This window comes from Streptosporangium amethystogenes subsp. fukuiense (assembly GCF_042665875.1).
Classification (GTDB): domain Bacteria; phylum Actinomycetota; class Actinomycetes; order Streptosporangiales; family Streptosporangiaceae; genus Streptosporangium; species Streptosporangium fukuiense.
In genome coordinates this window covers 227,808-283,345 of record NZ_JBHTEE010000001.1, presented here as the reverse complement: position 1 = coordinate 283,345, position 55,538 = coordinate 227,808, and the positions used below count along the sequence as shown (strand labels likewise).

The following is a 55,538-nucleotide window of genomic DNA, read 5'->3' as shown; positions in this document are numbered from 1 at the left end:
ACAGGTGCGCACGTGGGGGATAAGCGAGGTCGTGACCGGCGCGCTGCGGGCGGTGCCGCGACATGTCTTCCTGCCGGACCTGCCGGCGGAGACCGTCTACCAGGACGACGCGATCGTCACGAAACGCGACGCGGACGGCCAGCCGATCAGCTCCTCCTCACAGCCAGCGATCATGGCTCTGATGCTCGACCAGCTCGGGGTGGAGCCGGGGCAGCGCGTGCTGGAGATCGGCACCGGAACGGGCTACAACGCCGCGCTCCTCGCCCACCTGGTGGGGCCGGAGGGCCAGGTCGTGAGCGTCGACATCGACCCCGAGCTGGTCACGCTCGCCGGGGAGCACCTGGCGGTCGCGGGACACCCCGAGGTGAGGCTGGTGTGCGCCGACGGATCCGGGGGATTCCCGCCGGGGGCGCCCTACGACCGGGTGATCGCCACCGTCGGCGTGTGGGACCTGGCCCCGGCCTGGCTCGAGCAGCTCGGGCCCGGCGGACGCCTGGTGGCCCCGCTGGACCTGCGGGGGGTGCAGCGCTCGGTGGCGATGGAGCGAGCGGACGGGCACTGGACGAGCCGCTCGGTGCTGCCCTGCGGGTTCATGCGGATGCGCGGCCCCTTCGCGGGCCCGGAGACGACGCTGGCACTGGACCGGGAGTCCGACCTGACGATCTCGCTGCCCGAGACGAGTGAGATCGGTGACGTGCTGGCGGCGCTCGACGGACCCGTGGTCGAGCTCTCCACCGAGATCAGTGTCGGCTTGTCCCAGCTCCTCGACGGGCTGAGCCTCTGGCTGGCGGTGCACGAGCCCCGGTGGTGCACCATGTCGGAGGCGCGACCCGGGTGGCTGGCCTCGCCTCCGCTCGACCTGACCGGGTTCCGGATGGCCGTCGGGATCGTCGAGCGCGACAACCTCTGCATGCTGGAGCCGTCGCCGGACGGCACCCTGATCGTTCGCGGCCACGGGCCGGACAGGCTGCGGCTCGCGGGCGAGCTGGTCACCCACGTCCAGGCGTGGGACATGGCGGATCGCCCCATGACGGCCGGACTCCGTATCGACGCCTACCTGGGTGATCCTCCACACGGCGGGCTGCTCCTCCGCAAGCGCCACACCACCCTGGCCCTGTCGTGGCGGGACTCCTGACCTTCACGCCCCGCGGACGCGGGCGCCGCTCCGCGACCGCTTCTGGAACGCGCCAATGAACCACATGATTGAAACGTACATTAAATAGTTAAGTAGAACAAATGTCGGTAAAGGTCGATTTATTTAGTTTAGCTGCGGCTTTCGTACTTAACTCACCCCTTACAGATCAGCTCTGAGCGCCGATTCCAGACATCGCATCCGTGGCGACCTACCATGACGCATAGTCATTGACAACGGGCTACACAAGGACACGGGCCGCCGTGTCAGCGAGCCGTACGGTGCGAGGGCGGAGCGTGGCCCGGCGATGCCGTGTGGAGACAACGGATACGCGGCGCCATGAAAATCAGAGGTGATTCCATGCAGATCAACCGATTCGACGGGCCGGTGCTCTCGCTCTTCCGCATCGTGACAAGTCTTCTCTTCCTGTGCCACGGCCTGGCGTCGATGTTCGGCGTCTTCGGCGGCAACCGCGGCACCGGCCAGGCCCTCGCGTTCGGCGCCTGGCCCGGCTGGTGGGCCGCGCTCATCCAGGTGGTCTGCGGCGGGCTCGTCCTCGCCGGGTTCCTCACTCGCGTCAACGCGACGCTCGCGTCGGGCTCGATGGCCTACGCGTACTTCGTGGTGCACCTGCCGCAGGACTTCATGCCGTTGCGCAACGGCGGCGAGCTCGCGGCGCTGTTCTGCTGGTCGTTCCTGATCATCGCCGTGCTCGGCCCCGGCCCCTGGGCGATCGACGCCCTGCTCCGGCGCCGTCGCGACGCCCTGACCGTCCCTCGCCCGATCCACGCCCCCGCGCACGCCGAGGGAACCTGAGCAGCGCATCTCCCTCAGCAGGGTACGGGAGCCCTGGGCGCCGATCCGGCGCCTGGGGCTCTTTCGCGTTCCGGCGGCTCAGGTGGGCGTCGCCGGGGCCCGGGTTCCCGAGCGGGACGGAAATTCCACACTGTTTTTCCGTGCTCCGGCGGGATTGGGAAAAGCCCAGGTCAGCACGGAGGGCCCGGTTCGGACAGGCGGCGGAAAGGACCCTTCGCCGATCCGAGGGAGAACGAGTTTCCGCAGGTCAGCCCAAATGTGAATGCACGTTTCACGTTTGCCTGATCCGGATCGCGTGGGTAAGGATGGATCATCTCCAGCCGACCCCCCGACCAGGGGTTTCTTCGGCATGCCGGCAACCGACCACCCCGAGGAGGGGACGATGATCCATGCCCGAGGACTGACCCGGCGATTCAAGGTCGGAAAAGGGGTCGTCGACGCCGTGCGCGGTCTCGACATCGATGTGGCGGAGGGCCAGTTGGTGGCCTTCCTCGGCCCGAACGGCGCGGGGAAGTCCACCAGCCTGCGCATGCTGACCTCCCTGCTCCCGCCGACCTCGGGAACCGCGACCGTGGCGGGCCGCGACGTCGTGTCGGATCCGGCCGGGGTCCGCGCCCGCATCGGCTACGTCGGCCAGAAGAGCAGCGCGGGCGAGAACTTCCGCGTCCGCGACGAACTGGTCACCCAGGCGCGCTGCTACGGGCTGCGGCGGGCCGAGGCACGGCGGCGGGCCGACGAGGTCCTCGCCCTGCTGGACCTGGAGGCGCTGGCCACCCGGAAGCCCGGCACCCTCTCCGGCGGCCAGCGCCGCCGCCTCGACATCGCCCTGGGCCTCATCCACCGGCCCGGCCTGCTCTTCCTGGACGAGCCCTCGACCGGCCTCGACCCGCAGAGCCGCGCCAACATCTGGGAGCACATCCTGCGGCTGCGCGCGGAACACGGCACGACCCTCTTTTTGACCACTCACTACCTGGAGGAGGCCGACACCATGGCCGAACGGGTGGTGATCATCGACCACGGCCGGATCATCGCCGACGGAACCGCCGAGCAGTTGAAGGGCGAGCTGGCCGGCGACCGCGTCACGGTCACCGTCCACGACGAGCCGGAGGCGGCGAGGGCCGCCGAGGTCGCCGCACGGATCGCGGGATCGGACGCGGTCACCGTCGAGCGGAGGACGGTACGGCTGCGGGTGCCCCACGCGGGCAGGACACTTCCGGAGTACCTGCGGTCCCTGGATGCCTCGGGGGTGAAGGTCGCCACCGCGGAGACCGCCCGGCCCACGCTGGACGACGTGTTCCTCGCGCTGACCGGCCGCAGCCTGCGCGAGAGCGACGAGAGCCACGGGACCGCGCCGCACGGCGCCTGACCGCCGGCGCCGCGCCCCTCACACCGAGCGGCCCCGCATTGAGCAACCCCGCATTGAGCAACCCCGCGTCGACCGGCCACGACCCGCGCGACACCCGGCCGTCGGCGCCGCGTCCCTCCCGCCGAACGGCGTGCCGCATCCCCCCACCGGCAAGAAAGGTCACCCCGTGAGCGTACGACTCTTCCTCCGTGACACCTCGACCGTGTTCTCCCGCGAGTTCGTCCCCGTGTTGCGCGAACCCCTCGGCCTCCTCTTCACCATGGGGCAGCCGCTGCTCTTCCTCTTCCTGTTCGGTCCGCTGCTCGCCGGCACGCAGAGCTTCGAGGGCCAGGGGTCGCCATGGCAGTGGTTCGTGCCCGGCATTCTGATCATGATGTGCCTGTCCGGGCCGATGATGGCCGGATACTCCCTGCTGGTGGAGTTGATCGGCGGCTCGATGGAGCGCATGCTGGTCACCCCGCTGAACCGCACGGCGATGCTGGTCGGCCGGACGATGAAGGAGTTCGTGATCCTGCTGGCCCAGGCCGCGCTGATCATCGTGCTCGCGGTGCCGCTGGGCTTCCGGCCGCACCTGCCGGGGGTGCTGACCGGGCTGGCGATACTGGTCGTCTTCGGGATCGGCCTGGGCTCGCTCTCCTTCGTCCTCGCGATCGCGTCCAGCCCGAGCGGCAACCTGTTCTACGGGGTCACCCAGCTGGTGCTGTTCCCGCTGATGCTGCTCTCCGGCGTGCTGCTGCCGATGGACTTCGGCCCGGCGTGGCTCCAGGCGGCCGCCGCGCTGAATCCGGTCACCCACATCGTCGAGGCGGAGCGGGCACTGTTCTCCGGCCGGTTCGCGGACCTGTCGGTGCTGTACGGAATGCTCTGGGCCTGCGTCGTAGCCGCGGTGGGCCTGGCCATGGGCACCAGGGCGATGCGCCGCGGCATCTGACACCGCGCCCTCGAAGCGGGCAGGTGTCCGGTCGGCCCCTCTCCATCCGCGCGCGGAAGAGGAAGAGCCTCGCCCCTTGAACGGAGGGCGAGGCTCTTCGCGGTACGGACCTACCTGGGGGAAGGGGTCGACGTGTGCGAGGAAGGCGCGGTGGCGGGGCTCTCCTTCCACGCCGCCATGTCGGATCATGTGATGAAAAAGAGACCGGTTCCGCCGATGGCCGGCCTGGCCCAGGTACGGGTCCCCGCACGGTGAGGAGTGACCGGGCATGACGCGCGGCCCCATTGGAGAGCGGCCGCCCAGCCGGCGGCGGAGGTACGGGCGGTGCTCGTCAGCGTCGGTACCGGTAGTGGTGGACGATCAGTGCGGCGGCGCACGCCAGAGTGAGCAGCCCGAACCCGATGCCGACGAAGACGTTGACGTCGATGGACGAGGTCACCATGTTGAGAGCCGCGCTGACCACCAGCAGGAGCCAGAGCACGGGACGCAGCATCCCGGCGGGCCGCGCCGTCTTGGAGGTGTCCAGGATGCGGTGGGGATCGGTCACGGTGTGCTCCTCACTCGATGGGATCGACAGCTCTCCTGCCATGTGTCGACGCTACGAACGATCACCGCTGCCGACGATCCCGCCAACGGGACAGGCAAGGTGCAGCAGGCTGTACTCTCTCGGCCGGCCGTCCATCCTCTGGCTGAGGAGATACGGATACCGACCCATGGGACGCGCTCTAAGGTCGATCGTCCGGGGGTAAGCCGGACAGGGCGGAGATGAGACGGGAACCCGAGGGAAGGCGACTGATGTCTGATCAGGAGATTCTGACCGGCGGCGGCGTCAACGAGGTCGTGCGGATCGGCGGGACCGTGCGGCGGCCGACCGGACCGTGGTCCCCCCGGGTCCACGACCTACTGCGGCACCTGCGCGCGCGGGGCTTCACGGCGTCACCGGCGGTGCACGAGGTGACCGGGGACGGCTTCGAGATCCTGGACTTCCTTCCGGGCGAGGTCGGCAACGACCCGCTCACCCCCGCGGTCATGTCCACGGAAGCGCTGGAGAGCGCCGCCGAGCTGCTGCGTTCCTACCATGACAGCACCGTGGGATACGCCCAGGACGCGACCGACGGCTGGATGTCGGCCGCCCGGACACCCGCCGAGGTGATCTGCCACGGCGACTACGCCCCGTACAACTGCGTCCTCGACGGCAACAGGGTGGTGGGGATCATCGACTTCGACACCGCCCACCCCGGCCCCCGGCTCTGGGACATCGCCTACGCCGCCTACCGCTGGGCGCCCATCACCGCGCCCGCCAACCCCGGCGGCTTCGGCACGGCCGAGGAGCAGGCCCACCGTGCCCGCCTCTTCTGCGACCGCTACGGGCTCGACACCGCCGGCCGCGCCGGCCTGGTCGACACCGTCATCGCCCGCCTGCACGCCCTGGTGGACTTCATGCACGCCGAAGCCGCCGCGGGCAACCCGGCCTTCGCGGGCCACCTGGCCGATGGACACCACCTGTTGTACCTCGCGGATGCCACCTACCTGGACAGGCAGCGGGCCGTCTTCAACCGCCGGCTCGGCCCCTGAGGCCGCACAGCACCCCTGGCTCGGACGCGCGGCGGCCGGGACACACCGGTGCGGATGCGACCGACCCATGTTCCGGCCTCCGAGCGCGGACGGTTCACCGGACGACGCGTAGCCAGATGCTCGTCGCTTGCGGCGTGTGGGTCAGGCTGAGGCGTTCGAGCCTGACATTGGTGCCACCCGGATGGTCGAACAACCGGACGCCGTCACCGAGCAGGACAGGCACCACGAACACCAGGATCTCGTCGAGCACCCCCGTCTCGACGCACTGCCGGGCGACGTCGGCGCCCAGGATGTTGACGTACTTCTCCCCGGCGGCCGCCTTGGCCGCCGCGACGCCGCTGCCGAGGTCGCCGACGAAGGTCACCCCCGGCACCGGTGCGGAGGGAGCGTGATGGGTGAGCACGAACTGCGGCCCGGTCCATCCCCCGCCGAACGCCTTGCCCTCCCCGTCGGTACCCACGTGCGGATCGTCGCCGCGGAAGGTGCGGTTGCCGACGAGGAGAGCACCGATCTCGCCGATGAGCTCGTCCACCGTCGGGTCGGGCCCGAGGTGCTCGGTCAACCAGGACATGTCACCACCCGGGCCGGCGATGAAGCCGTCCAGCGACATGGTGACCGAGTAGAGCATCTTGGCCATGACCTGTCCTCCGCGAAGATCGGTTCTCGATTGACCCCCGTTGAGACGGCGGATCACCGGAAAACTCATCGGTCCGTCGGGGGCAGCGTCATGGGCAGTGCGAACGCCGCGAACAGGCCGGGGTCGTGGAAGGCGGTCAGCTCCACGATGAGGCCGTCCTCGATCCGCAGCACCCCGATCGCGGCGGCACGGTGCACATGCTCATCAGGCCCCTGTACATAGGCCGCCGCGGCCGGCCACCCGTTGGCCCGGGTCTCCACCATCCGGAACCGGCCCACGTATTCCGGCAGGCCGGGGTCCCAACTCGCCGCCAGCGTGGCCATGACCGCGTCGCGCCCCCGGAACCACATCGGGTACGGCGGCATCGTCGCCCGTACCTCCGCCGCCAGCAGATCGGCCACCGCGGCGAGATCGGCACGTTCGAGCGCGTCCATGTAGCGCCGCAGCACCGCCCGCTCCCGCTCGGTGGGCTCCGTCGCCGCCCAGTCCAGGCGCCGTTCGGGCAGATGCTCCCTCAGCGTCGCCCGAGCCCGCTGCAGGGCGCTGTTGACCGAGGCGACGCTGCCCTCCAGCAGCGCCGCGGTCTGCCCGGCCGGCCAGCCGAGCACGTCGCGCAGGATCAGCACCGCCCGCTGCCTGGGCGGCAGATGCTGGATCGCGGCCAGGAACGCCAGCTCGATCGTCTCCCGCGAGACCGTCACGGCGTCCGGCTCGGCCTCGCCCGGCGCGGCCGGCTCCCGGAGCCGATCCGGGAACGGCTGCAACCAGGCGATGTCGGTACGGGGCGGCAGGTCGGTGCTCGGGTCCGACGGCGCCGCCAGATGATGCGGGAGCACCCGGCGGGCCCGGCCGTCGAGGGCGTCGAGACACGCGTTCGTCGCGATCCGGTACAGCCAGGTGCGCAACGTCGAGCGCCCCTCGAAACCCCCGAAGCCCTTCCAGGCGCGCAGGAACGTCTCCTGCACCAGATCCTCCGACTCGTCGAACGAGCCCAGCATCCGGTAACAGTGCACCCGCAACTCTCCCCGGTGACGCTCGACGAGCGCCGCGAACGCGGACTCGTCGCCCGCCCGCGCGGCGGCCACGACCAAGCCGTCGTCCCCCATGCCCACCGACCGCCCTCCGTCCTCGCCTCGGCCACCGGTCGGCCCCGCGGGCGAGAACGCCACGATAGATCGCGGCACCGACAGTTCCCGGCGTTCCGGCCGCCCAAGCCCGCCGGAGCCGGGCCGGTCGCCCATGGCACCGAGGTGAACTCGGCGGCGACGAGGCCGCGGAACACCATGTCACCGGTGGCTAGACTCCCGGCATGCGGATTCCGACGGACGGAGAGATTCGCGCGCTGCACGCGAAGTACGCCCCCACCCGGGAGGCGTTCGATCTCGTCCACACCCACTGTGAAATCGTGTGTGGAATCGCGGAACAGCTCCTCGCGCGCACCTCTTCCGATCTCGATGCGGACCTGGTGCGGGCCGGCAGCCTGCTCCACGACATCGGGGTGTACCGGCTGTACGACGAGGCCGGAAGGCTCGATCACGCACGCTATGTGCGTCACGGGACACTCGGCTACGAACTCCTCCGTGACGAGGGGTTCCCGGAGCGGATCTGCCGCTTCTGTTCCTGTCACACCGGGATGGGGATAAGCCGTCACGACGTACGGAGGCAGAACCTCCCGCTGCCGGCCGCCGACTACCTGGCGGAATCAGCCGAAGAAGAACTTGTAATGTACGCGGACAAGTTTCACAGCAAAACCGATCCCCCGACATTTGTCTCCGCCGCCTCCTACGCCACTCGGGTCCGGCGCTTCGGTGAGGACAAGGCCGTGATCTTCAAGTCGATGTGCGAGGGCTTCGGAGTTCCCGATCTCGCGCCGTTCGTCGCCGCGTACGGCTACGCCGTGGTGTGAGGCGCCGTCGACCGGTGCGGGTCAGGCCGGTGTCGGGCTTTCCGGCGCCGTCGTCCGAGTGGCGAACACCGAGCCGGCGATCGGGAGCCGCCCGCGGGATTTTGTCGGACCCTCGGCGCACAATCGGCGGATGGAGAAACCGAGGATCGTTTCGGCCGGGGAATGGCAGCAGGCCCGCGACGAGTTGCTCAAGGCCGAGAAGGAGGCCACCCGCGCCCAGGACGCGCTCGCGGCGCGGCGCCGCCGCCTCCCGATGGTCGAGTTCGCCGGCGGGTACGCGTTCGACACGCCCACCGGTACGAAGACCCTGCTCGACCTGTTCGAGGGCCGGGACCAGTTGGTCGTCTACCAGTTCATGGACAACGGGCCGGACCACTACTGCCCGGGCTGCACCGGGTTCACGAACAACGTCCCGGTGGCCGCTCTGGCCTGGCCGGCCGAGCTCGGGGTCACCTGGGTGACCGTGTCGAACATGCCGCTCGCCCAGATCGAGGCGTACAAGGCGCGGATGGGCTGGACCCTGCCGTTCGTGTCCTCACACGGCACCTCGTTCGCGGACGACTGCGGCGCCGGTCGCGGCTTCATGCTGAGCGTGTTCCTGCGCGACGGTGAGGACGTCTACCGGACCTACAACACCACCTCCCGCGGCGTGGACCGGCTCCTCTTCGCCAACAACATCCTCGACCTCACCCCGTACGGCCGGCAGCAGGACTGGGAGGACTCCCCGCCCGGCTGGCCGCAGCACCCCACGTACGGGTAGGCGGGCCGCACGAGGAGTGCCCCGGACGGGGCACTCTCGGATACGCGCCGGGATCTCGAACCGCCCGGCGCGGTCCCGGTATTCGTGCCTCGCAGGCGGACCTCCTCCGCCCGTGCTCTCTCAGCCGGTGTGCAGGATCCGGAAGCGATCGGGTTCCGCCGGATCTCGATCGACGACCTGGATCGGCGCCCAAGCCCATTGCCAAACGCTGATGCCCGGTGTGCGGGAGAACCGGATCCGCCCGCGGGTGCCTTCGACCGCGACGCGCGGCCAGGATTCGGCGGTGCGCGCCCGGTCCGTGCCGTGAGAACGCAGCACATCGGCGAGGACGGCGATCGTGTCGTAGCCCTCGAAGGCGACGAAGGAGGGCGCTTCGGCCAGCCGCTCGCGGAGGGCCGTCTCGACTCGTGCGCCGAGTGGGCTGAGGCGCTCGGGCAGGTAGCGCAGGAACGGGATCGCGGCGCTGTCGCCGCCCAGCGACGTCGCCCATCCGGCGAACTCCGGCTGTCCGGCCGGAGCACCGATCATGACCTCGGCGAGGCGCTGGTCGCGGCGGACGGACTTGACGATCGACACCGCCGGCTCCGGGTGACCGACCAGAAGAAGGAGGGCTGTCGCGCGATTGTCGACGAGTTCGTCGCATACGGCCGTGGGGGCGAGCGCGCGCATGTCGAGTTCGATGACGGTGCCGCCGCGTGGAGCGAGGTGGTCCCGCAGAACGCGGGCCCCGGACGCCCAGTAGACACTCGGCTCGGCTGCTACGGCGATTCGACTGTGGCCCGCGCCGAGGAGGAAGTCCGCGTAGATCTGCCAGCCGTGGGACTGCGCCGGAGCGAGGCGCGCGACCCATTCCGTCGGCTGTTCGGTGAGCTCGTCGAGAACCGCCGACGAGCAGAGGAACGGCAGGCCGAGGGCGTCGGCCCTGGCGGCGACGGCGCGGGCGACGACGCTGTGGTACTCCCCCGCCAAGGCGGCCACGCCCAGGTGAGCCAATTCGTCCACGGCCGCCGCGGCCCGCTGTGGATCGGCCGCGGTGTCTCGGGCCACCAGTTCGAGTGGTCTTCCGGCGATCCCGCCGGCGGCGTTGACTTCGCGAACGGCCAGCTCGAGTCCGGCGAGCAGGTGTCGGCCTGCCTCGGCCCAGCCAGGCCGAGTCAGCGGAACGAGAGCACCGATCCGGACGGATGATCCGTCAGCCCGCTCCGCTCTTGGCGATGGTGGCGTATTCATGCGTTGGCGTCTCCCCTGCGACGATTCGGTGACGGTCTGCCCGGATCCGGCCACGGTACCGGTGGACTCGCCTGTTCGACTGTCGCGAGGCGTCGTTCCTGTAGGGCCTGGTGATGACGTTCCCGGGATCCGCCGCCTTCCCGAAGGATACGAGCGGTGGTCCCGACGTGGTCGGCCTGGGTGTTCACTCGCGTCTTCGCATCGGATGCGATCGGCGGCGGTTGCCGAGCGGGGCCGGTCACGCTGTTTCGGCGCTGAGGGTCTGCGCCACGGGTCGGCGGGCCGCCAGGCGTGCGGGCAGGGCGGTGAGTGCCGCCGTCGCCAGGAGAGTCGCGAGTGCGGCGCCGAACAGCCAGGAGAAGGGGGGGTCCACCGCGTTCCTGGCGGCGAAGAGCGAGAGCAGGCCGGCCCCCAGAGGAACGCCGATGACGGCACCGGGCAGGCTGGGCAGGACCTGGGCGACGGACAGCCCCGCGGAGATCTGCCCTGGGGTGGCGCCGAGCGTACGTGCGACGGCCATGTTCGCCCGGGCCTCCATGGCAGTGGTCCAGGTGAACGTGAGGGTGTTCACGACGGCGAGGGCGATCAGCAGGACGGTGACGGCGAGCATCAGCTGGCGGTCGTGCTCCCCGCGCAGGTTGGGCAGGACCGAGGAGCCGTCCAGGCCGTAGCCCCTCTCCGGCTGGGCGTGGAGGGTCAGCAGGGCGACGATCGCGATCACCGTGGTGGCGGTGGAGCACGCCTGCAGCACGGCGCGGCCCGGCCGGCGGGCGGTCAGCCGTAGCCCGAGCAGCAGCGGCGTGGGCAGCAGCGCGGACAGCGCGGTGAGCCAGGGGCGGTGACGGGGCCGGTGCGCGGTGGCGGTCAGCGCCGTGACGGTCGCCGTGCGCAGGGCGCGCAGCGTGGGGCGCAGGGTGGACAGCACCGCCACCGCGATGGCGAGGACGGTCGCCGCCGCGACAGTGGCGGCGGTCGGCCCGGCCGCGTCGCCGATCCGGCTGGCGGTGGGGCTGGCGAGGGCGGGCACGGTCAGGCGGGCGATCAGCAGCCCCAGCGCGTCGCCGGCCAGCGCCAGCGCCAGGTACTCGGCGAGCAGGACGGTGGCGATCAGACCCGGGGCGGCGCCGACGGCCTTGAGCAGCCCGGCCCGGCGCGTCTGCTCGACGGCGCGCCCCACGGCCAGCGCCGCCACTCCGGTGATGGCCAGGAAGCTGAGCAGCCAGCTGCCGACGACCAGGATCGGCCGGCTGTTCCTGAGGATGACCGTGTCCTGCTCGGCTGTGAACCGCCAGGAATGGAAGTTGATCCTGACGGTGGAGTCGCGGTGGGCCTCGCGGAAGGCCTCGGTGGCGGCGGGGTCGCGCAGCTTGAGGTCCAGGGCCAAGGTCACCGGGAGATCTTGTGACGACGCCAGGGCCCGGGCATCCGATCGGGTCATCCAGGCCAGGCCGCTACTGTCGCCGGGACCACCGTACGGGCCGATCTGCGCCGCCCAGGGGTAGACGGAGGTGGCCGCGGTCACGGCGATCCCGACGACGGGGTACGACCGGCCGGCGATGGTGACATGGTCGCCGACGCCGACGCCCAGCGCGGTGGCGAAGCCGCGTTCGAGGACCGTGCCGCCGGAGCGTACCCAACGCCCCGAGGTGATCAGCGGCCGGTTGACCGCGCCGGGCGTCTCGGCGAAGCCGTGCACCACCACGTTGGAGGGGAGGCCGCGTGCGATGAGGTCGGCGTAGACGACACGATAGGGGCCATGGTGGGCGACCACTTCGGGAGCGTCCGCCAGCGAGGCCAGGGCCGAGGTCACGGCGGGGCCCGTGACGCCGGAGAGCGCCACCACGTCCGGCCCGGCGGTGGCCGCGCGGGTCTGCTCGTACAGCGCGTCGCTCACGCCGCGCAGTGACAGGCCCAGGGCCATCGTGGCGGTGGCCACGGTCACCGCGAGCATGAGCATCACGGCCTGGACCTTGTGCCGCCGCAGGTCGGCCAGCACCAGACGCACGACGAGCACGATGGAGCCCATGACGTTCAGCCCTCCAGCCCGATCAGCCCGCCGAGCCCGCGCGGGTGGGAACCGGCCAGCCGGGTGTCGTCGACGAACATCCCGTCACGCATCGAGATCAGCCGGTCCGCGGTGGCCGCGACCCGTTCGTCGTGCGTGACGACCACGAGGGTCTGCCCCGCGGCACGCAGATCTTCGAAGATCCTCAGCACGTCGAGGGTCGCCGAGCTGTCGAGGTTGCCGGTCGGCTCGTCGGCCAGCACGACCAGCGGCTCGTTGGCCAGCGCGCGGGCGATGGCGACCCGCTGACGCTGGCCGCCGGACAGTTGCGACGGCAGATGCCGGGCACGGCCGGCGAGCCCGACCCGTTCCAGCAGCAGGCTCGCCCGCCGCCTGGCCTGGCGGCGCGAGCGCCCGGCCAGCAGTGCGGGCAGCTCCACGTTCTCGGCCGCCGACAACTCCTCCACCAGATGGAAGGCCTGGAAGACGAACCCCACCGATCGGCGCCGCATGCGCGCCAGAGCTCGCTCGCTCAGCGTGTCGGTGCGCTGCCCGGCCACCCACACCTCTCCGCCGGTAGGCCGCTCCAGGCCGCCCAGCAGGTGCAGCAGGGTCGATTTCCCGCAGCCGCTGGGCCCCATCACCGCCAGCGTCTGTCCCTGAGGCACCTCCAGGTCGACCTCGTCCACCGCGCGGACCCGGCTCTGCCCCCGACCATGCGTCTTCATCAGGCCGCGGGCGCGGACAGCGGCACTCGACACGTTCATCCACCCTCGACTTCGTCATCGGCCTTGGACCAGGCCCGCTCACAGGCGTCCAGCCAGCGCAGGTCCGCCTGCAACCGCAGCACGACCCCTTCCAGCAGCAGGCCGGCGCCCGACCCCGCCGGCTCGGCCAGCGCCGCCTGCTGCGCCTCACGCAGGCGGCGCAGCAACTCACGGCGCTGCGCCGCCACCAGCTCCACCGGGTCGGCCAGCCGGGCCGCGGCGGCGGCGGCGAGCTTGAGATGAAACTCCGCCAGGTCTGGTTTCGGCCAGCCCACCTCGGCCAGCCAGGCGGCCACCCGTTCCTGCCCGGCGGGCGTCAGCGCATAGACCTTGCGCTCCGGCCGCTCGGGCAGGCCGTCCGCCCGCTCAGAGACGACGAGCCCCGCTCGCTCCAACCGGGCCAGCGTCACGTAGATCTGACCGCGGTTCATCGATTCGCCCAGCGGGCCGAGACTGCGCCGCAACCGAGCGTGCAAGTGGTACCCGTGCGACGGCTCCTTGGCGAGCATCGCCAGCACTGCGTCCTGCATGTCACTCCCTAACGGTTGGCCAATAGATAGCGGTTACCCATAAGAGGTGTCAAAACGATTCTCCGGACCGGCCCGGGATGCCGGGAAGGGCAGAGGTGATGGAGCGGGCCGGTGGCCCTGTCCCGGCGAGGACGGTGCACCGGCGTGGAAGACTCCGCGGTTCTTACGAACGGCCGATTTCGAGAGAGGATCACCAGCGCGCCTCACAAGACGGCCGACAGCCTCGAACCCCTCTCATGACTCGTTCTCACTCAAGTCCTCGGCCGAGGTTGTTTCGAGAAACGCTGGTGAGAGGGTCCGGGGCACGGCCGACGTCCCCCAGCCCCGCGAAAACGCCGTATCCGCCGCCGATGAGAGCTCCGGAGCGCGCCGCCCCCGTCCGGTTCGGTAAGGACGTGTGGTGCGATGGGGGGCGTCGATCACCATTCCCGGGTGGCGATCAACTCTTCCGCATCGGCTTCCGCGAAGCCGTATGCCGACGCCACGAACCAGAAGTCCTCGGCTATCACCTCACGCGCGACGGTCTCGATCTCACTGCCGGCCGCTTCGAATTCCGCTTCCAGCTCGTTGAACTCCTCCGTCGCGGCCCCCGTCAGCAGGTACAGCGCCGTCAGATCCGACGGCCGCTCCGCCTCGATCCGCTCGCACAGTCCCAGCAGGATCGCTCTCCCCTTGTCGACGACATGATCGGGGTAGTACTCGTCCTCGTACATCTCCTTGAGAAACGCGTGGTTCGCCACCTGCTGGTTTCTCGGCGACATCGTGAACTCCTGTTCTCACTACGAATCCGGCGTCTCCATGCTGCACCGCGGCACTGACAATGTTCATCAGGATCGCGAGGGTGCGGAGGCTGCCGAGCTCCGGCGCCCCGACCAGTCCCTGGACGGTGTTCGTACATGGCCACCGCCATCTACGGCGACCGGTGACCAGTGCCCCGCCCCTACGGCCCTGGCCGCCATCCCCCGCCTGACGCCTCTGACTCGCCTGGTCCATCACAATCGACCGTCTCACGGATCCGGCGAGCCTTCGGGCTGTTCGGCCTCAGCCGCGCGCGCTCTCGTCGCTCCGCTCGTTCAGCGGGGTCAGCGTGGCCGAGGCCGCGTCGTGGTCCATCCCGGTCGCCTCAAGCAGATCGACGGCGATGGAGCGCAGCTGCGCGATGATGACGTTCGCGGAGAAGCCCAGGGTTTTCGGCCGCTCCCGCGCGGCGAGGGCGAGCAACGCCTGCCTGGCCAGCATCGGTTCGCGCCCAGCCCCCAGTTCGAGCTGGAGCAGCAGCGCCGCCTCCGAGACCTCGCGCAGCAACTCGGCCAGCGCGGCCGGTGGCGGGCCGGCCTCACCCAGCGCCGCGAGCGTGCGGCGGACCAGCACCCGGGCGTTGCGCAGCGCCAGATCCACCGGTAGGGCGGCGGTCTCGTACCTGGTCAGTCTGGCCCGGTGATGCCAGTGCAGCGGCGAGATCATGATGATCTCCTTGCTGTTCTCCAGCGCCGCCTCGAACTCCTCGACCGCCGTCTGGGTCCTGCGTCCGCCCTCCAGGGCCTCGGCGGCCAGGTCCAGATCGCCCCTCTCGATCGCCTCCGCCGCCTGCTCCAGCATGGTGGAGAAGGCGTCGAGCACGCCGGACAGATGCCTGCCCGCGATGGCGAGCGGGCTGGCGGGCAGCAGAGCGACCGCGGCGATGCCGATGACGCCGCCGGTGAGCGCGTCGGCCATCCGGTCCAGCCCGCCGACATCCTCGCCCGGCACCACCATGGCGACCAGCACCGCGGACGACCCGACCTGCGACACGAACAGCTCACCGCTGTTCAGCAGCCCCGCGACGCTCATCGCCAGCGCGATCACGAGCGCCATCTGCCAGGGGCCCGAGCCGATCCACGACACCAGCAGGTCGCCGATGCCCACGCCCAGACTGACGCCGACCACCAGCTCGACCACCCTGCGCAGCCGCTGACCGAGCCCCACACCCACGCAGATCATCACGGAGATGGGCGCGAAGAGGGGGTGGGTGTGGCCGAGCAGATGAACGGCGACGATCCAGGCCAGCGCGGCGCCCACGGCACACTGCGCGATGGAGGGCACAATCAGGCCAAACGCCCCCAGCCGCTTCCTAACTTGATCACTGAGCCACGTTCGCACTCCTCCACGATGGTGGATCTTTATGACATTAAGATCACATTTGCCCCGAATTCTTCTGATTCGGACCATTCGGCCAAGGTCAGGGGGCCACGGCCTCGCGGAGTGGATCTGACCGAGGGCGGGTGGACGGCCGGTGACAACCTCACCGCCGCCATCGCCTGGGGCCGCGCGGTGGGACCCCAGACCATCCGGATCAGCCACGACGCCCTGGCCCGGGTCACTCCGGACAGAACCGCCCACCTGCGGCGCCCGGCACCACCTTCCCAGTCATGTCGGTGAACAGCTCAAATATCCACCGATTCAGCACCGGGACCGGATATCGGTTCGCCGATATCCGTCAGATCACGCACAGCGAGAATGGGGCCCACTTATCAATGATGGACCGGCAAGCGTATTCATGATGAGATGCGTCGGTGACGTCCTCCGATATTACTTCGACCGCGAAATACGCAATCGAGGCATATCGCAGAGTGGCCGAGCTCGCGCAGACCAACGCGCCCGCATTGAACAGAGCGTCCCAGGTGATGCAGACCAATACCTGGGTGGGTGGCGGAGCATCTCATTTCACCAAGGAACTGTTCTCCCACCGCGTACGGCTTCAGCGGGCGTTCCAGTCGGCGCTGGACGAGATCGCCGAGCTGATCGTGCGCCAGGGCGGAGCCGTTCCTCCGCAGCTACGGGTGATCACTCCTCTTCAGACGAGCATGAGCGCAGGTGCCGGCGGGTTCAAAGGGATAGACACCGCCCAGATGGAACTCCTCATCAGAGAGCTCGACCGGGCCGGTGACCCACTGCTGGAAGCCGGATCTCAGCTGCAGAACGCCTGCTCGACGCTGTGCGTGGCCCCCGGCGCCGGCCCCGCGATCGGCTCCATCGGGGCCTGGGCCGAGACCCAGACCAGAGATCTGCGAAAACGGCTGGAGACCATCACCCGCGTAACGCCGATCGCCGAGAACGGACTTCCCGTGCAGGGGCCGTTCCTCGGCATGAACACGATCGGCGCGGGGGCGGCGGCCTATGGGCTGTTCGGCGCATTCGACACCGCTCCGAACAAGGCCAGGGACCTGCTCTCCCGCGCGAGCGGCGGCGACACCAAAGCCCTGGAGGGGATACTGGAACTCCAGAGGCAGGGTAAGGACGCCGGTCTGGCGCAGCGAGTCAGCGCTTGGTGGAAGACGCTGAGCCCCGCCACCGCGAAGGAGCTGACCGGTTCGGCTCCGGGCCTGGTCGGCTCACTGAACGGGCTGCCCTCGGCCACCCGCGACAGACTCAACCGGACCTTCCTCGACCAGGAGGAGAAGCGGCTGACCACGATGCTGTCCGGTCTCAGGGAGAAAGCCGGGTGGGCCGTGTTCTCCGGAGAGGCGCGCACGGGGTTGGAGGTGGCCGCCGAGCGGGTTTCCCTCATGCTGAAGAGGGTCCAGGAGGTCAGAGCGGCCCTCGCCAAGGGCGGCCAGAACGGTTTCCCCCCGGCGCTGCTGCTCGCCTTCGACGCGGTGAACGCGCACGGCCGCGCGGTGGTGTCGTACGGCGACCCCGACAGGGCCCACAACATCACCACCTATGTGCCGGGGTTCACCACCCAGATCGAGGCCGGCGCCGCCGACTTCGACCGCGCCCTGCTCACCTGGAGCGCGGCAAACAGACTGGCCGATGGGGGGCGGACAGCCTCGATCGCGTGGCTGGGCTACGACGCTCCCCAGATCGACCTCGGCCTGGTCACCCCTGGCCATTCGGTGGCCACGGACGGGGCAGCTGCCAAGGGAGCCCAGGAACTGGCCTCCTTCACCGACGGATTGCATGCCACCCACGACCTCTCCGTTCCCGCTCGTCTGACCATGGTCGGCCACAGCTACGGCTCGCTCACCACCGGCAAGGCCGTCACGCTGCGCCCTCCCGGCACATTCGCCGACGACCTGGTGTTCGTCGGCAGCCCCGGCGTCGGCACATCGCAGGCCGCCGAATTGGGAGCAGGTAGGGATCACGTGTGGGTCGGGGCCAGCGACAATGACCCCGTCGCCAAGCTCGGGCGCTTCGGCGGAGATCCGGACTCCCCCGAATTCGGCGCCACCCGCTTCCGCGCCGGCGAGGGCGGCCACTCCGACTACTGGATGGACCGTTCGGATTCTCTACGTAACATCAGCCGCATCGTCACTGGAAATTCCGACGAAGTTGAGAAAATGTTCGTACCATTTCTTCGATCATCAGATTTATCTCCGTAAGTGGATAGGTCGCAAAAAATCGCGCGAGACACAAATCAGGTGAGCTGCCAAGCAGCCACGTGAACTGCGAGAGGAACTCATGGCACGGCGATTACGTGTACTCGCGGCGCTTACCGCATTGGCGATGATCGGCTGGCTCAGTGGCTGCGCGAAGGAGTCGACCATGAATGATGGTCCGAATATTTCTGAGGCTCAGGCCCTCGCCCGTGTGGAGGAACTCATCCGCGCGGCCCTCACCGGCGTCACGCCGACTCCTGGCCTGGACCTTGACCCCACGAGTCTCGCCGATCATCCATGCATCCCAAATGAAGGGAACATTCTCACCGGGGATATCTATGTCATTAGAGTCTACTATCTGACAGGGATCCCCAAAGAGCGCCTCGTCCAGGAAGTTCGAAAGATTCAAACAAACTGGGAGAAGGCGGGGCATAAAATTACAAACACATACGCGTTCGACCAAGGAAAGCCTCAATTGTCCGGCAGGACCGGTGATGACTTTCGCCTTGCTCTCGATACAGTCGACCGAAACTCCACCTTGCAAATTTTGTTCTCGGTGGGCTCACCGTGCTTCCGTCCGGACAAACCTTCCCCCTCAGCCTCCCCCTGACCCGCCGAACTCATTTCCCCTGCTCGCACGGCTCACCAACCAAACACCACCGAGCCATATCGGCCAAGTCAGGCGTTCAAGGGCGCCCGGATCCACCCGGAACACCTGGACTCCGCTTGACATCCAGCCAACTCGTACGGACACCAGTCGTATAACGCCCGAGCGGCGGGGAGTGATCTCCCCGCGGTTGAAGAGCCCCGCGCACCGCGGCGCCGACCGCCCGACTGACGCCGACACCCGCTATGGAGGAGCCAGTAGTCATGATCCGTCCCATGCCAGGCAGCACTGCCTCCCCCAGGAATGACACCAGAAGCCGACTGGAAGTCCGCATCAGTGCCGAAGACAAGAACCTGATCGAACAGGCCACCCGCGCCGGACGGGAGACCATCACCGGGTTCGTTATGCGCGCCGCTCTCAACGCGGCCGAAGAGGTCATGCGCCGCGAACGAATCACCGTGGTGCCCCCCGACTTCTTCGAGGCGATCATCGACTCACTTGATGCACCCCCGCAGCGGAACGAGGCACTGACCCGTGCCGCCAAGGAGAGCCGAGAGATTCCGAAAAGGAAGTAACGGTGTATGACCCTCAGCCGCTCAACCAGCAGCACCACATGGATTCGTTCGACTGCGGGAAGGAGGAACTGAACTTCTGGTTGAGCACGTCAGCCCTGCAGGCTGAACGGAACCGCACCGCCCGTACTTTCGGGTGGACCTCGGATGGGGAGCACGACGTCGTCGCCTACTACTCCCTTGCCGGCCATCTGCTGCAGAAAGACGAAATCCCTTCCAGGGCAGGCCGGGGCGGCCCGAGCCAGATTCCCGCCGTCATCCTGGCGCGACTGGCACTCCACAAAACATTGCAGGGCGGCGGCCTGGGCGGTCGCCTGATCGTCCACGCTCTCAGTACGGCCCTGGAGTCATCTCGGAGCGTGGCCGCTCGCCTGGTCGTCGTCGACGCCCTCGACGAGGAGGCGGCGCGCTTCTATGAGAGGTACGGATTCATCCGTGTCCCGGGGAACATGCGGCTGGTTCGGAAGATGAGCGATATCGAAGCCGACCTCAGCGGCTGAACGTCTGACCCCTTGGTCAGAGACGAGGTGGTGGCGCCCTGCGGCCGGTACCGGACGGGGAGGGCCGCCCGGTGTGGTGGCGCCGAGTCAGCCCGGGTACCACTCGTGGTCGCCCGACGGGCAGGACGGGTTGCACAGCACGTCGACCCAGATGTCGGTGACCGGCGCGGTGATCTGCTCGACGGTCTCGGCCGAGATCGTGTCGTCGGTGACGTCGGCCCAGATCAGGCGTACCGCGGCGGCCAGCGTGACGATGTGGGTGCCGCACCCCGCACACAGGCGCACCCCGTCGGGCAGGTCCGGAATGGGCAGCGGACCGCTCACCGGGACCTCCATTCCGCGCAGACGAACCAGACGGTCTTGCCGTCCGCCGGCTTGCCCTCCGACGCCGGTACGACGCCCCAGCGATCGGCGTAGGCCGTGACGATCGCCAGCCCGCGACCGTGCTCCTCCTCCGGACCGGCCGGGACCGGGTTCGGCCACCCGGCGCTGTGGTCGGTGACCTCCCCCCGCACGACCCGCCCGTACTGAAACAGGGCGAGGGTGATCGGCGCCTTGCCGTGCAGGATCGCGTTGCTCACCAGCTCGGACACGACCATGGTCACGTTCTCCGCCACGGAGGACATGTCCCAGGCGGTGAGGACCTCATGTGCGAGGCCGCGCGCCTTACCGACCGCTTCGGGATCAGTGGGCAGATCCAAGCACATCTCAAGGTGACTTCATAACCGAGAGATCCCCCCTGCCCGCCACGGCGTGCACCTCAGTCGGCATGCGATAGGACGGCATCTCAGAAATGCTGTAATCCGGTCGCCCGCATCAGCCCAGCCAGAAGGCGGCGAGTGACCACGTTTGGGCATCGCTTGTAGAGCCGTCGTGCGGCAGGAACTCCGTCGGGGCGATGTACCCCTCGCCGGGGTCAAGCCGGATGCGCAGGCACCGCAGCGGGTGCCCTTCCGCGACGTAACGGCGCAGGTCGTCAGTGTGTGGGTAGTACTCGTCCTGGTCGCAGCCCAGGGCGCGGCAGATTTTCTTGATATCCAGGTCACCGACCAGGAGATAGCGGGTGCCGGGTCCAAGGTTGAGGCAGAGGCGTCGGCGGCCGTCCTGCCTGGTCGAGTAGGGCTGTTGGTCGAAGTTGTCGACGTGCAGCCCGATCCGGTGACCGGTCGTGGAGTCCTCGGTGCTGGTGAGCTGTCCGGGCCGACTGGCCGCGCAGGCGAGGCGCCTACGCGGCCAGCGGCCTGCCAGCGGGTCGAGAGCAGTCGCGGCGTCCAGTCGCCCCGGCAGATCGTCGGAGGTGAAGGCCGGCAAATCCTGGCTGACCAGTTCGACCATCATGCTGGGCAACGTGTCGGCCGCAGGCCGGAGCCGTTCGGCTTCCTTCTCGCTGAGTGCCGTCCAGTTTCCGTGGGGAACGACGGCCGCGCCGTCGTCATAGCCAGGAATATCACCCGCCTGCCTGACATCCCCGATGTCGATGCGTTTCCGGATGTCGTCGAACCGGTCGAACAACAGCCGTACGCTCATATCTCCGCCTCTCGCGCAGCCGTTGCCAGGTCCTAACCGATGGTGATCTCCATCTCGGCTGCGAACGCCTCAGCGAGGCCCTGGAGTTGTGGCCGGTCGATGATGATGTGCTTGAGCGCGCTCACTCCGCGAATGCCGGACAAGTCGTTGCCGCGAAGGTCAAGGTTGCGATATCTACCGTCGTTGAACTCGGCCAGTGTGAGATCGCAGTCGTCGATGGCCACGCCGCCGCTCAGATCGGTTGCGGAAAAACTCGCCTCCCGCAGGGAGCAGGCCGAGAAGATGACCGGCCCGGTGGCACGTACGCGGGTGAAGACAGCGAGGTCGAGCTTGCACCCCTCGAAGACCACATCATCGAGGGTGATCCCCTCCCACACGGCGCCGAGCATCTTGCAGTTGGTGAACGTGACTCGGGAGAGCTTGCTGTCATCCCAGTGGAGGTCGGACAGGTCGCAGTCGGAGAACTCCACCGAGTGCAGGCGCAGCTCGTCCAGGCGGGCGCGCTGGGTGGTGAGGCCGATGACGCGCCCGTCCATGAGCTGGGTCCCCGACAGGGGCAGCTCGCGCAGACGGGCATCGGCATATCGGAAGTCCCGCAGTTTGCCGTGTTCGCCCTCCAGCGAATCGACCTCGTCCAAGTCCGCGTCGTTCAAGTCCGGCAGCGTGACGCTCGTCTCGCGCACGGTACGTGTATCCATCGTCTACCTTCCAGGGGAGAAGAGGGGCCCGTCGTAGGCATGGGATCGCTGCGCCCACGACGGTCGTCCGCTACTTCTTCTTGCTCCAGTTGTCCCAGCTCGGCTTGTTGTCGAATCCCCCCTTCTGGTTGTCCCAGCTTGGCTTGTTGTCGAACTTGGCGGCCCAAACCGGATCGAGGTTCTCAGGAGGGCTGCCACTGATCAGCTTGTCGATCACTTTCGCATCCGTGGCGGCCAGGTATTCCAGCATGGTCATGCCGCATTCTCCTTTTTGGTCGCGGTGTACAGAGCGGTGATGAGGGCTTGACGGGTAAGTCGGCAGTAGTCGGTCTCCGTCGTGGCGAAGCTGCCGTTCTCGAAGTAGCGGTTGCACGCCTGGGCGCCTCGACAGAAGTCCCAGAATTCGCATTCGGCCTCGCAGCGTTGCAGACCGACCATGAACTCACGGACGTAGCGCAGCCGGTGTGCCTTATCCAGCATGCCGACGATGCTCTGGGAGCGGACGTTCCCGGCAAGGAAGTCACCGTAGGTGTCGTCGCTGATGCCGGCAAGCTCGGGCGAGAGCAACACCACGTCTCCGTCCACTGACACCGTCGGAATCGGATCGAGACCGTATCGGCACCACTCGTCGCCTCGCCCGCTGCGGGAGAGATGCAGGTAACCGGCGAGTCGGTCGAGTTCCCGCAGCGCTGGTCCATCATCGTGGGTCTTGCGCCAGTCCAGGACCCGATGCCAGAAGCGTTCGGCCTGATCCTGGGTGATCCCGCACCGCTGGTCGTTGACGCCTTCCATCTCCTCCACGTTCAGGCCGATGCTGTGCGGACCCAGGTCCGCGAGGAAGTCCAGGAGAGATTCGGGCTGCTCGATACCTTCAGCCCCCACGACGGCGATCAGAGAGAAGCGAATGCCGTAGTTCGCGAGGCGGCGGATACCGCAGACGATCCGGTCGAAGGCTGGACGGCCTCGAAGATCAACCCGTCGAGTGTTCAGAGCTGCCGGGCCGTCGATGCTGACGCCGACACGGACCTGGTAACAGGCGAGCAGGTCGCACCACTCGTCGTCGATGAGGGTGGCGTTGGTCTGCACGCTGTGTTGTATCCGGCCCGCGTGGCGCAGTTCCTCGAACGGCGCGAGTAGAGCGGCGAACCTGCGTCGCCCCAAGGCCAAGGGCTCCCCGCCATGCCACACAATGTCCAGCTCGTCACCAGAGCCGGTCAGATCCGCAGCCGAGGCGGCAACGGCTTGGGCCACCTCAGGTGACATCTCATTGCTGAGTCGCCGGAATGGCAGGTAGCAGTACACGCAATCGAGGTTGCACAGCGTGGTCGGTTGGAGTACCAGGGTTTTGGCCCGGCCGAACCACCGATTGAAATTCACCTCGTCTTCCATCTCGCGGCGCTCCTTCCTCGGGGGTGTGGTGCTCGCGGGCATCAGGAGGTGACGGCTCGCCCTTCGGCGCGTTGTGCCCTTCGACTACTCCCGCCCTTCGCCCTCCCTGCCGAAGAAGGGATGACGTGAGCGTTCACCTACAGCCAGGACGGCTGTGGCCCTCGATAGGGCATTGGACCATCCTGGGGAGGGATTCCCCTACCGGGGAGCTTGCGGCTCGGCGCGAGTTGGAGGTCGTGGACCATCATGACCCGGGGAATGCGGCCCGCGGCGGTGCCGACGTACGGAGCAGAGCAGTTGTGGTGCGACCTCGTCCGCATGCGCGATGACGTAGGACATCCCGAGACGTGTCGCCACCCCATCGGCTCACGCCAGGAATCCGCGCTGACCTCTTCATCTGCCTGCATCAAGTGCGCTCCCAGCGCCCTCACTTCGGTAACTGTCATACGCCCAGATAACCAATAAGAAAGAGGTGCTGGGGAGTGGCACGGGGGGTGACAAGTTCAGCTGACGGGAATCACATAAACACGGGCGAACCAGTGGCCAATTTGGGCGCTGTGCAAATGTCCAGTAACTCCCCTATCGCCCTCGACACCCATGACCACATGAACATGCGGCTTGCCATCGACGATCTCGCCGGTACCGGTCATTTCGCCAGTCATGTCGTATTCAGTGATATTGTCCGCCGTTGGGTCTTTTGCGGGCATTGTGGAGACAACGAATGAATCCGCGGCCCCGATCAAGGAGACGATGGCACCGTTCAGAATGCCCAGCTCCTTCGCCTGCCGGCTGATCTCGGAGACGAGTTCGCCTTCCTGGATCTCAATCACGTGCATGGGTCTTCTCCCTGGATTGCAAGGCCGATCGTGCGGATAGTCTCACGCACCGGCTCGGTTCTCAGTGCACGAAGCAGCGCAGCTCTTGCGGCTTCGTCGCTCTTCCTCTGGAGCATGACGGCAGCACACCATCTCGCCCCCGCATCACGGGGGTTGGACAGTTCGCCGATGAGCGCCTCCGTCCGGGTGCCCACACGGGCGGCAACAGCGGATAGGTAAAGCCGCCGGACCTCTACGTCCCGCAGCATGGCGGCTGCGGCCATGTCACTCAGCTCCAAGTCCCGGGACTTGGCGATGATCCCCGCCGCGTTGACACGGAGAACAGGGGTCGCCCCGTCGTGCATCCACTTCACGAGGCGGTAGATGGTCGGCCGGTCTCGGACGGCGAGGCCGGACAGGTGCAGGTCGGTCCGGTAAGTGGTCTGGACGGCACCCAAGAGCTCTGCATCGCCTCCACTGACGGAGGCGAAGATCTCGGTGATATCCGCTTTGTCCTGCGCGGGAGCAAGCGGGGCGATTCCCAGGGCTACGGCGTCGACCAAGAACGTACGGCGCTTCACTAATTCCGCCTCCAGCGACGACAGTGGTACTTGCAGCACCGTCGCGAGGTGCCGTCGCCAGAATGGGCCAGGGGTTACCTTCTCGTTTTCCCATTTGGATACGGTTTCACGGGTAATGGTCTTTCTGCCCGATACAGTGGCGAGGTGGTGCGCCAGGTCGGTTTGCGACAGGTGCAACCCCAACCGTAGCTCCTGGATCAGCGGCCCGACCGACATGCGGGCATCGTAAACCGTGAGAGTTCAAACACGGCGAGAAATCACCTCGATGTTTTCCTAGTTAAGCGCCCCTCCACTGGCCCCTACCTCAGGCCCCACCCACCGGGCGCGAAGCCCGGTGAGCAGGGCATGACCGGCTCGGCGCCCAAAACCGGCGCGGTGACATCGCGGTCAGCCCGAGCGTGGCTCGTGGTCGCCCGCTGAGCAGGACGGGTTGCACAGCACGTCGACCCAGATGTCGGTGACCGGCGCGGTGATCTGCTCGACGGTCTCGGCCGAGATCGTGTCGTCGGTGACGTCGGCCCAGATCAGGCGTACCGCGGCGGCCAGCGTGACGATGTGGGTGCCGCACCCCGCACACAGGCGCACCCCGTCGGGCAGGTCCGGAATGGGCAGCGGACCGCTCACCGGGACCTCCATTCCGCGCAGACGAACCAGACGGTCTTGCCGTCCGCCGGCTTGCCCTCCGACGCCGGTACGACGCCCCAGCGATCGGCGCAGGCCGTGACGATCGCCAGCCCGCGACCGTGCTCCCCCTCCGGACCGGCCGGGACCGGGTTCGGCCACCCGGCGCTGTGGTCGGTGACCTCCCCCCGCACGACCCGCCCGTACTGAAACAGGGCGAGGGTGATCGGCGCCTTGCCGTGCAGGATCGCGTTGCTCACCAGCTCGGACACGACCATGGTCACGTTCTCCGCCACGGAGGACATGTCCCAGGCGGTGAGGACCTCATGTGCGAGGCCGCGCGCCTTACCGACCGCTTCGGGATCAGCGGGCAGATCCCAGCATGCCTCCCGCGTTTTGTTGTCAGCCCTTATGGGATGTGGAGGGACAGCGTTAGGGTTCTTCATAGATCAGGGGACTCCGATTTCTTGATCCAGTCCTCGGGCCGGTGGTTGCGTCACCAGGCCCGAGGACGCCGGGGATTGTCTTCCCTCGCTGTGATCGAAACGAGCGCATTGCGATAAGCGGTACAGCAAGCACTCCTGGTCACGCGCCAAATAGAGCCGTGAGCGCTTCTACCGTCAGCCTGAATTGTGATCAGGTATGCAGCGGGGTCTCCGCACTTCCTTGATCTCCATGAACAACGTGCCGCGCATACACATGGTCGACACGCTTCTCTACGAGCCATGCATGATCATTCATGAGCGACCGCCATCACACAGCGCTACGAGTGCTATCTTCATCGTGACCGATCACGTAGATATTTTCAAGGCGATAGTTTCGATGCGGGATTATGTCCCATTTGCAATATAAAGGGAGAAATGATGGCGAGTCCTACTGTCCGCCGACGCCGCCTCTCCGCCGAACTCATTCGTCTACGCGAGCAAGCCGGACTCAGCGTCGAAGAAGCAGGGCGCCGACTGGAGTGGTCACGTGGTCGTCTCAACAAGATGGAGGCCAACAAGTGGACCAGACCTGATCTAGGAAACATCCGGGCGCTTCTGGATCTCTACTCAGTGACGGATCGAGCACAACGTGAGGCCATCCTGACGCTGGCCCGCCAGTCGAGAGAAAAGGGCTGGTGGGCCAACTATCAAGACATCTGGCGTGGTTCCCTGGCAGGGTTCGAAGCAGAAGCGTCCCTGATCAACACGTATGAGGATCTTCGCGTGCCGGGACTGCTCCAGACCGAGGACTACGCCACAGCAATGTTCAAAGGTGGCCAAGTGATGGAAAGTCCGCAAATTAGTCGCCGTGTGGAGGCACGGCTGGCAAGACAAACCATCCTGCGTGACGAAACACGTCCTACCCTGTGGGCAGTGATCGACGAAGCCGCGCTGACCAAAACCATAGGCGGCCCATCGGTGATGCGGCAACAATTGCGGCACATCATCGAAATAAGCGCCAAACCAAATATCTACGTGCAGATCCTTCCCGACTCTGCCGGAGCTCACGCTGCAATGGACGGTGCATTCACAATCTTAAATTTCCGAGACCAGGGTGATCCGAGCATCGTCTACATCGAAACCGCAACAAGTGACCTTTACCTGGAGTCTCCTGAAGAGATTGAGCGTTATAAGCTCATCTTCGACCTCATACGGTCATCTGCGCTCAGTCCAGAATCATCTGTGGCGCGTCTGACCGACTTGATCGATCGACTGAACTGAGAGGCGATCATGAACACTCCCCAGCCCTACCCCCTGACATGGCGAAAGAGCTCACTTTCCGGCTCGGGTGACAACTGTGTCGAGGTCGCGGCGCTCCCCGGTGGGGGCCAGGCCGTACGGGACTCCAAAGACCCCTGCGGCCCCGTCCTGAAGTTCACCTCGGACGAATGGTCCGCGTTCGTCAGCGGTGTCAGGAACGGCGACTTCGCCTGACAGGCCCGCTGTACCGGCATGGCCACGATCAACCTGATCGACCGGTTGTGAGGCACCGATGGATCTGTCCGGCGCCGAATGGCTCAAGAGCACCCTCAGTCAGGGTGACAACAACAACTGCGTGGAAGTCGCCCGCAACCTTCCCGGCATCGTCGCGGTACGTGACTCGAAAGCCCCTGACAAGCCGGGCCTGATCTTCACCCCCTCGGAGTGGTCCGCCTTCGCCAGCGGGGTCAGGAACGGCGAGTTCGGCTGACGAGCACGGCTATACGGGCATGACCGTGACCAGCCGCCGGGCCAGGTTGCTCACCTCGGTGAGCAACCTGGCCGGTGGCTGGTTCAGTTCGAGGGCGTGCCGGACGCGGTGGACCGCGTGTGGAGCGTTGCCCTTGGCGTAGATGAGGTTTCCTCTGCGGTCCGGACGCCGATGGTGTGTCGTCAGGTCAGTCGGCGCCCAGTGCCTTCCTCACCCGAAGGGCGGCCCGCCGACGGGCTCGGAGGTGGTGTCAGGAGATGACCGGGCTGCGGCGCTCGATCAGCACGACGTCGCGCCAGACGCCGTGGTGGCGGCCGATCCGCTCGCGGGTGCCGATCATCCGGAACCCGGCGCGTGCGTGCAGGGCGAGGCTCGCGGTGTTCTCGGGGAAGACGCCGGATTGGATCGTCCAGATTCCGGCGGCCTCGGTGGAGGCGATCAACGCCGCGAGCAGCGCGGAGCCGACACCGCGGCCTCGGGCGGCGGGGTGGACGTAGACCGAGTGCTCCACCACCCCGGCGTAGGCGCACCGGTCGGAGACCGCGGCCGCCGCGACCCAGCCCAGCACCCGGTCACCGTCCCGGTCACCGCCGGCGTCGACGGCGACGTGACTGTGCGCGGGCAGCTTGGCCGCCTCGAAGTGTTCCCAGGTCGGGACGGTGGTTTCGAAGGTCGCCTGGCCCTCGTCGATGCCGAGCCGGTAGATGGCCAGCACCTGGGCGCCATGCCTCGCGGTCATGGCCGTGACGCGCGGCCCCGCGGTGGTGGTCATGTCCGGCCTGCGGCGGGGACCAGTTCGGCCAGCAGCGCGCGGACGTGGGCGTCGATCTCGTCGCGGATGAGGCGTACCTGCTCGATGCCCTGGCCGGCCGGGTCGGCCAGCTGCCAGTCCAGGTAGCGTTTGCCGGGGAAGATCGGGCAGGCGTCGCCGCAGCCCATGGTGATGACCACATCGGCGGCCTGGACGGCCTCGCTGGTGAGCGGTTTGGGGAACGCGCGGGTCAGGTCCAGGCCGAGTTCGTCCATGACCGTGATGACGGCCGGGTTGATGGAGTCGGCGGGGGCGGATCCGGCCGAGCGGACGGTGACACCTCCGGCGGCGTGCTGCTCCAGCAGGGCGGCGGCCATCTGGGAGCGTCCGGCGTTGTGCACGCAGACGAACAAAACCTCGGGGACTGTGGACATGAAGGCTCCTTAAACGCGGGTGAGGCGGTGACGCAGGGCCAGGGAGAGGTAGACCAGCGCGAGCAGGACGGGCACCTCGATCAGCGGGCCGACCACCCCGGCCAGGGCCTGACCGGAGGTGACGCCGAAGGTGGCGATCGCGACCGCGATGGCGAGCTCGAAGTTGTTGCCCGCCGCGGTGAACGCCAGCGTCGCGGTGCGCGCGTATCCCAGACCGACCAGGTGGCCCAGGGCGAAGGCGCCGACCCACATGAGCGCGAAGTAGACCAGCAGCGGCAGCGTGATCCGCGCGACGTCGAACGGCTTGGAGGTGATCGCGTCGCCTTGCAGGGCGAACAGGATCACGATGGTGAACAGCAGCCCCCACAGCGCCACCGGGCCGATCTTCGGCAGGAAACGGGTCTCATACCAGGTGCGGCCCTTGGTCTTCTCCCCCAGGCGGCGGGTGAGGTACCCGGCTGCCAGCGGGATTCCGAGGAAGATGAGCACGGAGCGGGCGATGTCCCAGGTGGACACGTCCAGCGCGGCGGCGGGCAGGCCGAGCCAGCCAGGCAACGCGACCAGGTAGAACCAGCCGAGCCCGGCGAAGGCGATCACTTGGAAGGCGCTGTTGAGCGCGACCAGCACGGCGGCGGCCTCCCGGTCCCCGCACGCCAGGTCGTTCCAGATGACGACCATGGCGATGCACCGGGCCAGCCCGACGATGATCAGGCCGGTGCGGTAGGCGGGCAGGTCGGGCAGGAAGAGCCAGGCCAGGGCGAACATCAGCGCGGGGCCGGCCACCCAGTTCAGCACCAGCGAGGTGGCCAGCAGCCGCCGGTCACCGGTCACCGTCCCCAGCCGGTCGTAGCGGACCTTGGCCAGCACCGGATACATCATCACCAGCAGGCCCAGCGCGATCGGCAGCGAGATGCCGTCGACCTGCACGACCTCCAGAGCGGCACCCAGACCGGGGATCGTTCGGCCCGCCACCAGCCCGGCGGCCATCGCGGCGGCGATCCAGACCGGCAGCAACCGGTCCAGCGTCGACAACCGCCCCGGCGGCACCGCTTCGGCCCCTGCCGGGGTGGACGGTGCCTGCGCGGCGCCGCTCACGCCATCGCCGGCATGCGCGGCCCCAGGATCGCCGACAGTCGCGCTAGCACGCCCGGGTTGACCCAGTAGTAGACCCAGGTGCCGCGCCGTTCGCAGTCGATCAGCCCGGCTTGGCGTAGCACCTTCAGGTGGTGGCTGATGGTCGGCCCGGTCAGCTCGAAGGCGCCGGTCAGGTCGCACACGCACGCCTCGCCGCCCTCGTGGCAGGCGATCAGCGACAGCAGGCGCAGCCGCACCGGGTCGGCGATCGCCTTGAACAACGGCGCCAGTTCCTCGGCCTCGACCGCGTTCAGCGGCTCGCACGCCAGCGGCGCACAGCACACCTGCCCGGTCTCGCCGGTCCCGGCCAGGTCCACGATCGGCAGCGCTTGTTTCGACATAGCTCTAAGTTGACAGATCTCTAAGCAGCATTGCAAGCTGACGACACCCACTGAATAGATATCCATCGAAACAGCGGTGCGGGTGGTGACCGCCACCACCCGCCGGAACCTCGTGGAGGACCACCATGTCCCGTGTCCAGCTCGCCCTGCGCGTCGCCGATCTGGAGGGCTCGATCGCCTTCTACTCCAAGCTGTTCGGCGTGGAGCCCGCCAAGCGCCGCCCCGGTTACGCCAACTTCGCCATCGCCGAGCCGCCGCTGAAGCTGGTGCTCCTGGAGGGTGAGGAAGGTCACGACACCCGCCTGGACCATCTGGGCGTCGAGGTCACCGACACCGCCCAGGTGGAGGCGGCCACCCAGCGACTGAAGGACGCCGGGCTCGCCACCTTCGAAGAGAACGACACCTCCTGCTGCTACGCCCTGCAGGACAAGGTGTGGGTGACCGGCCCCGGCGCCGAGCCGTGGGAGGTGTACGTGGTCAAGGCCGACGCCGACGTCCTCGGCAAGTCCGCGGCCGCCGATCAGGACCCCGCGGCCCCGTACGCCTGCGGGCCGGCCGCGGAGCAGGCCCCGGATCAGCCGGCCGGCGCCGCAGCGAGCACCGGCTGCTGCTGAGATGAGGCCGGTCTCCATGTCCGACCATAATGGAGACCGGCCTCATCTACGGTCAGACAGTCATGAGTGGATTGGCGAATGATCATCGAGGAGATCAAGCATTACCGAAAGCTGCTCGATATCCATTTCGATCTACGCAGCTATACCTGTGTCTCCTGGAGCAGGATTCCGGATGTCGCGGAGGTTGCCTCATGTTTTGGAAATTCAGCGGAGCCGGTGGGTAGGTGGACCCTCTCCGAGGCCTCCGAGTACAGGGATCGGCATGACCCGTCATCCGCCGAGGAACAGGATCCGATCGTTCTCCTTGGCACTCGATCTGGATGGACGATCACAGTCGAGCCCAGCGGCCAGGAAACCACCGCCACGGAGGTCATACGCCGACTTTCCGCCCATGGGGAGGCATTCTGTGTTTTCGGCGGCGGCAGTCCTGAGTGGCAGTACTCCCGAGACGGCGGCAATCCCCTTCGAGTCAAACACATCAGTGACGATGAGCCAGAAATTCGCACACTGGAAGCTTTGATGGGAGATCTGCCGTGCCGGGCGGACTCCGCTGGCGAAAATTGGCTGGAGGCCGCCTACGCGCTGGCTGAGCGGGTCACGGGAATGCGACTCGGTGATGAGTGGCTCACAGAACCTCATGAGGGCTACATCATTCGGAGGGCTCCTCGTAAAGTATTGCCGGAGAACCTGCGCGATCACCCCGTCGCGACGGATCCGGAAATCGCGGAGATCGTTGCCGATCCGCATGGGCACTGCAGGAAGACCGCGGAGTTGTGTGCGCGGATCGCAGTGGAAATCGCGGGTCTCGGAAGTGACGTGATCCACAGCGTGTTGGCGGCGACTTTAGACTCCAGGCTCATTACTGCAGAGTTGAGGAAGCAGGTGCAAGAACTCGCCCTCCAGAGTGGGCGGCACGATCTTCCAGGCACACCCTCGGATCAAACCGCAGTATTGCATGCCCTGCTGGGCGCGCTCGACCCGAACGAAAGGCAAGCCGCCGAACTCGCGTCTCACTGGGCCTCGCGAGTCGGAGGCGGCAGTCCCGACCAGCGAGCACGCCTGGCGATACTGAAAGCATGCGCGGAATATGTATGACCACGAAGGATCGTCAAGATCATAAACCGCATCAAAGTGCGCGGAACCAAGAAATGAACGAGGTTTATTCCAGGCGGATAATCAGTAGTACAGCTACAGCTGGTGCAAGTATTAATGGGAGCCTCATGACAAGCCGCGAAAAACTCGACCAGTGGTCGTATTTCGAAGAGCGAGGTCTGGCGGACAGGTTCGAGTGCGCGTGGGTCGAGGCACCCGACTACCGCGCGGCGGTCACCGCGCTGCGAGCGGAGAAGGAGACACTCGCCTGCGACCTGAACCAGGCGCGTCGGTGGTATCTCCCCTACTCGGAAGAGAACGTCGTGTGGGTGTCCGAGCAGAGCCTCAACTGGATCAAGATGTTCACCGTGTCCGGATCATTCCCATGGCGTGCCCTTGAATCGCTCCCGCAGCTGAACGGCCGGGCCTACCATCTGACCTACGACGACGGCGAATTCAGCGAGCCGGTCTATGTCAACGGGGGCGAGTGGGAGGACATCCCCGCGGATCACTGGGACCGCCCTCGGCAGGAGGGAGCAGGTCTCGTCGGTTCCTCCGACATCGCCCAGGAGATGAACTTCTACCTCGCCGCGCTGGCATACACGACCGGCAGATTCATCGACGACACCTGGTTCACCACACCGGGACTGCTCTGCCGCATCCCGAACGGAGCATGGCCCCGTGAATGACCAATGGGAGCTCCTGCGCGGTACGGGAATGGCCCGCGGATTCACCGGCACCTGGATCGAATCAGGCGACACCGACGCGGTGGCCGCCCTGCTTGGCGCGGATCTCACCTCCCGCCAGGACTGCGACCTCGCCACCGCCATGACCCACTACCGGCCGATGGCCTTCACCGAACGCGCCTGGCTCGGCCCCCACGCCGACGGCTGGACCCACGCCCTCACCATCAGCGGCCCACCCCCGGTGACCACCGGCCTGACGGACGCGGGCCTGCGCTTCCTCCAGATCCGCACCATGAACGCCTATGTCTACGACCTCCTCTACGGCGACGGCACCACGACCGCCTGGGCGACCCAACGCTGGTACGGAGAGGTCATCACCGAACCCGGCTCCATGCTCGAGCCCTACCTCCGAGAAGTCGGCTGCCCCGAGTCCCCCGAAGTCGTGCGCTCCGGATCCTGGATCGTCGAACCCGAACACCACGGACGAGTCTGCCTGGAGACCTACCTCTTCCTCACCGGCCGCATGAGCGGCCGGTTCATCGACCACCAATGGCTGAGCGGGAAGAGAGCCCTCTACACCATCCCCCTGCCACCGGCGATGTAGCCGAACACGTTGCCCTCAGCGACGACTGTGGTCTGAGGTCTCCCCCTGTAATCCGGGCTCTGCCTGTGGGTCATCAGGTCATTCGAGGCCCAGCGCCTTCTTCACCCGGAGGGCGACTTCGTCGACGCTCCCCATCGCCTTCCACTCGCCTTCCAGGTCTTCCTGTCCACCCACGAGCTTCGAGCCGTTGTCGAAGACCATCCCCTGGGGGTCCGGGACCGCCAGAACGGCACCACTCGGCAGGCCGTTCTCAGCCCCTTCGATCCGCAAGGCCGTTCGCCGATCCGAGAAGAGGAACAGCATCACTTTCACACCGGCGGGTATGGCCTTTCAGAAATCGTCAAGAGACCTGCTGGGCTTTCCGTTTTGATATAAGCCCCCTGGTCCAGGTCGACATATACGCGACCGTCACTGACAATCCCGTTGTCCTTTATGGTGGAGTCGACGCGAACGTGCATGACCACACGCTTATCCGGATAGGGGTCACCTTCGATGTCGTATATATCTCGCCCCTGTTCGAACCCCTCGACACTTCCGATGACGATGGCTTTATGGTCCCTGGATTCAACCACGGCCCCGGCGTTGATTCGCTATGTCTGCCTTCCCGTTAGTTGATCAGATGTTGTAAACGGCGAAGGCGTCCTGATGGTCGAGGAGGTCTCGGCGTGCGTGGGCGATGTTGGCCCGATCTGCCAGACGGGCGGTGCTGATCGCCAGGTTTCTGAAGCTGGCCAGGGCTCTGGGCGCGGTCCCCGTCCTGACCTGGGAGTGATCCTCCCGGAATGTTACGTCGCGGACCCAGTGGAGACGGTTTTCCACGCCCCAGTGCGCGCGTTCGTAGTGGTTGAGATGAGCAGGCCCGGCCAGGTCGGCGGGCAGGCTGGTGATGCCGTACACGATTTCCTTGCTGGTCCAGACGCCGTCCAGGTCGCCGATGTCGCGGCGGAGCCGGAAGGCTTGCCGGACGCCGGGGAACAGGGACTCATCGGCGGGGGTGGTGCGGATGGTGCGGCGTTCGGTGCGGTCATGCCCGTGATCGTCGTCGATGGCGGTGGTGTCGGTCCAGTCGGCGTCCGGGCCGATCAGCAGGGCTTGGGCGGCAGCGCGGGCCAGTGGCTGGTTGCCCTTCAGGATGAGGATGTAGTGGGCGCCCAGCTGCTGGGTGATCAGGCGGGCGGTGGCCTTGGTGGTGTGCAGCGCGTCCAGGGTCAGCACCATCCCGGCCACCTCCAGCCGCGGCAGCAGGGCTCGGGCGGCCGGCCCCTCACCCCGCTTGTCAGCGACCTGGCACTGGCCCAGGATCACGCCGTGCTCGTGGCTGATCGCCCCGACGAGGAAGACTCGGCCGTCATCGGCCGTCCGGGCGCCGCGCAGCGCTTTGCCGTCGAGGGCGGCGCCGGGCAGCAGCCCGTCCGGGGCGGGATGCGTGCGCTGCCGCTGAGCTGCGCGTCGCTGCTCCCGCTCAGGCGGTCCGGGGGTGTGGGGTATCTGCGGCATGGGTGCCTGCCGGCGGACCACGTCAGCCACATAGCCGCTGATCGCCGCGTCCAGCGCGTCGGTGTCCAGGTCGGGCAGGACGCGGCGGAAGGTCTTTTCGCTGGGGACGACGAACCGGCCGGTGAACGGATCGAGGTAAGCGCCCAGCCGCTCCAGCACGGCTTGCGAAGTGCGGGCGGCCCACTGCCAGATCGCCGCGATGCTGTCGCTGCCGACCACGAGCGTCGCGCATGCGGTCAACGTCAAGATGACCACCAGCGGATGCCGCAGTCCGCAGGCCGAGCGGCGATCGGGCACGGTCGCCAACCGGCGCATCAACGCCGATTCCACCATGATCGGATCGGCCGCCAGCTCGGCTTCCCACAATGCCAGGTCGGCGAGCTGGTCAAGAGCAGGGACGAGACGAGAGCTGGTCAGGGAAGATGGGGACACGAGCGCGACTCCTGCGACGATCTTCGGATTCGAGACCTGAAAGATCAGCAGAAGTCGCGCTCTTTCGTACTCCACCTGGCCAAACACTCAACGTCGCCATACCGCATCAGAACTCGGGAACGCCGGGGCCCTGGGGTGGCGGTGGGCTCGGCATCGTCTTCGGAGCGGGCCGGGAACTGCGTCCCTGGCGGCGGATGCCGATCGTCCAGGACGTGTACGACCGTCTGCTCACCCTTATGGCAGCGGCGTAGGGAGCGAAGTTGACCAGTTCGGGCACCGACCAGGCCAAACAAGCGGTCCGCGAGCGAGTATGGGCGTTGCTGGAGCGCGAGCGGGTCGCGCCGCCCGGTGTCTACGGCCGCATCCCCACCTTCTTCGGAGCCGAGGCCACCGCCGACCGCCTGGCCGAACTGCCCATGTGGCAGGCCGCCCAGGTCATCAAGTCCGTACCGGATAAGGCACAGCTCCCGATCCGAGTACGGGCGCTTGTCGAGGGCCGGTTGGTCTACATGGCCGTGCCCAAGCTGGCCGAGGAACTGCCGTTCTACCTGCTCGATCCGGCGACGCTGACCGTACCCCCGACCGAAGCCGCGTCGAGCAAGGTGGCCGCGACCGTGGCACGCAAGATCGGCGTGGACAATATGCGGCCGGTCGATCTGATCGTGTGCGGCAGTGTCGCGGTCAACCGGCATGGCGTCCGGCTGGGTAAGGGCGCCGGCTACTCCGACATCGAGGTAGCCCTGCTACAGGAGGCGGGGTTGATCGGGCCGGAGACGACCATCGTGACGACGGTGCACTCTCTGCAGGTGGTTGACGACGAACTACCGGAAACCAAGCATGACTTCAGCGTCGATCTGATCGTGACGCCGAATGAGGTCATCGAGTGCGGACCACAGCGCCGACCGCAAGGACTCTACTGGGACAGCTTGAGCCAAGAAAAGATCGACGCTATTCCAATTCTAGTGGCGATGAAAAGCTGCCTATAGATCTGCGGTGGACCAAACAGTGCTTCCCCTCGGCGAATACTCATGTACGTATACCGAACGCGCAGCCGAAACAGCCTGCCATGTATGTCACCGGAACTCAGGGTGCTCGCCGGGCCTCAAACTCCTTCGTCTTCCGTTCGGTCGGCGGCTGCGGTGTGTGCCACGGGATGGCAGGGGCCGTGGCCCGAGGGCGGGGTGAGGGTGGAGGTGTAATTCTCGCCGTCGACGAGGGGGTGATGAGGCTCACGCCTGTTGCGGCCATGCGGTCGTACTCAGCGAGGATGAGGTCCTTAGTGCGGTATGTGCCGTACTTGGCCTCATCCTTGCGCTTGATGATCGGGAGGGTGTCGAGGATGTAAGCGGCGTCGTCAGGGGAGATGCCGTAAAGGTGAAAGAAGAGGGCGTCCAGTTCAGCGCGGATGACGGTGCGGCGACCTTCGTCCCATCGAAAAGGCGCACTGGTGTCGCACCTCGGCCTTTCATGGACGCGTCCGCGGCGCCTTCAGAAATGCTGTAGTCCGGTCACCGCGTGCCTCCGACGTGGGCGCCGTCGTTGGCGAGCGATGCCAACCGCCACGGCGTGCCGAGCTCGTAGCCACTGGAAAAAGCCGGATTCTTAACACATCCCCAGCAAACCGGCTGTGCCTACCAGGAGTCATAAGAAGAGCACACATTCCCTCCCTTCGGAGCCTCCCCTTGCTCAAGAACTTGCTCGTGTCGGCGGCCCTGGTCGGCAGCGCCCTGATCGCACCAGCCGCCGTAGCCCTGCCCGCGTCGGCGGCGACCCTCCACGCCCAGGCCCCTGCCGTTTCCGCAGGTGTTCACACCGCCTGTCAGTATCGGCAGGACGGAAAGGTCTGGCGGTGCATCACCCCGGGCGCCTTCTGTCCGAAGGCCGCACGCGGAAAGTACGGGTACGCCAAGGTCACCAACCGCAAGTACCGGTGCCTGTACAAGAGCAGCGACCCGTACTGGCGTTGGCGGCGCGCCTGATCCTTGAACGCCGGAGAGCGCCGATCCCCTGCAGGGGATCGGCGCTCTCCGGCGTTCAAGGCCGTCAGACAGGTGACCGGACTACAGCAGTCCGGACGCCGATGGTGTGTCATCAGGGAGAGCATGTCCGCACGGGCCGCGGAACGACGAGGCCGCCGGTGGCCCGCAGGAGCCCCGGGGGGGCTCACCCGGGGACGCGGGCCCCTCCGCGCACGCGTCGTGTGAGGTCGGCGGCGGCCTCCGGCCACCGGGGGTGGTCGAAGGTGAAACCCGCTTCGAGCAGGCGGCCGGGGACGACCCGGCGGCTTTTCAGCAGAAGTTCGGTGTCCGAGCGCAGCGCGAACGCGCCGAGCCCGGCCATCCACCTCGTCGCGGGCAGGCCGATCCGAATCCCCCATGCCGCGCGCAGCACGCGCATGAACGCACGCTGCGGCAGAGGATCGGGGGCGGCGAGGTTCACCGGCCCGGCCAGGTCTTCCCGGTCGGCCAGGAACTCGACGGCGCGGACGAAGTCGCGGTCGTGGATCCAGGACATGTACTGCGCGCCGCCCGCGATCGGGCCGCCGAGGCCGAGCCGCGCCATCCGCAGCAGGACGTCGAAGACGCCGCCGCGATCGGGACTCATCACCATGGCGGTACGCAGGGCGACCTTGCGCGTGTGCGGGGTTTCGGCCCGTTCCTGCTCCCGTTCCCACGCTTTCGCGATCTCGACGCTGTAGGCCCAGTAGTCCGGGACACCGGGTTCGGTGCCGCCGGGCACGCCGGTCGCCTCGTCGTTGGGCGCGTCGAAGCGGTGGGCGTAGACGGTGGCGGTGCTCATCTGCAACCAGACCCGGGGAGGCCGCGCGGCGGCCGCGATCGCCTCGCCCACGACCCGGGTGGAGTGCACGCGCGAGTCCATCATGGCCCTCAGGTTGGCGGCGGTGTAGCGGCAGTTGACGCTGCGCCCGGCCAGGTTGACCACGATGTCGCTGCCGTCGATCTCCTCCGCCCAGGGCCCCAGGGTCTCCCCGTCCCAGCGGATGTCACGCTGCCGCACCGGCTGCCTGGTCAGCACCACGACGTCATGCCCCGCGGCGGTCATCGCGCGATCCAGGATCGCGCCCACCTGACCGCTTCCTCCGGGTATCACTATTTTCATCGGACTCCCCAGAACGTGTGAGGCGAGCCTAGCGCGGCACGCTGAACGCGTTCAAAAGAGGTCGGCCTTACCCACCGATCCGCGCGCACGCGGCTCTGCGGGCGGCGTATCGGCGCCGCCGGCCGTGCCTGTCCGCCGCCGCCGATACGCCGAAGGCTCTTACCGGGCCTGGGCCTTCATCGCGTCCCGCACCGCGTCCAGGAGGTTGGCGGCCCTGTGGTCCGGCACCCCCTCCTGAAGGTGGTTCATGACGTAGCCGAACGCCAGGCCGGTCGCCGGGTCGGCGAAGCCGAGTGATCCGCCGAGACCGGGGAAACCGAAGGCGGTCGGGCTGTACCAGAACGCGTCGGGTGTCGGCAGACCGAAACCGGTGCCGATCCGGACGGGTACCCGCAGGATGCGGTCGATGCCACCGACCTGTTCCGCGGTCGCCGCGGCCAAGGTGTCGGGTGCGAGGATGCGGTGCCCGTCGACCTCGCCGATGAGCGCGGCGTAGAAGCGGGCCAGGGCGCGGGCCGTGCAGATGCCGTTGGTCGAGGGCATCTCGGCGGACTGCTCGTCGGGGTCGTTGTGGTCCAGTGGCGGCGTGACGACGGTCATCGACCGCACGGTCAGCGACGTCGGATCGGCATAGGCCGCCATCACCTCGCGCGCGGGTCCGGGAAGGGCGTCCAGGTCGATCCCGGCCAGCGCCTCGACGTCGGGCACCGCGGCGATGATCCGGCTGACCCGATGCCGCTCGGCTTCCGGCAGCCCGATCCACAGGTCCAGGCCGAGCGGTGCGGCGATCTCTTCGGTGAGGAACGTGCCGAGGCTGCGGCCGCTCACCCGGCGGACGACCTCCCCGACCAGCCAGCCGTAGGTGAGCCCGTGATAGCCGTGCTCGGTGCCCGGCTCCCAGGAGGGGCGCTGGGCGGCCAGTGCGGTCACCATCGGGGCCCAGGCGATCGCCTCCGCCGGGGTGACCGGGTGGTCGATCACGGGCAGTCCGGCCTGGTGGGTGAGCAGCCAGCGGACCGGGATACGGTCCTTCCCGTTCGCCGCGAACTCCGGCCAGTAGTCGGCGACGGGTGCGTCGAGGTCCAGTTCACCACGCTGGGCCAGCAGGTGCGCGCAGGCGGCGGTGACCCCCTTGGTGGTGGAGTACACGACCTGCAGGGTGTCGTGCTCCCAGCGGCGGCCGGTCTCGGGGTCGGCGATTCCGCCCCACAGGTCGACGACCTTCCGGCCGTGCAGGTAGACGCCGACCGCGGCGCCCACTTCCTGGCCGCCGGCCAGATTGGCCGCGAACGCCTCACGTACTCCTTCGAATCCCGGTGCGGTGTTCCCGCCGATTTCGGGCATGCGTCATCAACTTCCGTGTGGAGGGGTGTTGCCGGGAAGTGCTACCCGCGCCATTTCTCGATGAGCCAGGCGCAGATCTCCGGCTCGGTCATCTCGGGAAACTCCTCGGTGAACGCGACGAGGGCGCGCATCGCCTCGTCTCGGTCCAGACCGCGCACCGCCGCCGCCCTGAGGTACTCCTGACGTGCGGCGGAAGGACGGCCTCCGCCCGCACCGCGACCCGGCAGGCCGTCGCGCCACCGCACTATCTCTTCCAGCCGATCAGCCCGCCAGCCGGGAGCCCCGTCGACCTCGACGTCGGGTTCGGGAAACGGGTGACGCGAATCGCCCGGATAGCGGGAGCGCCACTTGTGCACCGCGTGCCGGCTCACCCCCAGCGCCTCGCCGATACCGAGGACACCGAGGTAGGACTCGGTCATGGCGCACCAACTTGTCTGTCCGGCCTCCTTCGCGGATCTCATTACTACCACGCCCGAAATGAAGTCCTCGCGTCGACAGAACGCAAAGAACATCGTCTCGATTAGAGACGATGTTAACGTGGACATTGAACCTCGTCTACACCGCAGACAAGGTTATTGATGAAGAGCCGGGCACTCCACATCTCGTGCTCCTGCGGTAGCCACTTTTTTGTGGGTACTTGTCGGCAGGACCGGGGCGGCCTGAAGCTTGGTCGTGGGCGGTCGAAGGCCGTCAGACCCAGACGAGACGGGCAGGTTGGCGGTGTATCAGGAGACCGGTTGGGACTCGGTCAGCTTCTCCAGGCGCCGGTGGCCCCAGTCGGAAAGCGGCGCCAACACTTCGGAGAGTTCGCGGCCGAACGGGGTCAGGGAGTACACGGTCTTCAGCGGCTGCACATCGTGCACCTCCCGGTGGACCAGTCCGTCGGCCTCCATCTCCCGCAGCGTCTGAGTCAGCACCTTCTCGGTGAGACCCGGCAACCGCCGGCGTAACTCGCTGGGGCGGTGCGGATCGGACTCCAGCAGCCAGAGCAACATCGTCTTCCACTTGCCGTCGATCACGGCGATCGCGGCGGTCACTCCGCAGACGTTCGGGTCCTGGGCACGGCTGCGCGTCATCTTCATCACCATTTCGCTAGTCATCGAGGAGTCGAGGCATGACCTCACACAATGAACAGTCTGCTGTCACCGTGCTCGGCCTGGGGCCGATGGGGCAGGCCCTGGCCGGGGCCTTCCTGGACGCCGGCCTACGGACCACGGTCTGGAACCGGACACCGGGCAAGGAACGGGAGTTGGTCGAGCGGGGCGCGGTCGGCGCTCGATCGCCCGAAGAGGCGGTCGCCGCAAGCACGTTGACCGTGGTCTGCGTGGTGAACTACGACGCGGCGGACGCCATCGTGCGACGCGACGCGGTCACCGACGCGCTCAAGGGGCGCACTGTCGTGAACCTGACCGCCGACACCCCCGGCCGGGCCCGGGACACCGCGACCTGGGCGGCCGAGCACGGTATCGGATACCTGGACGGTGCGATCATGACGCCGACCACGACCATCGGCACACCGGCCGCGGTGTTCCTCCACAGCGGCCCCGGCGAGCTTTACCGGGAGCACCGATCGGTGCTGGACGCCCTGGGGGGCACCCACACCCACCTCGGTGAGGAGATCGGCCGGGCGGCCGCGTACGACATCGCCTTGCTCGACATCTTCTGGACCGCGATGGCGGGCTATGCGCACGCGCTGGCGATGGCCATGGCCGAGGGGGTCACCGCGCGGGAGCTGGCACCGTTCGCCAAAGGCATCGGCGCGATCCTTCCGCCGATCTTCGAGCAGGCCGCGGAGGAGGTCGACAGCGGGAGGTTCTCCGGCGAAGACAACCCGATCACCTCGGCGGTGTCGTCCATGGCCCATATCGTCCACACCTCCGAGGCCCACGGCATCGACGCGAGCGTGATGCGCGCCGCCGAAGGCTTGGCGCGCCGCGCCATCGGGCGTGGCCACGGCACCGACGGGTTCCTCCGGATCATCGAGATCATGAATCCCCGCTGAGAGAGCACCCCTGCCAAGTCCTTCAGAGGCGCGACCCGTGCCGGCTTGCTGCGGTCACACCTTCTCAAGCGCTCACTTCACTCGGATCGGCTGACTGAGCGCTTCAGGGCCGGCCTTCCCACCGCGAAAGGCGGCCGTGCTCCCGCGGATCACGAGTTCGGTGCCCAGTTCCACTCGCCGCTGCTGGAGCGGCTCCCCCTCGGCCAGGCTGATCAGCATGGTGGCGGCCGTGGCGCCCATCTCGATCAGGGGCTGGTGGATCGTGGTGAGCGGCGGGATGGCCCAGCGACAGGAGGGCATGTCGTCGAAGCCGATCACACTGAGGTCGTCCGGGATGCGTAGTCGCAGCTCGTGGGCTGCGTGGTAGACACCGACGGCCTGGCCGTCGTTGGCCGCGAAGATCGCGGTAGGTGGCTCGGGCAGCTTCAGCAGTCGGCGGGTGCAGGCCAGGCCGTCCTCGATCTGAAACGTCCCCTGGCAGATCAGGTCGGGGTCGACCGGCACACCGGCGGCGTCGAGGGCGGCACGGTAACCGTCCAGGCGTGCCCGGCCGGAGAGCGCGTACTCAGGCCCTGTGATCATCGCGATCCGGCGGTGACCGAGTTCGAGAAGATGACGGGTGGCCTCCAGGCCGCCGCTCCAGTTGGTGGCCCCCACCGAAGGTACGCCGCGGCCGGGATCCCCGGCCGGATCCAGCACGACCAGGGGGACCTCGCGAGTGGCCAGCCGTACGCGCTGCTCCTCCGTGGGACCCGAGAACACCGTGATGACGCCGGTGGGGCGGCGGCCGAGCACGTCCTCGATCCACCGGTGTCCCGGGGTGTGCCGGCCGCCGAGCTCGGAGATCACCACGCTCAGGCCGTGCCGCCGGGCGACCTGCTGGACGCCCTTGACGATCTCTATCGGATAGTCGCCCGCCAGCTCGTGAAAGACGACCTCGATGAGGCCCGCCGGCTTGATGCGGCGGCGTTGCCTGCGGTAGCCGTGCTCTTGGATGAGGCCCTCGACCAGGGCGCGGGTCTCCGGGCCGACCTCCGAGCGGCCGTTGACGACCTTTGAGACGGTGGCCATGGAGACCCCGGCCAGCTCGGCGAGCTGAGAGAGGGTCAACGGTTTGGAAGAGGCCGAGTCGGCGTGGGGGGATTCCTCGGTCGAGGTCATATAGGGAGTGTATCGGGCGACTTTCGGTCTCTCGGCATGGCCGTTTTCGCTGCTCCTTCCCCCTTCCAGCCCGCTTCGCCGGACACTTGGAACGATCATTGATCCGACAACTATCGGTTGTCAACAGAAAATTTCCACCGGCCGGCTCGGGCTACCCGGGTCGTCAAGCAGGGGCCGTCGAGAAAGTTAGCTGAATTCAGCCGGAATTCTACGGTTGCCAACTGGTAACTTCTGTGAAACTTTCACATGCGCGGGCAGCGCGACATGATCTCCCTCCGGGCGAATGCCCAGGCCGGGAAACATGTCAGCGGCAATGCCCAGGTCAGCGAGGGTTGTGACTCATTGACCTGGATCGGACAGTCGGATGTACTCCGCGTCAACACATCCACGGGAGCAGGCCATGGAGATCTGGAGTCTCGAATGTTAGCGATAACAGATTTCGGCGGCCGCTGTCCCCCAGCCGTGGCCAAGGAGCGACGGATGCCTCCCCCGTCTCGACCTCGTGCCCAAGAAGGAACCGGCATGCCCCCCACTGCGATCCTGACCGTCGCCTCGAAAGCACGACGAACCCTCACTCTCACGATCGCCGCAGCCCTCGGAGCCGGCGTCATGGTGGCCATCCCGTCGGCCGTCTCCGCCGCGGAGACCACGCTCGGGGCGGCGGCCGCCCAGTCGGGTCGCTACTTCGGCGCGGCCATCGCCGCCGGCAGGCTCGGTGACTCCACGTACGTGAACATCCTGAACCGCGAGTTCAACTCGGTCACCGCCGAGAACGAGATGAAATGGGACGCCACCGAGCCGTCGCGCGGCTCGTTCAACTACACCAACGGCGACCGCATCGCCAACCACGCCATCGCACGCGGCATGAAGATCCGAGGCCACGCCCTGCTGTGGCACGCCCAGATGCCCGGCTGGGCACAGAGCCTGTCCGGCTCGACGCTGCGCAGCGCCGCCATCAACCACGTCACCCAGGTCGCCACCCACTACCGAGGCAAGATCCACTCCTGGGACGTCGTCAACGAGGCCTTCGCCGACGGCACCTCCGGCGGACGGCGTGACTCCAGCCTCCAGCGGACCGGCAACGACTGGATCGAAGCCGCCTTCCGCGCCGCCCGCGCCGCCGACCCCGGCGCCAAACTCTGCTACAACGACTACAACACCGACGGCATCAACGCCAAGAGCACCGGCATCTACAACATGGTCCGCGACTTCAAATCACGCGGCGTCCCGATCGACTGCGTCGGTTTCCAGTCCCACCTGACCAACTCCGTCCCTGGCGACTACCAGGCCAACCTCCAGCGCTTCGCCGACCTCGGCGTCGACGTCCAGATCACCGAACTCGACATCTCCGGCTCCAACCAGGCCAACGTGTACGCCACCGTCACCCGCGCCTGCCTGAACGTCGCCCGCTGCACCGGCATCACCGTATGGGGCATCCGCGACAGCGACTCCTGGCGCACCGGCCAAAACCCCCTGCTCTTCGACGCCGCCGGCAACAAGAAGGCCGCCTACACCTCGGTGCTGAACGCGCTGAACGCGGCCACTCCCAACCCGAGCCCCACTCCCACTGTCACGCCGCCCCCGGGTGGGCCGTGCCGGGTGGGTTACACCCTCAACGCCTGGAACAACGGATTCACCTCGGCGATCACCGTCACCAACACCGGCTCCTCCGCGATCAACGGCTGGTCGCTCGTCTTCACCCTGCCCTCGGGCCAGAGCATCACCGGGGGATGGAACGCCACCTACTCGCCCGCCAGTGGCCAGGTGACGGCACGCAACGTGAGCTACAACGGCTCGATCCCCGCCGGAGGCTCGGTCGAGATCGGCTTCCAGGCCACCCACACCGGCAACACCGCCGCCCCCTCCGCCTTCACCCTCAACGGGAGCACCTGTTCCCGCGCCTGAACTCCCGGGGGACCGAGCGGACGGCTACCCGGCGACGTCGGGCCGTACAGGTCCTGCCGATCCGGCATGCCCGCTTCCTGCCCCGTTCACGGAGAACAGCCGGACCTGCGGCGTGACCTGACCGCACACCGCGCCCCGGTCCCGTCGTCCGCCAGGCGACGGGACCGGACACCCCCTCCGGTAACCCCCCAGAGAAAGGAACGCCCGTGTCCCTGAGCCGCAGGCAGTTCGGCAAGGCCGCACTGACGTCGGCCGCCCTCGCCACCACCGGCGTGGTCGGTTTCCCCCGAGCGGCGTACGCGGCGAACGCCGCGTACGTCTTCGGCTACTTCACCGAGTCCCCGAGCCAGCAGGCCGCCGACTACGGCCTGCACCTGGCGGTCAGCCGGGACGGCCTGAACTGGACCCCCCTCAACCAGAACAACCCCGTGGTCACCCCCACGGCCGGCCAGCTGGGCCTGCGCGACCCGCAGATCTTCCGGAAGCTCGACGGCACCTTCGTCGTCGTCGCCACCGACCTGAAGGGCCTCAACTTCGGCACGCCCAGCCAGTACCTGCATGTCTGGGACTCGGTCAACCTGACCAACTTCACCGGCTACCGCCGCCTGCGGATGCACACCACCGGCGGCCACACCTGGGCCCCGACGGTCTTCTACGACAACTCTCGCGGGCAGTACGGCATCGTCTACTCGTTCAACACCGGCGGCCGGGACATCCTCGCGGTCAACTACACCTCCGACTTCCAGTCGGTCGGCGCGCAGCAGACCTTCTTCAGCCCCGGCTTCAACGTGCTGGACGGCGACATCGTGGTCGACGGTTCCACGACGTACCTCTACTACAAGAACCTCAACGACGGGAACCTGTACGGCTCCCGCTCCGCCACGGGCCAGCCCAACAGTTTCACGACCTACACGAGCGGGATCCGCATCGGCAACGCCATCGAGGCGCCGTTGCTCCAGAAGACCAACGAGGGTGGCTGGCGTCTGTGGGGTGACTCCTTCAGCCCGGTCAACAACGACTACTACCTGTGGTCGTCGTCGAACATCGGCGCGAACGCGTGGTCGGCGGTGAACCAGCGCGACTACACCCCGCCGTTGAACTCCAAGCACGGTTCGATCGCCGGGATCACCGACGCCGAGTACAACGCCCTGGTCTCCCGGTGGGGCCTGCCGAACTGGGTGCGGCTGAAGTCGTCGAACCTCCCTGACTATTTCGTACGGCACGCCAACCGGATCGGGCGGATCGACCCCTACCCGTTCGACCCGTATCGGGAGCAGCTGTGGCGGATGGTGCCGGGGCTGGCCGACTCGGCCGGGGTGTCCTTCGAGGCGGTGAGCGTGCCCGGCAGCTTCCTGCGCCACAGCAACTACGCGATCCGGCTGGACCCGAACGACAATTCCACGACCTTCCGCGCCGACGCGACGTTCTATCGGGTGGCCGGGCTGGCCGACGGGAGTTGGTCGTCGTTCCGGTCGTACAACTTCCCGACCCACCACCTGCGGCACCAGGGCTACGTACTGCGCATCGACCCGATCAACGCGTCGTCGAGCGCCGCCGACCGGCAGGACGCCACATTCCGGGTGACGTCATGATCAAAATGTTAACGCTAACAAAATTCTCCGGAGGAGGACGTATGCATTACACCAGGCGAAATCGCCTGCGCGTACTGCTTGCCGCCATCACCTCGGCCATACTCGTCGGCACCCTGCTCACGCTCGTCACGCCCGCCGCGAACGCGGCGACGGTCGACACCGGCGCCTGGTACGTCCTGGTCAACCGCAACAGCGGCAAGGCCCTGGACGTCTACAACCTGGCCACCAACGACGGCGCCCGCATCACCCAGTGGACCCGCAACAACGGCAACCAGCAGCAGTGGCAGTTCGTCGACTCCGGCGGCGGCTACTACCGCCTGAAGTCCCGCCACTCCGACAAGGTCCTCGACGTCCACAACTTCTCCACCGCCAACGGCGGCGCCATCGTGCAGTGGGCCGACCTCAACGGCACCAACCAGCAGTGGCGCCTGGCCGACTCCGCCGGCGGCTACGTCCGCCTGATCAACCGCAACAGCAACAAGGCCCTGGAGGTCCAGGGCGCCTCCACCGCCGACGGCGCCAACATCGTCCAGTACGACGACTGGGGCGGCAACAACCAGCAGTGGCAACTCGTCCAGGTCGGCAGCGGCCCCGACCCGACCCCCACCCCGACCACGGGGGGCGACTACACCAATCCGGTCGTGTGGCAGGACTTCGCCGACGGCGACATCATCCGGGTCGGCGACGCCTACTACTACTCGGCCTCGACGATGCACTACTCGCCGGGCGCGCCGATCCTGCGCTCCTACAACCTGGTCGACTGGGAGTACGCGGGCCACTCGGTCCCCCGGCTCGACTTCAACTCGAACGCCTACGACCTCAACGGCGGCAGGGCGTACGTGAAGGGCATCTGGGCCTCGACCCTCAACTACCGGCCGAGCAACAGCACCTACTACTGGATGGGCTGCGTCGAGTTCAACCGCACCTACGTCTACACCGCCTCGGCGGTCGACGGCACCTGGACCAAGCGCTCCCAGATCAACAACTGCTACTACGACGCCGGCCTGCTCGTCGACGACAACGACACGATGTACGTCGCCTACGGCAACGGCACGATCAGCGTCGCCCAGCTCTCGGCCGACGGGCTCAGCCAGGTGCGCGCCCAGCAGGTGTTCCAGACCCCCTCCAGCGTCGGCACCCTTGAGGGCGCCCGCTTCTACAAGCGGAACGGCTACTACTACATCTGGCTGACCAAGCCCGCGAACGGCCAGTACGTGCTGCGCTCGACCAGCCCGTTCGGCCCGTACGAGATGCGCCAGGTCCTGCTGAACATGCCCGGCCCGATATCCGGCGGCGGCGTGCCCCACCAGGGCGGGCTCGTGCAGACCCAGAACGGCGCCTGGTACTACATGTCGTTCGTCGACGCCTACCCCGGCGGCCGGGTGCCCGCTCTCGCACCGATCACCTGGACCGGCGACGGCTGGCCCACGATCCAGACGGTCAACGGCGGCTGGGGCGTCAACTACCCGAAGCCGAACATCCAGACCTCGAAGACCGTGCGGTCGATGATCGGCTCGGAGACGTTCACGTCGAGCACGCTCGGCCACCAGTGGGAGTGGAACCACAACCCCGACAACACCAGGTGGTCGACGGGTAACGGGCTGCGGCTGCAGACCGCGACCGTCACAGGCGACCTGTACAACGCCCGCAACACCCTGACCCACCGCATCCAGGGGCCGTCGTCGACCGCGACGATCGAGCTCGACTACTCGCAGATGGCCAACGGTGACCGCAGCGGCCTGGCCATGCTCCGCGACCAGTCGGCCTGGATCGGCCTCAAACGCGACAACGGGACGACCCGCGTCGTGATGACCAACGGGCTGACCATGAACAGCAGCTGGCAGACCACCGGCACCGGCACCGAGGCGGCGAGTGCCAACGTCTCCGGCGGCCGGATCTGGCTGCGGGTCAACGCCGACATCCGGCCCGGCTCCGGACGGCAGGCCCGCTTCTCCTACAGCACCGACGGGACCAACTTCACCTCGTTCGGACCGGCCTTCACGTTGAACAACGCCTGGCAGTTCTTCATGGGCTACCGCTTCGGGATCTTCAACCACGCCACCCAGTCCCTCGGCGGCGCGGTGACCGTGCGCCGCTTCGACCTCACGACCCCGTAAGAACCACCCCAACCCACCCAATCGCTCCGCGTCAGATGAAATCGGAGTACATCATGAGAACAAGACCCCTGGCCGTCATCGCGGCGGCGGCCACATTGCTGATGAGCCTCTTCGTGGCCGTCCAATCCGCGAACGCGGCGACGGTCGACACCGGCGCCTGGTACGTCCTGGTCAACCGCAACAGCGGCAAGGCCCTGGACGTCTACAACCTGGCCACCAACGACGGCGCCCGCATCACCCAGTGGACCCGCAACAACGGCAACCAGCAGCAGTGGCAGTTCGTCGACTCCGGCGGCGGCTACTACCGCCTGAAGTCCCGCCACTCCGGCAAGGTCCTCGACGTCCACAACTTCTCCACCGCCAACGGCGGCGCCATCGTGCAGTGGGCCGACCTCAACGGCACCAACCAGCAGTGGCGCCTGGCCGACTCCGCGGGCGGCTACGTCCGCCTGATCAGCCGCCACAGCAACAAGGCCCTGGAGGTCCAGGGCGCCTCCACCGCCGACGGCGCCAACATCGTCCAGTACGACGACTGGGGCGGCAACAACCAGCAGTGGCAACTCGTCCAGGTCGGCAGCGGGCCGAACCCGACCCCGACGCCGACCCCGACCGGCACCTGCGCTCTTCCGTCGACGTACCGCTGGACGTCGACCGGCTCGCTGGCGAACCCGAGGTCCGGGTGGGTCTCGCTCAAGGACTTCACCGTCGCCCCCTACAACGGCAGGCAACTCGTCTACGCCACGACGCACGACAACGGGTCGAGCTGGGGTTCGATGAACTTCGGCCTGTTCACCAACTGGTCGGAGATGGCCTCGGCCAGCCAGAACGCGATGAACTCCGCCACCGTCGCCCCCAGCCTGTTCTACTTCGCCCCCAAGAACATCTGGGTGCTCGCCTACCAGTGGGGCGGCCCTGCCTTCTCCTACCGCACCTCCACCGACCCCACCAACCCGAACGGCTGGTCGGCACCGCAGACGCTCTTCTCCGGAAGCATCACCGGCTCCGGAACGGGCCCCATCGACCAGGCGGTCATCGGTGACGGCACGAACATGTACCTGTTCTTCGCCGGCGACAACGGCAAGATCTACCGGGCCAGCATGCCCATCGGCAACTTCCCCGGCAGCTTCGGCTCGAACTCGACCGTGATCATGAGCGACACGACGAACAACCTGTTCGAAGCCGTCCAGGTCTACAAGATCCAGAACGAGAACCGCTACCTCATGATCGTCGAGGCGATCGGCTCGCAGGGCCGCTACTTCCGTTCCTTCACGGCCACCAGTCTGAACGGTACCTGGACACCACAGGCCGCGACCGAGAGCAACCCCTTCGCCGGCAAGGCCAACAGCGGCGCCACCTGGACCAACGACATCAGCCACGGCGAACTGATCCGCACCAGCGCCGACCAGACCATGACCGTCGACCCCTGCAACCTGCAGTTGCTCTACCAGGGACGCAGCCCCAACTCCGGCGGCGACTACGGCCTCCTGCCCTACCGGCCGGGCCTGCTGACACTGCAGCGCTGACGGCGTGACCCGGGTCCGGCTCGGGTGTTCCTGATGTTCGCGGCAAAGGCGCATGCCGAATCGGGTGAGCGTCGTCACGGCATGCGATCAGGACCGGGTGGATCCAAAGCGGCGGGCTCGGCGCAGGCCGAGCCCGCCCGGGTCACGCGGAGAGCCCAGATCATCTCCTGAACCGGTCCCGGGCGCGGAGGGAGGTAGCGCCCACCGCCCCGGGACCACGCCCCCGTCATCACGTCTCTAAGGGAGACAACAGGTGAGACCTGCTCTGCGCACGGTCCTGTGCACCGTGGGCCTGCTTCTAACGGCAATGCTGTTCCCGTTGTCGGCCAGGGCCGACAACCCGATCGTCCAGACCGTCTACACCGCCGACCCGGCGCCGCTCGTCCACAACGGCCGCGTCTACCTCTACACCGGTCACGACGAGGACGGCTCGACGTACTTCACCATGCGCGAGTGGCGGGTGTACTCGTCGTCGGACATGGCGAACTGGACCGACCACGGCTCCCCGATGAACCTGGCCACCTTCGCCTGGGCCGACGCCAACGCGTGGGCGGGCCAGGTCGCCTATCGCAACGGCAGGTTCTACTGGTACGTGCCGGTCCGGGACCGCGCCTCCGGTTCGATGGCCATCGGCGTCGCGGTCGCCGACAGCCCGACCGGGCCGTTCCGCGACGCCATCGGACGTCCGCTGGTGAGGAACGGCGAGATCGACCCCACGGTCTTCATCGACGACAACGGTCAGGCCTACCTGTACTGGGGCAACCCCAACCTCTGGTACGTCCGGCTGAACACAGACATGATCTCCTTCTCCGGCAGCCCGACCCAGATCCCGCTGACCGCCGCGGGATTCGGCGCGCGCGGCGGCAACACGAGCCGTCCCACCCTCTACGAAGAGGGGCCCTGGATCTTCAAGCGCAACGGCCTCTACTACAACGTGTTCGCCGCGGAGTGCTGCTCGGAGTTCATCGCCTACTCGACGGCTCCCAGCGCCACCGGGCCGTGGACCTACCGGGGGACGATCATGCCCCGCCAGGGCGGCAGTTTCACCAACCACGCCGGAATCGCCGACTTCAACGGCGGGTCGTACTTCTTCTACCACAACGGCGCCCTGCCGGGCGGGGGCGGTTTCACCAGGTCGGTGGCCGTGGAGAAGTTCACCTACAACGCCGACGGCACCTTCCCCACCATCAACATGACCACCGCCGGCCCCCCGCAGCTGGGAACGCTGAACCCGTTCGTACGCCAGGAGGCCGAGACCATCGCCTGGGCATCGGGGGTCGAGACCGAAGCCTCCACCGAGGGCGGCATGAACGTCGGCTTCATCGAGAACGGCGACAACATCAAGGTCAAGGGCGTCGGCTTCGGCACCGGGGCGTCGTCCTTCACCGCCCGGGTGGCCTCGGGGTCGAGCGGCGGCAGCATCGAACTCCGCCTGGGCAGCGCCACCGGCACGCTCGTCGGCACCTGCGCCGTCCCGGGGACCGGCGGGTGGCAGAACTGGACCACCGTCACCTGCCCCGTCAGCGGAGCCACCGGAACCCGCGACCTGTATCTCCGCTTCACCGGCGGCAGCGGCTACCTGCTCAACCTCAACTGGTGGCAGTTCACCCCGAGCGGCGGCAGCGGCGGGAACCTGCTGACCAACGGCACCATGGAGAACGGCACTGCGGGCTGGACCAGCTCCGGCGGCACCCTGTCCTCCGCCACCGATGTTGCTCACGCCGGCAGCCGGTCCCTGCTCAACTCCGGCCGTACGGCCGCCTGGCAGGGCCCCCACCAGAACGTGACGTCGGCCCTGACCAACGGCAAGAGCTACACCACGAGCGTCTGGGTGCGCTCACAGAGCGGCACTCCCAGCGCGAAGGCGACCCTTACGCTCACCGCCGACGGCACGACGAACTACCTCCAGCTCACCCCGGCGCAAACGGTGAACACGAACGGCTGGACCCAGCTCACCGGCACCGCGACCGTCTCGTGGACCGGCACGCTGACCAACGCCTCCTTCTACGTCGAGACGGCCGCCGGAACCGACGGCCTCTACATCGACGACGCCTCCTTCCAATGACCGGACAGAAAGGAGTCATCCCATGTCCAGGCACAGATCCCTGCTCACCGCCATCACGGCCGCGGCGCTTCTCGTCCTCTCCATGGGTACCGTGGCGATAAGTCACAGTGCGGGCGCGAGCACGTCGAGCAGCGCCCTCGCGGCGACCGCCGGGTGCGGCAGGACGCCGACACTCCAGAACGGCACCAACACGATCCAGAGCAGCGGCAAGAACCGCAGCTACATCCTGAGGATCCCCACCGGCTACGACAACCGGCGGCCGTACCGGCTGATCTTCGGCTTCCACTGGCTGGGCGGCACCGCCACCGACGTCGCCACCGGCCAGACCGTGCAGCGCGACGTCTGGTCCTACTACGGGCTCCAGCGGCTGGCCGGCGAAAGTGCGATCTTCGTCGCGCCGCAGGGCTTCAACAACGGCTGGGCCAACAGCGGCGGCGAGGACGTGACCTTCGTCGACGACATGATCCGGCGGATCGAGGCCGACCTCTGCGTCGAGACGACGCAGCGTTTCGCCCTCGGTTTCAGCTACGGCGGCGCCATGAGCTACGCGCTCGCCTGCGCGAGGGCCGACGTCTTCCGCGCCGTCGCGGTCTACTCCGGCGGACAGCTCAGCGGATGCGCCGGCGGCACCCAGCCGATCGCCTACTTCGCGGCGCACGGCCTGCGGGACGGCGTGCTGAACATCTCCGGCGGGCGGTCGATGCGAGACAGGTTCGTCCGGAACAACGGCTGCACCGCCCAGAACCCGCCCGAGCCCGGCCAGGGCAGCCTGACGCACCGGAGCACCACTTACGCGGGCTGCGCGGGCGGCCGTCCGGTCGTCTGGGCCGCCTTCGACGAGGGGCACATCGCCGCCCCGCAGGACGGGGCACCCGGCGACAGCGGTTCCAGGACATGGCTGCCGGGAGAGACGTGGCAGTTCTTCAGCCAGTTCCAGTCGACCCCGACCCCCACTCCGACCCCCACCCCCACCCCGACCCCGACTCCGTCGGGACCGGTCACGGGGGCGTGCGCCGCGACCATCCGGGTGACCAATTCGTGGCAGGGCGGCTTCCAGGGTGAGGTCACCGTGCTCGCGGGCAACTCCGCGATCAACGGCTGGACCGTCAACTGGACCTGGCCCGGCTCGCAGACCGTCACCCAGATCTGGGGAGGCGTCCGGTCCGGCTCCGGCTCGACCGTGACGGTACGCAACGAGACATGGAACGGCTCGCTCGGCGCCGGCGCGAGCACGACCTTCGGCTTCCTCAGCAACGGCGCACCGGCCACCCCGGCGGCCACCTGCGTCAGTCCGTGACCGTGGCGCGCATTCGACCGAGTGGCGATCGGGCCTCCGGTGCGGGGCGTCAGCCCACGCCGGGGGCCCGATCGTCGATCCCCTGTCCACCGAGGAGCGTTGTCAATGAGAAGGAAACGAATACGCGCGTTGCTGACCTCCGCCGTCACCGTGATGCTGACCCTGACGGCGGTCACCTCGGCCACCCCGGCGCAGGCGTTGAATAACGGCGTGGGCCGCACCCCGCCGATGGGGTGGAACACCTGGAACACCTTCGGCTGCAACATCAACGAGACGCTGATCAGGCAGACGGCCGACGCCCTGGTCAGCAACGGCATGCGCGATCTGGGATACCAGTACGTCGTCGTCGACGACTGCTGGTTCGACCCCAACCGCGACTCGGCGGGCAACCTCCAGGCCAACCCGTCGCGCTTCCCGAGCGGGATGAAGGCGCTCGGCGACTACCTGCACGCCAGGGGCCTGAAGTTCGGCCTCTACCAGGCCCCCCTCGACAAGACCTGCGCCCAGTACTTCAACTCCTACCCGGGCGCGACCGGCAGCCTCAACCACGAGGTCCAGGACGCCCGGCAGTTCGCCGCCTGGGGCGTCGACTATCTCAAGTACGACTGGTGCTCACCCACCGGCACCATCGACGACCAGGTGCGCACCTTCGCCAAGATGCGGGACGCCCTGGCCGCGACCGGGCGGCCGATCCTCTACAGCATCAACTCCAACAGCATCCACTCCAAGACCGGCCCGCAGCGCAACTGGGGCGACGTCGCCAACATCTGGCGCACGACCGAGGACATCACCAACGCCTGGAACACGGGTCAGACCAACGGCTACCCGATGGGCATCCAGAACATCGTCAACGTCAACGTCCCCCTCGCCGGCTACGCCGGGCCGGGGCAGTTCAACGACCCGGACATGATGGTGGTCGGCCGGGGCGGCATGAACGACACCGAGATGCGCAGCCACTTCGCCCTCTGGGCCGTCATGGCCGCGCCCTTGATCGCCGGTAACGACGTGCGCAACATGGACAACGCGACCGCCACGATCATGAAGAACCAGCAGCTGATCGCCATCAACCAGGACCCGCTCGGCCTTCAGGCCACCCAGGTCAGTAACGACGGAACCCGCCGCATCCTGGCCAAACGGCTGGGCAACGGCGACGTCGCGGTCGCGCTGTTCAACCAGGGCGGCAGCACCACCACGATCAGCACCACCGCCTCCGCGATCGGCCTGTCCGGCAACTCCTTCAACCTGCGCGACGCCTGGACGAACGCCGTCACCACGACCACCGGCGCCATCTCGGCAAGCGTTCCGGCCCACGGCACCGTCGTGTTCCGGGTCAGTGGCGGCACGCCCTCCCCGTCCACGACCCGGATCCAGGGGGCGGGCTCGGGCAGATGCCTCGACGTGACCGGCGTCTCCCAGACCAACGGGACCCAGGTGGGGATCTGGGACTGCAACGGCCAGAGCAACCAGCAGTGGACCTCCACGGCCGCCGGTGAGCTGCGGGTCTACGGCAACAAGTGCCTGGACGTCAACAACGCCGGCACCGCCGACGGCACCACCGTCATCATCTGGGACTGCAACGGCCAGAACAACCAGAAGTGGCGCCTCAACACCGACGGGAGCATCACCGCCGTCGGCGCGAACAAGTGCCTGGACGTCGTCGGCAACTCCACGGCCAACGGCGCCAAGACCCAGATCTGGTCGTGCAACGGCGCCGCCAACCAACGGTGGAACCGCGTCTGATCACAACGCGCCCAAGGTCCGACTCCTCGTACCACGTGAACCACCGGAGCCCGCTCGCCGCCGCTGTCCCCCAGCGGCGGCGAGCGTGATCCGTACGGCCGCCTTCACGACGGTGGGCGCGGGTGACCGCGTAGACGTCGCGTGAAGGCGGCCGGCACGCACTCGGAGCCAGGTATGAGCGGGCGTATGAAATCACCTGCCCCCCTGGAAAAGGGCGGGGTGATGCGTGCTTTCCAAGGTCAGGCGATGGTGGCCTTCCATCGGCCGCGCCGCAGGTGGATCGTCCCGTCGGGGCTGATACGGACGACCGCACCGTACAGCGGTAGCGACCCCTCCCACAGCCAGTGGTCGCGGGCCTCGTCGAGCACGTCCCACAGACGTCGCGGTCCGCCCTGATGCACGGTCGGGGGTTCGCGGCCGGTCTGCTCGGCGCGTGCCCAGGATCCGTCCTCGTGCATCATGAGCGCGATCCGGGTGTCGCCGTTCTCGCGGTAGTCGTGTTCGATGCCGGGGGCCATGATCTCCAGCATGGAGCGCAGTTCCCAGGCGTTCTCCTCGATGTCGATCACGGGATACCGGCCGGTCGAGA

60 protein-coding genes (2 of these 60 cut by a window edge) are annotated in these 55,538 nt (G+C 67.6%); 29 read left to right on the top strand and 31 right to left on the bottom strand.

Going from position 1 to position 55,538, the window contains the following annotated elements:
- The 4 genes from fxlM to ACFQVD_RS01270 all read left to right on the top strand — a co-directional run.
- Positions 1 to 1,135: the 3' portion of a methyltransferase, FxLD system gene (gene fxlM / locus ACFQVD_RS01285; RefSeq protein ID WP_386368353.1), read on the top strand. Its footprint begins 41 nt before the window's first position; 1,135 of the gene's 1,176 nt are visible here — the last part of the coding sequence; its start codon lies beyond the left edge, outside the window; its stop codon occupies positions 1,133 to 1,135.
- A 357-nt stretch (positions 1,136 to 1,492) separates the two neighbouring features.
- A complete protein-coding gene (locus tag ACFQVD_RS01280; RefSeq protein WP_343974588.1) occupies positions 1,493 to 1,948 on the top strand; it encodes a DoxX family protein in 456 nt (151 codons plus the stop codon).
- 382 nt (positions 1,949 to 2,330) lie between these two features.
- On the top strand, positions 2,331 to 3,314 hold the full coding sequence (locus tag ACFQVD_RS01275) for an ATP-binding cassette domain-containing protein (RefSeq protein WP_343974591.1): 984 nt from the start codon (positions 2,331 to 2,333) through the stop codon (positions 3,312 to 3,314).
- A gap of 166 nt (positions 3,315 to 3,480) precedes the next feature.
- Positions 3,481 to 4,245 carry an ABC transporter permease gene (locus tag ACFQVD_RS01270; protein ID WP_343974594.1) on the top strand — a complete coding sequence of 255 codons (765 nt, stop codon included), beginning with the start codon at positions 3,481 to 3,483 and terminating at the stop codon, positions 4,243 to 4,245.
- A 331-nt stretch (positions 4,246 to 4,576) separates the two neighbouring features.
- Here ACFQVD_RS01270 and ACFQVD_RS01265 read toward each other — a convergent pair whose 3' ends face one another.
- Positions 4,577 to 4,792, bottom strand: coding sequence for a hypothetical protein (locus tag ACFQVD_RS01265; protein ID WP_343974601.1), 216 nt, complete (start codon positions 4,790 to 4,792; stop codon positions 4,577 to 4,579).
- A gap of 248 nt (positions 4,793 to 5,040) precedes the next feature.
- On the opposite strand from ACFQVD_RS01265, the gene ACFQVD_RS01260 reads away from it, so the two are divergent.
- Positions 5,041 to 5,820, top strand: coding sequence for an aminoglycoside phosphotransferase family protein (locus tag ACFQVD_RS01260; RefSeq protein ID WP_343974604.1), 780 nt, complete (start codon positions 5,041 to 5,043; stop codon positions 5,818 to 5,820).
- 94 nt (positions 5,821 to 5,914) lie between these two features.
- Here ACFQVD_RS01260 and ACFQVD_RS01255 read toward each other — a convergent pair whose 3' ends face one another.
- Positions 5,915 to 6,457: a dihydrofolate reductase family protein gene (locus tag ACFQVD_RS01255; RefSeq protein WP_343974607.1), complete on the bottom strand. Its 543-nt coding sequence runs from the start codon at positions 6,455 to 6,457 to the stop codon at positions 5,915 to 5,917.
- A gap of 65 nt (positions 6,458 to 6,522) precedes the next feature.
- Positions 6,523 to 7,641, bottom strand: coding sequence for a sigma-70 family RNA polymerase sigma factor (locus ACFQVD_RS01250; RefSeq protein WP_343974610.1), 1,119 nt, complete (start codon positions 7,639 to 7,641; stop codon positions 6,523 to 6,525).
- Positions 7,642 to 7,766: 125 nt separating this feature from the next.
- Between ACFQVD_RS01250 and ACFQVD_RS01245 the strand changes: the two genes are divergently transcribed.
- Both ACFQVD_RS01245 and ACFQVD_RS01240 read left to right on the top strand, forming a co-directional pair.
- Complete coding sequence (locus tag ACFQVD_RS01245; protein ID WP_343974613.1) at positions 7,767 to 8,363, top strand: HD domain-containing protein; 597 nt, start codon at positions 7,767 to 7,769, stop codon at positions 8,361 to 8,363.
- Between the two features lie 130 nt (positions 8,364 to 8,493).
- Positions 8,494 to 9,123, top strand: coding sequence for a DUF899 domain-containing protein (locus ACFQVD_RS01240; RefSeq protein ID WP_343974616.1), 630 nt, complete (start codon positions 8,494 to 8,496; stop codon positions 9,121 to 9,123).
- A gap of 120 nt (positions 9,124 to 9,243) precedes the next feature.
- On the opposite strand, the gene ACFQVD_RS01235 is transcribed toward ACFQVD_RS01240, so the two are convergent.
- The 6 genes from ACFQVD_RS01235 to ACFQVD_RS01210 all read right to left on the bottom strand — a co-directional run bounded on the left by ACFQVD_RS01235 (position 9,244) and on the right by ACFQVD_RS01210 (position 15,737).
- A complete protein-coding gene (locus ACFQVD_RS01235; protein WP_343974619.1) occupies positions 9,244 to 10,353 on the bottom strand; it encodes an ABC transporter substrate-binding protein in 1,110 nt (369 codons plus the stop codon).
- Between the two features lie 238 nt (positions 10,354 to 10,591).
- Positions 10,592 to 12,379 carry an ABC transporter permease gene (locus ACFQVD_RS01230; protein ID WP_386274165.1) on the bottom strand — a complete coding sequence of 596 codons (1,788 nt, stop codon included), beginning with the start codon at positions 12,377 to 12,379 and terminating at the stop codon, positions 10,592 to 10,594.
- A 5-nt stretch (positions 12,380 to 12,384) separates the two neighbouring features.
- Positions 12,385 to 13,125: an ABC transporter ATP-binding protein gene (locus tag ACFQVD_RS01225; RefSeq protein ID WP_343974628.1), complete on the bottom strand. Its 741-nt coding sequence runs from the start codon at positions 13,123 to 13,125 to the stop codon at positions 12,385 to 12,387.
- Positions 13,122 to 13,655: a PadR family transcriptional regulator gene (locus ACFQVD_RS01220; protein WP_343974631.1), complete on the bottom strand. Its 534-nt coding sequence runs from the start codon at positions 13,653 to 13,655 to the stop codon at positions 13,122 to 13,124. The genes ACFQVD_RS01225 and ACFQVD_RS01220 overlap by 4 nt, the downstream gene beginning before the upstream one ends.
- A 419-nt stretch (positions 13,656 to 14,074) precedes the next feature.
- On the bottom strand, positions 14,075 to 14,416 hold the full coding sequence (locus tag ACFQVD_RS01215; RefSeq protein ID WP_343974634.1) for a DUF5713 family protein: 342 nt from the start codon (positions 14,414 to 14,416) through the stop codon (positions 14,075 to 14,077).
- A 280-nt stretch (positions 14,417 to 14,696) separates the two neighbouring features.
- Positions 14,697 to 15,737, bottom strand: a complete 1,041-nt coding sequence (locus tag ACFQVD_RS01210; RefSeq protein WP_343974637.1) for an FUSC family protein — start codon at positions 15,735 to 15,737, stop codon at positions 14,697 to 14,699.
- Positions 15,738 to 15,896: 159 nt separating this feature from the next.
- On the opposite strand from ACFQVD_RS01210, the gene ACFQVD_RS01205 reads away from it, so the two are divergent.
- From ACFQVD_RS01205 to ACFQVD_RS01185, 5 genes are all read left to right on the top strand, one after another.
- Positions 15,897 to 16,073 (top strand): hypothetical protein, encoded by a 177-nt coding sequence (locus tag ACFQVD_RS01205; protein WP_343974640.1) that lies wholly within the window; start codon positions 15,897 to 15,899, stop codon positions 16,071 to 16,073.
- Positions 16,074 to 16,318: 245 nt separating this feature from the next.
- The gene (locus tag ACFQVD_RS01200) at positions 16,319 to 18,016 is read left to right on the top strand and encodes an alpha/beta hydrolase (protein ID WP_343974649.1); all 1,698 of its coding nucleotides are present in this window, start codon (positions 16,319 to 16,321) and stop codon (positions 18,014 to 18,016) included.
- A 124-nt stretch (positions 18,017 to 18,140) separates the two neighbouring features.
- The gene (locus ACFQVD_RS01195; RefSeq protein WP_343974642.1) at positions 18,141 to 18,623 is read left to right on the top strand and encodes a hypothetical protein; all 483 of its coding nucleotides are present in this window, start codon (positions 18,141 to 18,143) and stop codon (positions 18,621 to 18,623) included.
- Between the two features lie 260 nt (positions 18,624 to 18,883).
- Positions 18,884 to 19,195: a type II toxin-antitoxin system TacA family antitoxin gene (locus tag ACFQVD_RS01190; RefSeq protein ID WP_343974644.1), complete on the top strand. Its 312-nt coding sequence runs from the start codon at positions 18,884 to 18,886 to the stop codon at positions 19,193 to 19,195.
- 2 nt (positions 19,196 to 19,197) lie between these two features.
- Positions 19,198 to 19,692 (top strand): GNAT family N-acetyltransferase, encoded by a 495-nt coding sequence (locus ACFQVD_RS01185; protein ID WP_343974646.1) that lies wholly within the window; start codon positions 19,198 to 19,200, stop codon positions 19,690 to 19,692.
- An 87-nt stretch (positions 19,693 to 19,779) separates the two neighbouring features.
- Here ACFQVD_RS01185 and ACFQVD_RS01180 read toward each other — a convergent pair whose 3' ends face one another.
- The 10 genes from ACFQVD_RS01180 to ACFQVD_RS01135 form a co-directional block, all read right to left on the bottom strand.
- Positions 19,780 to 20,016, bottom strand: coding sequence for a hypothetical protein (locus tag ACFQVD_RS01180; protein ID WP_364158725.1), 237 nt, complete (start codon positions 20,014 to 20,016; stop codon positions 19,780 to 19,782).
- A complete protein-coding gene (locus tag ACFQVD_RS01175) occupies positions 20,013 to 20,393 on the bottom strand; it encodes an ATP-binding protein (protein WP_364158728.1) in 381 nt (126 codons plus the stop codon). Before ACFQVD_RS01175 ends, ACFQVD_RS01180 begins: the two co-directional genes overlap by 4 nt.
- 115 nt (positions 20,394 to 20,508) lie before the next feature.
- Complete coding sequence (locus tag ACFQVD_RS01170) at positions 20,509 to 21,219, bottom strand: hypothetical protein (protein ID WP_343982870.1); 711 nt, start codon at positions 21,217 to 21,219, stop codon at positions 20,509 to 20,511.
- Between the two features lie 32 nt (positions 21,220 to 21,251).
- Entirely contained in the window at positions 21,252 to 21,917 is a 666-nt protein-coding gene (locus ACFQVD_RS01165) for a pentapeptide repeat-containing protein (RefSeq protein ID WP_343982873.1), read from the bottom strand.
- Between the two features lie 70 nt (positions 21,918 to 21,987).
- The gene (amcA, locus tag ACFQVD_RS01160) at positions 21,988 to 22,173 is read right to left on the bottom strand and encodes a multiple cyclophane-containing RiPP AmcA (RefSeq protein ID WP_343982875.1); all 186 of its coding nucleotides are present in this window, start codon (positions 22,171 to 22,173) and stop codon (positions 21,988 to 21,990) included.
- Complete coding sequence (gene amcB / locus ACFQVD_RS01155; protein ID WP_343982877.1) at positions 22,170 to 23,306, bottom strand: cyclophane-forming radical SAM peptide maturase AmcB; 1,137 nt, start codon at positions 23,304 to 23,306, stop codon at positions 22,170 to 22,172. Before amcB ends, amcA begins: the two co-directional genes overlap by 4 nt.
- A gap of 503 nt (positions 23,307 to 23,809) precedes the next feature.
- Positions 23,810 to 24,142, bottom strand: a complete 333-nt coding sequence (locus ACFQVD_RS01150; protein ID WP_343982879.1) for a PCC domain-containing protein — start codon at positions 24,140 to 24,142, stop codon at positions 23,810 to 23,812.
- Entirely contained in the window at positions 24,133 to 24,918 is a 786-nt protein-coding gene (locus ACFQVD_RS01145; RefSeq protein WP_343982881.1) for a helix-turn-helix domain-containing protein, read from the bottom strand. Before ACFQVD_RS01145 ends, ACFQVD_RS01150 begins: the two co-directional genes overlap by 10 nt.
- A 171-nt stretch (positions 24,919 to 25,089) precedes the next feature.
- Complete coding sequence (locus ACFQVD_RS01140; protein ID WP_364158738.1) at positions 25,090 to 25,326, bottom strand: hypothetical protein; 237 nt, start codon at positions 25,324 to 25,326, stop codon at positions 25,090 to 25,092.
- Entirely contained in the window at positions 25,323 to 25,769 is a 447-nt protein-coding gene (locus tag ACFQVD_RS01135) for an ATP-binding protein (protein ID WP_386274157.1), read from the bottom strand. The genes ACFQVD_RS01140 and ACFQVD_RS01135 overlap by 4 nt, the downstream gene beginning before the upstream one ends.
- A 414-nt stretch (positions 25,770 to 26,183) precedes the next feature.
- Here ACFQVD_RS01135 and ACFQVD_RS01130 point away from each other — a divergent pair, with 414 nt between their 5' ends.
- The 3 genes from ACFQVD_RS01130 to ACFQVD_RS01120 are packed head-to-tail and all read left to right on the top strand — an operon-like array spanning position 26,184 to position 27,498.
- The gene (locus ACFQVD_RS01130; protein WP_343969538.1) at positions 26,184 to 27,029 is read left to right on the top strand and encodes a helix-turn-helix domain-containing protein; all 846 of its coding nucleotides are present in this window, start codon (positions 26,184 to 26,186) and stop codon (positions 27,027 to 27,029) included.
- A 9-nt stretch (positions 27,030 to 27,038) separates the two neighbouring features.
- A complete protein-coding gene (locus ACFQVD_RS01125) occupies positions 27,039 to 27,242 on the top strand; it encodes a DUF397 domain-containing protein (protein WP_343969535.1) in 204 nt (67 codons plus the stop codon).
- 58 nt (positions 27,243 to 27,300) lie between these two features.
- On the top strand, positions 27,301 to 27,498 hold the full coding sequence (locus ACFQVD_RS01120; RefSeq protein ID WP_343969532.1) for a DUF397 domain-containing protein: 198 nt from the start codon (positions 27,301 to 27,303) through the stop codon (positions 27,496 to 27,498).
- A 250-nt stretch (positions 27,499 to 27,748) separates the two neighbouring features.
- On the opposite strand, the gene ACFQVD_RS01115 is transcribed toward ACFQVD_RS01120, so the two are convergent.
- From ACFQVD_RS01115 to ACFQVD_RS01100, 4 genes are read right to left on the bottom strand one after another with little or no spacing between them, the layout of a single operon-like run.
- The gene (locus ACFQVD_RS01115) at positions 27,749 to 28,237 is read right to left on the bottom strand and encodes a GNAT family N-acetyltransferase (protein ID WP_343969530.1); all 489 of its coding nucleotides are present in this window, start codon (positions 28,235 to 28,237) and stop codon (positions 27,749 to 27,751) included.
- A gap of 29 nt (positions 28,238 to 28,266) precedes the next feature.
- Positions 28,267 to 28,683: an arsenate reductase ArsC gene (locus tag ACFQVD_RS01110; protein ID WP_343969527.1), complete on the bottom strand. Its 417-nt coding sequence runs from the start codon at positions 28,681 to 28,683 to the stop codon at positions 28,267 to 28,269.
- Between the two features lie 9 nt (positions 28,684 to 28,692).
- Entirely contained in the window at positions 28,693 to 29,778 is a 1,086-nt protein-coding gene (gene arsB, locus ACFQVD_RS01105) for an ACR3 family arsenite efflux transporter (protein ID WP_343969524.1), read from the bottom strand.
- Entirely contained in the window at positions 29,775 to 30,158 is a 384-nt protein-coding gene (locus tag ACFQVD_RS01100; RefSeq protein ID WP_343969521.1) for a metalloregulator ArsR/SmtB family transcription factor, read from the bottom strand. The genes arsB and ACFQVD_RS01100 overlap by 4 nt, the downstream gene beginning before the upstream one ends.
- Positions 30,159 to 30,283: 125 nt before the next feature.
- Between ACFQVD_RS01100 and ACFQVD_RS01095 the strand changes: the two genes are divergently transcribed.
- From ACFQVD_RS01095 to ACFQVD_RS01080, 4 genes are all read left to right on the top strand, one after another.
- Entirely contained in the window at positions 30,284 to 30,772 is a 489-nt protein-coding gene (locus tag ACFQVD_RS01095) for an ArsI/CadI family heavy metal resistance metalloenzyme (RefSeq protein ID WP_343969518.1), read from the top strand.
- 78 nt (positions 30,773 to 30,850) lie between these two features.
- On the top strand, positions 30,851 to 31,867 hold the full coding sequence (locus ACFQVD_RS01090) for a DUF6461 domain-containing protein (RefSeq protein WP_343969515.1): 1,017 nt from the start codon (positions 30,851 to 30,853) through the stop codon (positions 31,865 to 31,867).
- A 125-nt stretch (positions 31,868 to 31,992) separates the two neighbouring features.
- Entirely contained in the window at positions 31,993 to 32,553 is a 561-nt protein-coding gene (locus tag ACFQVD_RS01085; RefSeq protein ID WP_343969512.1) for a hypothetical protein, read from the top strand.
- Entirely contained in the window at positions 32,546 to 33,154 is a 609-nt protein-coding gene (locus ACFQVD_RS01080) for a hypothetical protein (protein WP_343969509.1), read from the top strand. Before ACFQVD_RS01085 ends, ACFQVD_RS01080 begins: the two co-directional genes overlap by 8 nt.
- Positions 33,155 to 33,232: 78 nt before the next feature.
- Here ACFQVD_RS01080 and ACFQVD_RS01075 read toward each other — a convergent pair whose 3' ends face one another.
- Positions 33,233 to 33,466 (bottom strand): hypothetical protein, encoded by a 234-nt coding sequence (locus ACFQVD_RS01075; RefSeq protein ID WP_343969506.1) that lies wholly within the window; start codon positions 33,464 to 33,466, stop codon positions 33,233 to 33,235.
- A gap of 303 nt (positions 33,467 to 33,769) precedes the next feature.
- Positions 33,770 to 35,170, bottom strand: coding sequence for an ISAs1 family transposase (locus tag ACFQVD_RS01070; RefSeq protein ID WP_343969503.1), 1,401 nt, complete (start codon positions 35,168 to 35,170; stop codon positions 33,770 to 33,772).
- Positions 35,171 to 35,343: 173 nt separating this feature from the next.
- On the opposite strand from ACFQVD_RS01070, the gene ACFQVD_RS01065 reads away from it, so the two are divergent.
- Positions 35,344 to 36,069, top strand: coding sequence for a 5-formyltetrahydrofolate cyclo-ligase (locus tag ACFQVD_RS01065; RefSeq protein ID WP_343969500.1), 726 nt, complete (start codon positions 35,344 to 35,346; stop codon positions 36,067 to 36,069).
- A gap of 696 nt (positions 36,070 to 36,765) precedes the next feature.
- Positions 36,766 to 37,062 carry a hypothetical protein gene (locus ACFQVD_RS01060; protein WP_343969497.1) on the top strand — a complete coding sequence of 99 codons (297 nt, stop codon included), beginning with the start codon at positions 36,766 to 36,768 and terminating at the stop codon, positions 37,060 to 37,062.
- Positions 37,063 to 37,246: 184 nt separating this feature from the next.
- On the opposite strand, the gene ACFQVD_RS01055 is transcribed toward ACFQVD_RS01060, so the two are convergent.
- From ACFQVD_RS01055 to ACFQVD_RS01040, 4 genes are all read right to left on the bottom strand, one after another.
- The gene (locus ACFQVD_RS01055) at positions 37,247 to 38,203 is read right to left on the bottom strand and encodes a TIGR01777 family oxidoreductase (RefSeq protein WP_343969494.1); all 957 of its coding nucleotides are present in this window, start codon (positions 38,201 to 38,203) and stop codon (positions 37,247 to 37,249) included.
- A gap of 159 nt (positions 38,204 to 38,362) precedes the next feature.
- The gene (locus ACFQVD_RS01050) at positions 38,363 to 39,547 is read right to left on the bottom strand and encodes a serine hydrolase domain-containing protein (RefSeq protein WP_343969491.1); all 1,185 of its coding nucleotides are present in this window, start codon (positions 39,545 to 39,547) and stop codon (positions 38,363 to 38,365) included.
- Between the two features lie 41 nt (positions 39,548 to 39,588).
- Complete coding sequence (locus ACFQVD_RS01045) at positions 39,589 to 39,966, bottom strand: hypothetical protein (protein ID WP_343969489.1); 378 nt, start codon at positions 39,964 to 39,966, stop codon at positions 39,589 to 39,591.
- Positions 39,967 to 40,272: 306 nt separating this feature from the next.
- Entirely contained in the window at positions 40,273 to 40,623 is a 351-nt protein-coding gene (locus tag ACFQVD_RS01040; RefSeq protein WP_343969486.1) for a winged helix-turn-helix transcriptional regulator, read from the bottom strand.
- Positions 40,624 to 40,661: 38 nt separating this feature from the next.
- Between ACFQVD_RS01040 and ACFQVD_RS01035 the strand changes: the two genes are divergently transcribed.
- Entirely contained in the window at positions 40,662 to 41,549 is an 888-nt protein-coding gene (locus tag ACFQVD_RS01035; RefSeq protein WP_343969483.1) for an NAD(P)-dependent oxidoreductase, read from the top strand.
- Between the two features lie 72 nt (positions 41,550 to 41,621).
- On the opposite strand, the gene ACFQVD_RS01030 is transcribed toward ACFQVD_RS01035, so the two are convergent.
- Positions 41,622 to 42,710: a LacI family DNA-binding transcriptional regulator gene (locus tag ACFQVD_RS01030; protein ID WP_343969480.1), complete on the bottom strand. Its 1,089-nt coding sequence runs from the start codon at positions 42,708 to 42,710 to the stop codon at positions 41,622 to 41,624.
- Between the two features lie 522 nt (positions 42,711 to 43,232).
- Here ACFQVD_RS01030 and ACFQVD_RS01025 point away from each other — a divergent pair.
- From ACFQVD_RS01025 to ACFQVD_RS00995, 7 genes are all read left to right on the top strand, one after another.
- On the top strand, positions 43,233 to 44,615 hold the full coding sequence (locus ACFQVD_RS01025) for an endo-1,4-beta-xylanase (RefSeq protein WP_343969477.1): 1,383 nt from the start codon (positions 43,233 to 43,235) through the stop codon (positions 44,613 to 44,615).
- Positions 44,616 to 44,821: 206 nt separating this feature from the next.
- Positions 44,822 to 46,207, top strand: a complete 1,386-nt coding sequence (locus ACFQVD_RS01020; RefSeq protein ID WP_343969474.1) for a glycoside hydrolase family 43 protein — start codon at positions 44,822 to 44,824, stop codon at positions 46,205 to 46,207.
- A 41-nt stretch (positions 46,208 to 46,248) separates the two neighbouring features.
- Positions 46,249 to 48,324, top strand: coding sequence for a family 43 glycosylhydrolase (locus ACFQVD_RS01015; RefSeq protein WP_343969471.1), 2,076 nt, complete (start codon positions 46,249 to 46,251; stop codon positions 48,322 to 48,324).
- A 101-nt stretch (positions 48,325 to 48,425) separates the two neighbouring features.
- Positions 48,426 to 49,847, top strand: a complete 1,422-nt coding sequence (locus ACFQVD_RS01010; RefSeq protein WP_386274468.1) for a non-reducing end alpha-L-arabinofuranosidase family hydrolase — start codon at positions 48,426 to 48,428, stop codon at positions 49,845 to 49,847.
- A 253-nt stretch (positions 49,848 to 50,100) separates the two neighbouring features.
- A complete protein-coding gene (locus ACFQVD_RS01005; RefSeq protein ID WP_343969465.1) occupies positions 50,101 to 51,912 on the top strand; it encodes a family 43 glycosylhydrolase in 1,812 nt (603 codons plus the stop codon).
- A 22-nt stretch (positions 51,913 to 51,934) separates the two neighbouring features.
- Positions 51,935 to 53,209, top strand: coding sequence for a cellulose binding domain-containing protein (locus ACFQVD_RS01000; RefSeq protein WP_343969462.1), 1,275 nt, complete (start codon positions 51,935 to 51,937; stop codon positions 53,207 to 53,209).
- A 105-nt stretch (positions 53,210 to 53,314) separates the two neighbouring features.
- Positions 53,315 to 54,949, top strand: a complete 1,635-nt coding sequence (locus ACFQVD_RS00995) for a glycoside hydrolase family 27 protein (RefSeq protein WP_343969459.1) — start codon at positions 53,315 to 53,317, stop codon at positions 54,947 to 54,949.
- 239 nt (positions 54,950 to 55,188) lie between these two features.
- Here ACFQVD_RS00995 and ACFQVD_RS00990 read toward each other — a convergent pair whose 3' ends face one another.
- On the bottom strand, positions 55,189 to 55,538 hold the final stretch of the coding sequence (locus tag ACFQVD_RS00990; protein ID WP_343969456.1) for a methyltransferase domain-containing protein. It continues 784 nt past the right edge of the window; the window shows 350 of its 1,134 coding nt (coding positions 785-1,134); its start codon lies beyond the right edge, outside the window; its stop codon occupies positions 55,189 to 55,191.

Coding starts and splice junctions, on each gene's coding strand:
- ACFQVD_RS01150 (WP_343982879.1), bottom strand. CDS start 24,142: ATGCACGTGATTGAGATCCAGGAAGGCGAACTCGTCTCCGAGATCAGC.
- ACFQVD_RS01045 (WP_343969489.1), bottom strand. CDS start 39,966: ATGACCGAGTCCTACCTCGGTGTCCTCGGTATCGGCGAGGCGCTGGGG.
- ACFQVD_RS01130 (WP_343969538.1), top strand. CDS start 26,184: ATGATGGCGAGTCCTACTGTCCGCCGACGCCGCCTCTCCGCCGAACTC.
- ACFQVD_RS01275 (WP_343974591.1), top strand. CDS start 2,331: ATGATCCATGCCCGAGGACTGACCCGGCGATTCAAGGTCGGAAAAGGG.
- ACFQVD_RS01030 (WP_343969480.1), bottom strand. CDS start 42,710: ATGACCTCGACCGAGGAATCCCCCCACGCCGACTCGGCCTCTTCCAAA.
- ACFQVD_RS01120 (WP_343969532.1), top strand. CDS start 27,301: ATGGATCTGTCCGGCGCCGAATGGCTCAAGAGCACCCTCAGTCAGGGT.
- amcB (WP_343982877.1), bottom strand. CDS start 23,306: ATGGAAGACGAGGTGAATTTCAATCGGTGGTTCGGCCGGGCCAAAACC.
- ACFQVD_RS01040 (WP_343969486.1), bottom strand. CDS start 40,623: ATGACGCGCAGCCGTGCCCAGGACCCGAACGTCTGCGGAGTGACCGCC.
- ACFQVD_RS01145 (WP_343982881.1), bottom strand. CDS start 24,918: ATGTCGGTCGGGCCGCTGATCCAGGAGCTACGGTTGGGGTTGCACCTG.
- ACFQVD_RS00995 (WP_343969459.1), top strand. CDS start 53,315: ATGAGAAGGAAACGAATACGCGCGTTGCTGACCTCCGCCGTCACCGTG.
- ACFQVD_RS01235 (WP_343974619.1), bottom strand. CDS start 10,353: ATGAATACGCCACCATCGCCAAGAGCGGAGCGGGCTGACGGATCATCC.
- ACFQVD_RS01010 (WP_386274468.1), top strand. CDS start 48,426: ATGAGCCTCTTCGTGGCCGTCCAATCCGCGAACGCGGCGACGGTCGAC.
- ACFQVD_RS01195 (WP_343974642.1), top strand. CDS start 18,141: ATGATCGGCTGGCTCAGTGGCTGCGCGAAGGAGTCGACCATGAATGAT.
- ACFQVD_RS01245 (WP_343974613.1), top strand. CDS start 7,767: ATGCGGATTCCGACGGACGGAGAGATTCGCGCGCTGCACGCGAAGTAC.
- ACFQVD_RS01225 (WP_343974628.1), bottom strand. CDS start 13,125: ATGAACGTGTCGAGTGCCGCTGTCCGCGCCCGCGGCCTGATGAAGACG.
- ACFQVD_RS01015 (WP_343969471.1), top strand. CDS start 46,249: ATGCATTACACCAGGCGAAATCGCCTGCGCGTACTGCTTGCCGCCATC.
- ACFQVD_RS01100 (WP_343969521.1), bottom strand. CDS start 30,158: ATGTCGAAACAAGCGCTGCCGATCGTGGACCTGGCCGGGACCGGCGAG.
- ACFQVD_RS01260 (WP_343974604.1), top strand. CDS start 5,041: ATGTCTGATCAGGAGATTCTGACCGGCGGCGGCGTCAACGAGGTCGTG.
- ACFQVD_RS01055 (WP_343969494.1), bottom strand. CDS start 38,203: ATGAAAATAGTGATACCCGGAGGAAGCGGTCAGGTGGGCGCGATCCTG.
- ACFQVD_RS01200 (WP_343974649.1), top strand. CDS start 16,319: ATGCAGACCAATACCTGGGTGGGTGGCGGAGCATCTCATTTCACCAAG.
- ACFQVD_RS01240 (WP_343974616.1), top strand. CDS start 8,494: ATGGAGAAACCGAGGATCGTTTCGGCCGGGGAATGGCAGCAGGCCCGC.
- ACFQVD_RS01170 (WP_343982870.1), bottom strand. CDS start 21,219: ATGAGCGTACGGCTGTTGTTCGACCGGTTCGACGACATCCGGAAACGC.
- ACFQVD_RS01025 (WP_343969477.1), top strand. CDS start 43,233: ATGCCCCCCACTGCGATCCTGACCGTCGCCTCGAAAGCACGACGAACC.
- ACFQVD_RS01230 (WP_386274165.1), bottom strand. CDS start 12,379: ATGGGCTCCATCGTGCTCGTCGTGCGTCTGGTGCTGGCCGACCTGCGG.
- ACFQVD_RS01085 (WP_343969512.1), top strand. CDS start 31,993: ATGACAAGCCGCGAAAAACTCGACCAGTGGTCGTATTTCGAAGAGCGA.
- ACFQVD_RS01035 (WP_343969483.1), top strand. CDS start 40,662: ATGACCTCACACAATGAACAGTCTGCTGTCACCGTGCTCGGCCTGGGG.
- ACFQVD_RS01280 (WP_343974588.1), top strand. CDS start 1,493: ATGCAGATCAACCGATTCGACGGGCCGGTGCTCTCGCTCTTCCGCATC.
- ACFQVD_RS01125 (WP_343969535.1), top strand. CDS start 27,039: ATGAACACTCCCCAGCCCTACCCCCTGACATGGCGAAAGAGCTCACTT.
- ACFQVD_RS01215 (WP_343974634.1), bottom strand. CDS start 14,416: ATGTCGCCGAGAAACCAGCAGGTGGCGAACCACGCGTTTCTCAAGGAG.
- amcA (WP_343982875.1), bottom strand. CDS start 22,173: ATGACCATGCTGGAATACCTGGCCGCCACGGATGCGAAAGTGATCGAC.
- ACFQVD_RS01190 (WP_343974644.1), top strand. CDS start 18,884: ATGATCCGTCCCATGCCAGGCAGCACTGCCTCCCCCAGGAATGACACC.
- ACFQVD_RS01135 (WP_386274157.1), bottom strand. CDS start 25,769: ATGAAGAACCCTAACGCTGTCCCTCCACATCCCATAAGGGCTGACAAC.
- ACFQVD_RS01050 (WP_343969491.1), bottom strand. CDS start 39,547: ATGCCCGAAATCGGCGGGAACACCGCACCGGGATTCGAAGGAGTACGT.
- ACFQVD_RS01220 (WP_343974631.1), bottom strand. CDS start 13,655: ATGCAGGACGCAGTGCTGGCGATGCTCGCCAAGGAGCCGTCGCACGGG.
- ACFQVD_RS01115 (WP_343969530.1), bottom strand. CDS start 28,237: ATGACCGCGAGGCATGGCGCCCAGGTGCTGGCCATCTACCGGCTCGGC.
- ACFQVD_RS01000 (WP_343969462.1), top strand. CDS start 51,935: ATGTCCAGGCACAGATCCCTGCTCACCGCCATCACGGCCGCGGCGCTT.
- ACFQVD_RS01165 (WP_343982873.1), bottom strand. CDS start 21,917: ATGGATACACGTACCGTGCGCGAGACGAGCGTCACGCTGCCGGACTTG.
- ACFQVD_RS01110 (WP_343969527.1), bottom strand. CDS start 28,683: ATGTCCACAGTCCCCGAGGTTTTGTTCGTCTGCGTGCACAACGCCGGA.
- ACFQVD_RS01095 (WP_343969518.1), top strand. CDS start 30,284: ATGTCCCGTGTCCAGCTCGCCCTGCGCGTCGCCGATCTGGAGGGCTCG.
- ACFQVD_RS01090 (WP_343969515.1), top strand. CDS start 30,851: ATGATCATCGAGGAGATCAAGCATTACCGAAAGCTGCTCGATATCCAT.
- ACFQVD_RS01255 (WP_343974607.1), bottom strand. CDS start 6,457: ATGGCCAAGATGCTCTACTCGGTCACCATGTCGCTGGACGGCTTCATC.